Below are 57,671 nucleotides of genomic sequence, written 5' to 3'. Positions count from 1 at the left end.
AATCCGCTGTCTATTTTAAGAATGATTGCCTCGATAAGAGAGTGCTTCTGTAAGATGAGAACTTTGGATCATCTCACTTTGAGCCAAATCGGCAATGGTACGAGCAACCCGTAAAACACGATGATAAGCACGAGCCGACAGATTCAAACGTTGCTGAGCCATTTCAATCATTCGTTGAGAAGTACTATCAAGTACAGCATATTGCTCAAGTTGTTTGGGTGAAAGTGCTTGATTTAAACAATCTTGTCTTTGCATTTGTTGTTCATAAGCATAAATCACACGTTGTCTTACAGTCGTAGAGTCTTCAGCAGGCGTTGGATCCTGCAGTTCTTGAGCTTTTAAAGGCGGTACATCAATATGTAAATCGATACGATCAAGTAATGGCCCCGATATACGGTTTTGATAGCGCTTAATACTCTCTGGTGAACATTGGCAACGGCTGTCTTGATTAAACGCATAACCACATGGGCAGGGGTTCATCGCTGCAATGAGCTGAAAGTTTGCAGGGTAAGTAATTTGCCGGGCTGCACGTGAAATAATGATTTCTTTTGACTCAAGCGGCTGACGTAAGACTTCTAGAACTTTTCTGTCAAACTCAGGGAGTTCATCTAAAAACAAAACGCCTAAATGAGATAAGGTAATTTCACCCGGTTTAGGATGTGAACCGCCCCCAACTAGTGCAATCGCTGATGCTGTATGGTGGGGCGCGCGAAATGGACGCTGACCAAAGGTATGCGGTGTATTTGAAATAGAATAAATACTCGCGACTTCAAGCGTTTCCTGATTAGAAAGCGGTGGCAAAATTGAAGGAAGACGTGAAGCGAGTAAAGTCTTACCTGTACCTGGTGGTCCTTTAAAGAGCAGCGAGTGCCCGCCTGCGGCGGCAATTTCTAGTGCGCGACGTGGACGTAGCTGACCTTTTACATCTGCCAGATCAAATTTATAAGGCATTTGGTTTGAGGTCGTTGCAGGTTCAATCGAAGATAGTGATTTCATGCCCAAGAAATGATCACAAACTTCTTTTAAATGGCTCACTGGATAACATTCAAGATTCGGTAAATGGCTAATATCCTGACTGTTATCGAGAGGTAAAAGCATTTTATGCTTGGCCTGTTGACATGCCATTGCCAAAGTTAAAGTGCCTGACACTGGCCTTACATGGCCATCTAAAGCTAATTCACCAATTAATTCAAAATCTTCGGCACAGTTTTCTGGGAGCTGACCAGATGCAATTAAAATACCTATAGCAATAGGTAAATCTAGACGTGATCCATCTTTGGGCAAATCTGCTGGTGCAAGATTAATGGTCAGCCGTTTTGTTGGAAATTGAAATCCACTATTAATAATGGCTGAGCGAACGCGGTCTTTACTTTCTCTTACCGCCGCCTCTGCTAGGCCGACAATAGTAAGAGAAGGTAAGCCTTGACTCACATGTACCTCGACCTCAATCAAAGGTGCATGTAAACCTAAAAGTCCCCGTGTATAAATTTTAGAAAAAGACATCTTATTGTTCCATTATGGTGCTTCATTTTTAATCGTTGTAAAGTATAAATGCGCTACGTTGGTGCTTATTTTTTATTCTTTAAAGTTTCTTCTAACAAACTTACTTGTTTTTGTAGCTCTTCTAAACGTTGATTGGCTGATTGAAGTGCAGTCTTTTGACGGTCGATCTCTTGTTTGGAAACAAGATCCAACTTTTCGACCGCTTCATTTAATAATGCACGTAAATTTTTTTCCAAATCTTTTTTAGGCTCATCAATTTGTTCCAGAATGGCCTGTAGCAAAGTTTCTAGCATGAAATATCCAAAGTGTTGTATTACCTTATGCTTTACAGTTTAACACTGCTTAAGCGCTGGATATAGGTTTCAATTTTTTTAGTGCAAATAGATCATTAAATCAGCATATAACACTACTGAAAATTCATTTTATTTTTGATAGCTCATCTACATCTTGCTCACTAAATAGGTTATAAAGAAAGTTCATGCAAAAGATTCATTTCCCTCAACCTTTGAAATATTGGCATGAAAATTGAACATAAAACCTTACTGGTGAAAAGAAGCCGAAGGAAACAAACATGAAGCTTGTAACTGCAATTGTAAAACCGTTTAAATTGGATGACGTGCGTGAAGCACTCTCTGACATTGGTGTACAAGGGATTACCGTAACTGAAGTTAAAGGTTTTGGTCGTCAAAAAGGGCATACTGAACTCTACCGTGGCGCGGAGTATGTGGTTGATTTCTTACCTAAAGTAAAAATCGAGATTGCGATTAGTGATGAAATGGTCGACGCAGTAATTGAATCAATTACACGTGTCGCAAGCACTGGAAAAATCGGCGATGGTAAGATTTTTGTGACTAACCTGGAACAAGTAATCCGTATCCGTACGGGTGAAACTGGACCGGATGCTGTCTAAATTGGCACAAAGCTTGCTGAGTAGAAAATAACTCGCAAATGAGGTTGGGGGACACGAATGAAAAAAATGCTTATGGCGCTCAGTCTATCAGGCGCTCTTTTGGGTGGTACTGCCGTTTGGGCAGAAGAAGCTGTAACAACGCCAACATCGGAAGTTGCGGCTGCATCAACATCTCCAGCTACTGCAACTACTACTGCAGAAGCACCAGTTGCTGAAACTCCAGCAGCTCCAGCACCGACACCTACGCTTGATACGGGTGATACCTCTTGGATTTTAGTTTCAACCGCATTGGTTCTATTAATGACCATTCCTGGATTGGCATTATTCTATGGCGGTATGGTACGTAAAAAAAATGTACTCAGTACGATGATGTTCAGCCTTTCAGCTGCAATCTTGGTAAGTTTGCTGTGGGTGATTGCTGGTTATTCAATCGCGTTCTCTGGCACAGGTGCATTTTTTGGTGATTTGTCTAAAGCAATGCTAAACGGGGTGGCGTTTGATGCATTAAGTGGGACAATTCCTGAAAGTCTCTTTGTTATTTTCCAAATGACTTTTGCCATTATTACAGTTGCGATCCTTAGCGGTTCTATTGCAGACCGTATGAAGTATTCAGCTTTCATGGTGTTTATTGCAGTTTGGGTGCTCGTTGTCTACGCACCAATTACCCACTGGGTGTGGGCTGCAGATGGCTGGTTATTTAAAGCAGGTGCATTAGATTTTGCTGGTGGTACAGTTGTACATATCAACTCAGGTGTTGCAGGTCTAGTTGCTGCTTACATGCTTGGAAAACGTATTGGCCTTGGCCGCGAATCTATGGCTCCCCATAACCTGACTTTAACTGTAGTGGGTGCAAGCTTACTTTGGGTAGGTTGGTTCGGCTTTAACGGTGGTAGTGCTCTAGGCGCTGGTGCTCGTGCAAGTATGGCAATTTTAGTGACTCAAGTTGCTGCTGCCGCTGCTGCATTCTCTTGGTTAGTTGTTGAACGTATGATCCGTGGTAAAGCATCTGTATTAGGTGGTGCTTCTGGTGCGGTAGCTGGTTTAGTTGTGATTACACCAGCAGCAGGTTTTGTTGGGGTAGGCGGTGCTTTAGTGATGGGCCTTATTGGTGGCGTAGTGTGCTTCTGGGGTATTACAGCACTTAAACGCTTACTTAAAGCCGATGATGCTTTGGATGCGTTTGGTTTGCATGCGGTAGGTGGTATTGTCGGTGCGATTTTAACTGGCGTATTCTACAGTGACGAAATTATTAAAGCAGCCAACGTTGCATTAGCTCCAACATTCGCTGGCCAATTATGGGTACAAGTTGAAGGCGTATTAGCAACCATGGTTTACAGTGGTATCGCGACTTTCATTATTCTTAAAGTGATTGATCTTGTGATTGGTATCCGTGTTAATGCTGATGATGAGCGTATGGGTCTGGATTTAAGCCAACATGGCGAACGTATCGAATAATCATTAACATATCTGTCTTAAAAGAACAGTCTTGCGCTGTGATCAAAGCGATGCTTTGATCTTGCTCAGGACTGTTTTTTTGTCTTGAAGAATGCTGGTTCTGTAAGTGTAGAAATTTTGCTACACTAGGTCAAAGTAATCGACCCTATAAATCCGCTATGCATTGTCCATTTTGCAACGCCGCAGATAGTAAAGTCATCGATTCACGTTTAGCCGCCGAAGGCTGTCAGATTCGTCGACGTCGTGAGTGTGTAAGTTGCGGTGAACGTTTTACCACTTTTGAAAGCTATGAAGTGGTAATGCCCCGTGTGATCAAATCGAATGGAAAAAATGAACCTTTCGATGAGGCAAAATTACGCCGTTCGTTAATGCATGCTTTGCAAAAACGTCCGGTCACACAAGAGCAGATCGAAACAGTTTTAAGTGATATTCAGTTGCAGATTCGCCGTTTAGGTGAGCGTGATGTGAAATCTAGAACAATTGGCGAAATCGTCATGCAATCTTTATTTGCCCTTGACCATGTTGCTTACGTCCGATTTGCTTCTGTCTATCAAGATTTTCAGGATGTTGAAGCGTTTCGCCGTCAAATTGAGCAAATGCAACAACGTGAACACTAATCATTTGAGATTTTTATGTCTGAGTTGAAACAAGATCAGTATTGGATGCAGCAAGCTATTGAACTTGCCAAACGAGGACTATATTCGACCAAGCCTAATCCAAATGTTGGTTGTGTGATTGTCAAAGATGATCAGTTAATTGGCCAAGGTTTTCATCCTAAAGCGGGTCAGCCACACGCAGAGGTTTTTGCCTTACGCGAAGCGGGTGAACATGCACAAGGTGCAACAGCTTACGTTACGCTTGAACCATGTGCACATTATGGCAGAACCCCTCCTTGTGCCGAAGCATTGGTGAAAGCTCAAGTTAAAAAAGTAGTGGTTGCTTGTCCTGATCCAAATCCATTGGTGGCGGGTAAGGGTGTTCAGATTTTAGAAAATGCCGGAATTGAAGTAGAAGTTGGCATTTGCGAAGATTTAGCATCAAAACTTAATCAAGGTTTTTTAAAGGCAATGTCTACAGGCATGCCTTATGTGCGTTTAAAGGTAGCCTCAAGTTTAGATGGGCGTACTGCAATGGCATCAGGTGAGTCGAAATGGATTACAGGCTCTGCTGCTCGTCAAGATGTACAACATTGGCGTGCCATTTCTGGAGCAGTGATTACAGGTATTAAAACTGTGATTGCAGATGATTGTCAGCTTAATGCGCGTTCACTTAATAATTTTGATATCGAGACAGTTGCTCAGCCAAAACGTGTTGTTTTAGATCGCCAAGGACGTTTACCACTTAACGCTAAGATCTTAGAGAATCCTGAAACTGTGATGGTGATGGGGCCTTATCGCCAAGAACTTGCTGATTTAGGCGTGATACAATTAGAAATTCAGCCTTTAAAAATGCTATTACAGACCCTATCTAAGCAACATCAAATTTATGATGTGCTGGTTGAAGCTGGCGCAACATTGTCTACTGCCTTTTTGCAAGAAGGTTTGGTGGATGAATTGATCAGTTATATTGCCCCAACATTATTGGGGAAAAGTGCAAGTGCCATGTTCAATGCAGAATTTGAATATATGGCAGAGCAACTTCGTTTTACACTTCTTGATGTGACACAAATTGATCAAGATATACGCTTAAGGTTAATCCCTACGCAAGAGAAAGTATGAATTCAGAGCCTTCGGTTTATCACAAACGTCGTCATGCAGCCCGTACGACAGACGAATATCTTTTCCATCAGCTTGTGCCGTACTTGGGTAACAAGCGCCGATTGCTCCATCTAATTTTAGAAGCCCTTGAAATTACAGGGACGCTGAATAGCAAGAAAAAGAATCCACCGATTTTTGCCGATTTCTTTGCCGGCAGTGGCGTTGTATCTCGTTTAGCACGTCAAAATGGTTACCGTGTGATTGCGAATGACTGGGAACCTTATAGTCATGCTTTAAATCATGCGATTTTAGCCTGTGTAGATGCACCTGCTTTTAAAGAACTGGGGGGCTATCAAAAGGCAATCGATTATTTAAATCGCTTACCTGAAGTTAAAGGTTGGGTAACGCATAACCTTTGTCCACGTAACGATGATGTATACGATCCAACTCGTGACCGTTTATTCTTTAAACGTCGTAACGGTATGCGTATCGATGCAATTCGTCAGCAGATTGCAACATGGCAGGCACAAGGCGCAATTAATGATGTAGAGATGAGTGCTTTACTTGCGCCATTGCTCTATTCAGCTAGTTTTGTCAGTAACACGAGTGGTGTATTTAAAAGCTTCCACCAAGGGTGGGGCGGACGTACTCAAACTGCGTTAGAACGAATTGAATCATTACTTTGGTTAACACCGAGCCGTTTTTGTGAGATTGGTGATCGCAAACGTCCGGCTGCTGAAATGTGGTGTGTAGATTCACAACATCTAGCAAATCAAATGAGTGGTTTTGAGGTTGATGTTGCCTATCTCGATCCACCATATAACCAGCACGCATATAGTAGTAATTACCACGTTTTAAATGCATTAACTTTATGGGATCAGGTGGATTTACCTTCACCGGATACCAAAGGTTATAAGAGTGGTATTGATAGAGCATGGCGTAAAGAACGCCCAAGTCCATATAACTCTTCTAAACATGCAAAAGATGCGTATGAGAAATTACTTTCAACGATCAATGCACGCTATATTCTGACCAGCTATTCAACTGATGGTAATATCGAGCCGAAAGATTTACTTATGGCCAATCTGGAACGAGGCAAAGTGACCTTGTTAACACAAGATGTTCCGCGTTATCGAGTGAGTAAACAACGACAGTCTGAACGTGCACGCGTGCTTGAGTTTATTGTGATTACTGATACTCATGCTAAGTCAGGACCACCATTACGTCAGTTATTAGGCCAGCTTTACCACTTCGCCGAGCTAGGTGGTGTAGATACCTCAGGCAATAGTACACAGCTCGCACTTTGGTAAGCGCTGCAATTTAAGCAGTGTAAAAAGATTTGGAGATTGAGCCATGTTTACAGGCATCATTGAAAGTTTAGGTAAAGTTGAAAGCCTGCAAAGTGTAGGTGGTGATGTACGTCTACGTATTCAGACTGATCTGGATATGTCTGATGTACATTTGGGTGATTCGATTGCAACCAATGGTATTTGCCTCACAGTGATTGAATGGGGCGATAATTGGTATGCAGCAGATGTTTCTCGTGAAAGTTTAAATCGAACGACTTTAGGTAACTGGAAAGTTGGACAACGTGTCAATGTTGAAAAGGCAATGTTACCGACAACGCGCTTTGGCGGGCACATTGTAAGTGGTCACGTTGATGGTGTAGGTGAAATTACCGTAGTGCGTGAAGATGCTCGTTCAATCTATTATGAAGTTACAGCACCGACAGAACTTGCTAAATATTTGGCGGAAAAAGGTTCTGTAACCGTTGACGGAATTAGCTTAACGATTAACCACTTACGTGGAAATATTTTAAGCTTGAATTTGATTCCGCATACCGCAGAACGTACCAATATTGGAACATGGCAAGTAGGCAGTAAGGTCAACCTTGAAGTCGACGTGTTGGCGCGTTATATCGAGCGTTTATTGTTAGGTGATAAAGCAGCTGAACAAAAAACTGAGTCAAATATTAGTATGGCTTTTTTAGCTGAAAATGGTTTTTTAAAATAAAAGCCAGATCATCAAAATAAAAAAACCGGACATATGTTCCGGTTTTTTTATTTTTAAAAATTAATGCTTGGTGAGAGTAACCGAATGTGTGCCGACCCATGGTTTAGTATGCTGAGTGCGTGTAATTGAAAATTTACCTTTTTCCGATGCCCGTGTCAGCAAGATTGAAAGTGAATTAAAGTCGTTATGACTCATATAAAGTTCTTGTGCTGAAAATGTCCATTGTTCACCCTGATTAAGCTGCTCAAGTTGCATTGAAATCTGATGCGGAATGTCCATTTCTTACCCTCATTAATTATCTTAAATCACTACTTTCTATTCTCATAATCAATTGATCTACAAGAATAATATTTATGTCTATTTTGTGACATATAGGTGTCAGTTTTATGACAGAAGAAGTTTTTAAAACTTTACTTTTCTATTTTTTCATCAGAAAACTTAGAATTCTTTAAAATGTATTCAATTTCTTCTTGAGCTGCCGCATGTAGTTTTGCTCGGAAAGCCGTTACAGACTCTTCAATTAAGTTCTCAGCTTCAAGTTCTAAACGAATGCGTAAACTTTCAAGCTCAGATAAAATTTGATCATCGGTAATACTAAGTTTTACGCCAGCAGAATAATTGACGGCTGGGGTTTCTGGATTTTTCTGATAACGTGCAGTTTGTTCTGCAACTTCTTGTTCTAAATGGCTACGTAATGTCTGTAATGTTTCAGTCTGTTCATTAAACTTGCGAATTTCGTCTGCTTGCAATGCCGCAGCATAAGCGGCTTCTGATGCACGTTTATCAGCAAGTGCTTTTTCTAAAGCGAGCTGACGACGGATACGTGCTTGCTCAATAAGCTCTGCTTTAAGGTCCGCGTAAGCTTGTTCAATTTTTTGCTGCGATTCTAACTGCGCTTTTTCGTCATTTAAAACCCAAAGCTGAATAGGGGTTTGGGGTTCTAATAGGTCGCAAATACGTGCCAGATCCTGTTGATAGGCATGACGGACAGCTTCAGGCGCATTTAACCATCTTTTTTTAAAATCTTGCCCGACATTTAATGCCACCATGCTTCTCCTTTGTTCAACAGTATTTACATTTTAGCGCGTTATAATTTAAAGGTCCGCGGTTCTATACCCAAACGGCGATACATTTTAAATTTTTCTCGACCAATTTGCTTGGCTGTTTCATTATTTTCAACAATTTCTATAATGTGGCTAAAATGATCAACTTGTTCAAGTGCATGATTGTTAAAATTAAATACTAACAAGCCTTGTTCAAGCGGTTGTTTAGCCGAAATACATACAGCAGCTTCAGCTTGATCAATCCCATGCGCAATGAAACTTGCAGGGTGGAAATCCCATAATCTTTCATCAAGAGTTTGTTGTAGCTGCACATCTGGGCAATACCACCAGATTTTAGGATGCTTCTGCAAAATCTTTCGGCATAAACGGCAAGCACTATCGACTTGCCGTTCTTCACTGGTTTCAAACAGATAAAAACTAACTTTAGCCATTCGTATTTACACGATTCGCTAAAAATTGCATGAGTAATGGTACTGGACGACCTGTTGCACCTTTAGCTGGACCAGATAACCACGCTGTTCCTGCTACATCTAAATGAGCCCAACGGTACTCACGTGTAAAGCGCTCAAGGAAACATGCTGCCGTAATCGCACCGCCGTATGGACCGCCGATGTTTGCAATATCAGCAAATGGTGAATCAAGTAATTCTTGATAATCTTCAATGACTGGCATACGCCATACACGGTCAAATGATTGCTCACCCGCTTGTTGAAGTTCAGCTGCTAAAGCATCATCTGGTGAGAACAAACCACTCAGTACTTTACCCAAAGCAACTACGCATGCACCAGTTAATGTTGCGATATCAACCACAACTGCTGGGTTGAAGCGTTTGATATAGGTCAATGTGTCGCACAGTACCAAACGACCTTCCGCATCGGTATTTAAAATTTCAACTGTTTGTCCGCTCATGGTTGTCACAATATCGCCTGGGCGAGTTGCTTTACCTGAAGGCATGTTTTCTGCAGCGGCAATTGCTCCAACGACATGAATAGGGAGTTTTGCTTCGCATAGCGCACGGATAGTACCTAATACAGAGGCTGCACCGCACATATCGAACTTCATTTCATCCATGCCTAGGCCTGGTTTTAAAGAAATACCGCCTGTATCAAAAGTAACGCCTTTACCAACAAGCACAACAGGCGCTTGGTCAATTCCAGCTTGGTATTCGAGTGTTACGATACGACCCGGACGTTCAGATCCTTTGCTGACAGCAAGAAAAGCATACATACCTAAATCAGCCATTTGCTGTTCATTTAAGACAGTTACTTTGAGTAAATCAGGGAATTCTGCAGCTAAAGCTAATGCTTGTTCTGCCAAATATTCAGGGAAACAAATGTTACCTGGACGGTTTCCAAGGTCACGTGCATACGACTGACCAGACTGTACGGCATGCACTAAAGCCAGTTGTTTTTCATCGAGGCTCGTTGTTGAACTAATTAAATCAACCTGTTGTAACACAAATTCATTTTTTTTCGATTTAAACTCATCATAACCATAAGCTGCTTGAGTTAAGCTTAAAGCGAATAAATAATGGTATTCGACAGGTAACGCAGCAATATCAATTGCGATATGCTTAAATTTATTTTGTGTCGATTTGATAATGGTTTGGGCGAGTTTAGCGAGCTTAACCGCCTGAAGTTCGGCTGTTTTTCCTAAGCCAAGTAATTGGCTATGAGGTTGATTTGAAACCTGACCGAATAAAGGCAGAGTTTCATTGAAGTTGCCTTTGAATTGGGTGGCAGTAAGAACGCTTTCTAGGTTATTGATTTGATATGTGTTGATGTTGCTTTGTAGCTGTTCTGAATCAACTAAAACCCACAAAGATTCATTAGATGTCTGTTCGGGAAAAGTTGTATAAGTTGTAAATTTCATGGCTGCCGTGATTGCCTATAGAAAGTTATGTTGGATTAAAACATTGAAACACTTTCAAGCATAGCGTTGCAATGTGCGGTTTTATATTTTTAACATTCGGGTAAACTAGCACACGTCCCGATTAGCCTTTTGGAAGTATTACTTTGATTATTCGGCGTTATCTCGTCAAGCAAGTTGTCTCTACCTCATTGGTGGTCATTTCTTTACTGACCTTAATCATGATGGGTGGTCGTCTGATCAAATACTTTGGTGTGGCGGCGCAGGGGCGTTTAGATGCCAGTATCTTGTTTAGCATCATTGGATATCGTTTACCTGAATTTCTAACACTCATTTTACCATTGGGTTTTTTCATTGGTTTAATGTTGGTGTTTGGTCGTTTATATGTTGACCATGAAATGGCTGTATTAAACGGTAGTGGTGTAAGCCGTCATCAATTAGCACGATTACTCATTCCAATGACGCTGGTTTATATGGTGTTTCAGTCTGTGCTTATGCTCTGGATGACGCCGTGGGGACTACGTGAGTTTGAAAAACTGACAACTACACAAGCTGTTCGGACAGGTTTCGATTTGGTTCGACCAAGAGAGTTCATTTCTTCTGGGCCATATACGATCTATGCAGGTTCATTGTCAGAAGACCGAAAGAATTTGAAGGATATTTTCTTTTATCAACGCGCTGCTAAAGAAGATAAGCCAGATGTTATGATTTTGGCAAAGGAAGCGACTCGTGTAGAAGTTGCAAATGACACCGCCAATGTCGTTGATCTGGTACAAGGTCGTCGCTATGAAATATTCCCGGGACAACCAAAATATACACAAGCAGAGTTCCAGTCTTATCGTCTACGTTTAGAAAATGACAAAGATGTTAAGTTTGAGAGTGGCGATGTAGAAGCACTATCAACAACAAAACTCTTTTCAAAAACGAATGATCCAGTCATCAGAAGTGAGTTGGGATGGCGTTTATTTGGGCCATTCACGATTGTTATTGCGTTAATGCTATCGGTGGCATTGTCTGAGGTGAGCCCACGACAAGGTCGTTATTACCGTCTTATTCCGGCGATTTTTATTTTTTCCAGTCTGATCGTATTAATGATTGCAATCAAGACTCGTATTAGTAAAGAAGAACTCGATATTTGGGCTTATCCTGCCGTGTTAGTTGTGTATGGCGTTGCTGCCGCCTTATTCTCACGTAAGCAGAAGTTAGGACCAAAAATCAAGAAACAGATCAAGCGAGTGAAATTATAATGTTAGCACGTCGAATAGTCGCCAAATATGTGACGAAAACCACTGCGCTTGCGATGTTTGGCACCACAGTTGTTTTGTCCATTCTTCAGGTCTTATTTACATATCTTGGCGAGTTGGGTGAGCTCAAACCAGACTATAACGCATGGCAAGCTCTCGTCTATGTCTTGTGGGGAGCTCCTCGCTATCTCTATGAAATTTTACCTATCTCTGCCTTGATTGGTGCTGTGATTGGGCTGGGCTCATTAGCAACGAGTAGTGAGCTCATTGTTATGCGTTCAGTTGGTGTTAGCTTATGGCGTATTGTAGGTTGGGTTATGCGCTCAGCTTTACTGCTTATTATTTTGTCATTTGCTTTAAGTGAATGGGTTATTCCTTACACGAATGAAAAAGCACAAAGTGTTAAAAGCCATCGTTCAGTAGCTGCTTTAGGTGAAGTTAAAGGCTATTGGTCACGTGAAGGGCAGCGATTTATCTATATCGACTATGCTAACTCTCAAGGTAATTTAAGAGACATTCAAGTGGTCGACTTTGACCAGAACTATTACTTGCAATCATTAATTAATGCTCAGCAAGGACAGTTTATTAAAAATGGTCAATGGGCTTTGAAAAAAGCTGAACAAATGGACATTTTGGCGGCAGGCAATGCCATCAAAACTGACCATGAAGAACAATCACTTGCTTTAGCATTACAGCCTAAATATGTGCATATGGTGACTTTAGATCCTGAAGATTTATCGCCAAGCCAACTGATTAGCTTTATGCGTTATATGGATGAATATAGCCAGGTACCAAAAACGTACCAATTGGCTTTCTGGCAAAAAGTTGCTTCGCCATTTTCACTTATCGCATTAGTTCTCGTGGCGTGTTCTTTTATTTTTGGACCGTTACGCCAACAATCAATGGGTTTCCGTTTGGTGATCGCATTGTTTATTGGTTTGAGTTTCTATTATTTGCAGGATTTCTTGGGCTATGCGAGCTTGGTTTATTCTCCATCTCCAGCATGGTTCGTACTTGTACCTATCTTGCTAATGTTTGGTGCCGGAAGTTATTTGCTTTACCGCGCTCGCTAGTAATAAGTGATATTTATGGTTTTTCATCAATCGCGGATATTGGTGAAAGCCATAGGAATAAATAGAGTCTTGACCGAAAATTCGGTAAGATATTGTGACGAAATTGTAGACAAAAGAGAAATTGATTATGACGGATGCAACTGCTGGCAAGATCCCTCACGTTCTGGTCATTATGGATGGTGTTGGACACCGTGAAGCGATTGAAGATAATGCTTTTCTTGCAGCAAAAACACCAAATTTGGCGGCAATGAAAGCCAAGCATCCGAATAGTCTAATTTCTGGTTCAGGTGAAGATGTTGGATTGCCTGATGGTCAAATGGGGAATTCTGAAGTCGGCCATATGAATCTTGGTGCCGGGCGTGTGCTTTATCAAGACTTTACCCGTATTACTAAAGATATCCGTACTGGTGACTTTTTCAAACATGAAGTGTTGATCGACGCTGTTGAAAAAGCCAAAGCTGCTGGCGGTGCTGTCCATATTATGGGGCTACTTTCAGAAGGTGGCGTCCATTCACATGAAGATCATATTGTGGCGATGTGTGAGCTTGCATTAAAACGCGGAGCAAAAGTTTATTTACACGCTTTCCTTGATGGTCGTGATACACCTCCACGCAGTGCTCAGCCGTCTTTAGAAAAATTAGATGCATTATTTGCTCAATATCCGGGCCAAGGCCGTATCGCAACCATGATTGGTCGCTACTTTGCAATGGACCGTGACAACCGTTGGGATCGCGTTGAGCAAGCTTATCGCTTGTTAACCGAAGGTGAAGCACTTCGTACTGCGCAAACAGCGGTTGAAGGCTTAGAGCTAGCTTATGCAGCCAATGAAAATGATGAGTTTGTAAAAGCGACTCGTATTGGTGATATTGCTAAAGTTCAAGATGGTGATAGCGTTGTATTTATGAATTTCCGTGCTGACCGAGCTCGTGAAATTACTCGCGCATTTGTAGAGAAAGACTTTGCTGGTTTTGAACGCAAAGTTGTACCAAATCTTTCTAAATTTGTGATGTTAACGCGTTATCAGGCAAGCATTGATGCACCAGTTGCATATATGCCAGAAGCCCTTAAAAATTCATTGGGTGAGTATTTATCTTCTTTAGGTAAAACCCAGTTACGTATTTCTGAAACTGAAAAGTATGCACATGTAACATTCTTCTTTAGTGGTGGTCGTGAAGATGAATATCCAGGTGAAAAACGTATTCTAATTCCATCTCCAAACGTTGCGACATATGACCTTAAGCCAGAAATGAGTGCTTATGAAGTCACTGATGAGTTGGTTAAAGCGATTAATTCGGGTGAGTACGACTTATTAGTTGTGAACTATGCAAATGGTGATATGGTCGGTCATACGGGTGTGTTTGATGCTGCGGTTAAAGCAGTTGAAGCGGTTGATACTTGTTTAGGTCGTGTCTATGAGGCAGTTATGGCGAAAAAAGGCCATATGCTCATTACTGCTGACCATGGTAACGTTGAACAAATGCAAGACTACGAAAGTGGGCAAGTGCATACTCAACATACAACTGAGCTTGTGCCGTTTATCTATGTTGGCCCAACACAAGCAACAATTGCAGAAGGTGGTGTGCTTGCAGACGTAGCACCGACAATTCTCAATTTAATGAAGATTCCTGTTCCTGCTGAAATGCAAGGACGTAATCTGATTACACTATCTGCATAAGTTAAAGGTGATTGGATGCTGCAACACATTAAATATAAAAAACTTATTGTAAGTATGTTGCTGTGTTGCAGCCAATTTGCTTTTGCAGCGCCAGTTGTAAAAGAAAAAATGTCACCTTTGCATTCGGATTCGGAAGAACCGGAACATAGCTATGCAGAGGTGCCAATCGAGTCGATTCAACAGTTTGTGCAAATCTATGGAATCGTTCGAGATAATTACGTTGATGTGAAGTCTGACGATGCCTTGTTTCAACAAGCCATAAAAGGGTTAGTGAGCGGGTTAGATCGTTATTCGCGTTATTTATCGGCAGAAGAATATCGCCAACTGATTCAATACACAGAGGGTGATCTTGCATCAGTTGATTTTGCATTAAGCCCTGAATCACATGCTCATAAATGGATGATTCGTGATCTTAAAACCGGTTCTGATTCTTATAAATTAGGTTTGAGAAATGGTCAGACGATTCTCAAAATTGATAACCAAGATTTAAAAAATTTAAACCAAGATCAGGTATTTGGCCTACTTTACGGTTCTATAGGAAGTACACTTCAAGTACAAGCAGAAGAGCTAAACGGAAATATCAACTTAGTTCGTAATAAAAAAATAGAAACCGATATAGAACCTGTAATGCTACATAATCAGGTGCTTGTACTCAAAATTAGAGTATTCCAACAAGACACTGCTAATGAAATTAAAAGATTAATTGAAGAAAACAGTTCTCCACGTTTAAAAGCTGTTTTAATCGATTTGCGAAACAATCCGGGTGGGTTGTTATCGGCAGCAGTTGAGTCAGCAGATTTATTTTTAAATAACGGAATTATTGTTTCGACCAAAAGCCGTTCGGAAGGTAACCAGCAGTTTCAAGCTTTGCCCGGTAATGAATTTCAGAATATAAAACTGGGTATATTAATTAATCACCGCTCTGCATCGGCGGCAGAAGTTTTTACTGCGGCCATGAAAGAACACCAGCGTGCTTGGGTGATGGGTGAAAAAAGTTATGGAAAAGGTGTAGTACAAAAGCTATTTCCTTTACCGAGTGGAGCAGCTCTACAGATGACGGTCTCTCATTACTACACGCCAAATGGCAATATGATTGAAGGTCAGGGTATTCAACCTAACCAGACCTATCCATTACCTGCAGAAATGAAAGAAGATGTATATTTAGAGCGCGTTGCAGATTTATTTCTAAAGAGGAAGTAACTTTTATACTTCCTCTCCTATTTCAGTATCTAAGCCAAATTTTTTGAGTCGATAGCGCAAAGAACGGAAAGTCATTCCTAACTTTTTAGCCGCTAAAGTTCGATTCCAATGCGTCATGTTCAGAGCATTCAGTAAAATATCTTTTTCGATATTTTCTAAGTAGCGTTCTAAACCTTCCATTGGAAATTTTGGGTGAGTCTGAACAGCCAGTGTTTGATTTAGTTGTTTCGTTACGATTTGCGGGCTCACGCTACTGCCTCTAAGAGGAGGCGCTAAGTGTGTTAAATCAATGGACTCATCATCACTTAAAGTAATAGCCCGTTCAATCATATTTCTTAATTCACGAACATTACCCGGAAAGTCTTGCTGCAATAAGTAAGTTTCAGCGCTCGCTGTTAATTGCTTGCTTGAAACTCCCCATTCCGTACAAACCTTTTGAATAAAATGATTGGCCAATAGCAAAATATCTCCACCACGGTCACGTAGTGGCGGCAACATAATATCCATAACATGAATACGGAAAAATAAGTCCTGACGGAATTTACCTTGTTGAACTAATAAATCTAAGTCTTGGTGACTCGCACTGATTACTCGAAAATCAACATCAATTTCCTGATCTGAACCTACTGGGCGAATCTTTTTCTCTTGTACTGCGCGAAGCAATTTAACTTGCATACTTAAAGGCAATTCGGCAATTTCATCTAAAAATAAACTGCCGCCATGTGCCGATAAAATCAGACCTTGTTTGTCTTGAGCCGCTCCAGTAAAGCTCCCTTTTTTATGCCCGAAAAGTTCACTTTCCATGAGCTCAGTTGGGATTGCTCCACAGTTAATTGCAATAAATGGTCCTTCACTGCGGTTGCTTAAGCGGTGAATCAGATTCGCAACAACTTCTTTACCCGTACCAGACTCGCCTGTAACAAATACAGGAGCTTGGGAGCGGGCTATTTTTTTAATAGCTGTCCGTAAGTTTTGTATAGGTGGTGAACGCCCAATTAATAAGTCATTCTCTAGAGTTGTTTCACCAAATTCATGCTCTGGTTTTGGCTGATTGAGCGCTTTTTTTAATAGCTGATCTAAATGAATCTGGTTAATCGGTTTGCTGACAAAATCAAAAGCTCCAGTTTTTAATGCTGCAATTGCAATATCCATATTGCCGTATGCAGTTAAGACTGCAATGGGAGTGTGTGGGTAAGTTTGAGAAACATGTTGAACCAATTCTAAACCACTACCGTCAGGTAGATTTAAATCGGTCAAGCATGCATCGTAATGAAACTGAGTAAAAAGCTGTTTGGCCTGTTCAACCCGATAAGCAAGATGTGTCTTAATCCCCATTCGTGCAAGAGTCATTTGCATTAACAGGCACAAATCTTCTTCATCGTCTACAAGCAAAACGAGTGGTTGCTGTTCTGCCATTTCCCCAAAAACCTAATAAAAAAATCAATATATTATTGGGCATTCTATTCTGAAGCATGCCCCTTGTTTTTGCTCTACATAAGTGAGCTTTGCATGGTTTGCCTCACAAAAACTATGAGACAAATATAATCCTAAACCAGTTCCATTAATTTCGGTACTAAAAAATGGCTTAAATAATTGAGATATATCACGTTTTGAAACACCTTCACCGTAATCGATCACATCAATATAAATTTTATTTGTTTGTGAATGGATATTGATCAGAACATAGGGAGAGTCGGGTGCATTATGGCGTAGAGCATTCCTAACAAGGTTAATTAACACTTGTCTGAGTTGCTTTTCATCAAACAATAGCTTTAAGGATAAATCAGAACTTTTAAGCTGGATCGCATGTTTAACATCAGATAAATCTTCATCTAATAACGTTTTTAAGAAGTCGTTTAATTCAATCTGGATGGGATACGTTCTTTCACTGCGGGCAAGTCCTAACGTATCTTGAACAATACTATCAATACGTTTGGTTTGCTTTCCAATCATATTGCGTAAAGTATTTTGCTGCTCCACATCACTATCTTTGAGTAATTCATTTGCTTGAACAATGGCTGCAAGAGGATTACGGATCTCATGTGCAATACTTGCTGAGAGTTGTCCTAAAGCGGCAAGTTTGAGTTGTTGAGCTTGCTGATTAATCTGCTGTGCATCTTGTAAGATGAGTAGTGTTAATGCTTGCTGCGGCACCAAAAGATGTTGCACTTTAATATTAATAGAGTAGGCTGAAAGCCGAGATTCAAAAATAAATCGATCACCTTCTTTTAAGTTATCAAACTTAAGAATTTCAAATAAGTCAGCATACCATTTTGCTAAGGGATATTTTTCACTGGCAAATTGAGGTGGAATTCCTAAAAGAGAGCAGGCGGCTGGGTTACTTAAAACAATGTCATAGTTTTCATCTAGAACTAAATAGCCCTCTTCAATTTGTTCCAAGATATAGCGGTTAATATTTTGTAGTTGATAGAGTTCTATTGATTGATGGAAAGTTAGCGCTTCAAGTAATTTAAAGCGCTGGACCGCAATTTGTCCGATTCCGTGTACTACAAAAAACAAGAAGGCCAATAAAGCGCTATTACCGATCGTATTTAAATTATTGTAGTCAAATAAACTGCCAACGAAGCGTTGGTAAATAACGGCAATGACTGCAAGTAATGTAATGAGCAACGACATTCTTGCGCTAAGTAAAATGGCCGAAGTAAATATGGCAATCACATAGAGCAAGCTGAGTTGAAGATTGGGTTCACCTACAGAAAATGTAAGTAAACTCAGACAGATAATATCAACTACAAAAAATAAAATGAGCTGCCTTGTGGCCTGAGTGGCAATAAACTTAAAGCATAAAAGTTGAAGAAGGCTTAAAAGCGAATAGCCGAATAGTGTGTAAGAATATAAAGTGGGTTGCTGTAGACTATTGTCGATTTGAGCATCGGTTAAAACCAAAATAATATTCAGGCTAACCGCAATAATAAGGCGATATAAACCATACCACGTGCCCAAACGAAATATCGTATGGGACAAGGATGAGTTTACGGGAAATTGCATGTAAGTCTGATTAAGGCTTGATCAGACCGTAACGAATCGCGAGATGAGTTAGTTTAACATCACTATCAATGGCTAGCTTTTCAAAAATACGGTAGCGGTAAGTATTCACTGTTTTAACACTTACAAAAAGTTTGTCTGCAATTTCTTGAGCGCTAATACAATTTACAACCATCATTGCAACTTGCATTTCTCGTTCAGAGAGAGAATCAAAAGGTGATTGCTGTGTGTCGGATAAATAAGAACTTGCTAGTTGTTCCGCAATATCGGCACTAAAGTATTTGCCGCCTTGCATCACTTTATTAATAGCCCGAACCATTTCTGTAATTGGAGCACCTTTGGTAATGTAGCCTTTAGCTCCTGCTTTAAGCAAAAGAGAAGGGTATGGTTCTTCTGCTAAGCCACTGACTGCAATCACTTTTGTATCTGGTGCTGTTTGCAGTAAACGGCGGGTTGTTTCTACGCCACCGATGCCAGGCATATTGACATCAAGTAGCACAACTTGAGGATGTTTCTGACGAACAATAGCAATTGCTTCTTCACCCGATTCGGCTTGTCCAATGACCTCTACATCGGCATGATCTTCTAACATACGGCAAATCCCCGTACGTACAAGTTCATGGTCATCCACAACTAAAACTGTAATCAAGAAGACCTCCTTTCTTTCAAAAAACAAGTTTTTTGTTACATAAAGCAAAATTAGCTTGCAATGGAATGACAAAATTAGCAATCCTATTCTTATATAGTGAGCGAATAGTTGTGCACAATTGTGTCGGTAAAAGCGTTATACCTTATACCTCAAATGTAAGGCATAATTATAGTAAGCGCAAATGTGTATCACCCTGAGTCGAGTATTGTGCCGTGAAAAATTCTAAAAAGTCTTTAATGCATGTGCTAAGCATGTCTATTTTGCTTAGTTTGAGTTCAACAAGCTTTGCAGAACTCGTCAATAACCCGTCCTCAGGGAATAGTGGTACTGCAAGCTTAAATTGGTCTTCAGCTGATGCTAGCCAATTTTTAAATGATGAAGATGACGAACCTACTCCGCAAGGTTCAACATCGGTAACCACAACTTTGCGTGGTGGTAGTGCACCGAAAATTGTAGCATCTGCACCGAAAATTGCTCCAATCCGTGATACGACTGGTTACAATGCCCAGCCGAGTGTAAGTGCTCGAGCTGCACTTGTGATGGACGCGCAAACTGGTGAAGTACTCTACAGTAAAAATACCAACGCTTCTGTGCCAATTGCTTCTATTACTAAGTTGATGACAGCAGTTGTAACGGCAGATGCCCGTTTAAACATGTCAGAAGAAATTACACTTGAGCAAATCGATTTTGCTGGTGCAAATGGTAAAAACTCAAGTTCAACCTTACGTGTTGGCGACAAGATGAATCGTGCAGAAGTTCTTCTGTTTGCTCTAATGAAATCAGAAAACCCAGCAGCGGCGGCTTTAGCACGTACTTATCCAGGTGGTCGTCCAGCATTCGTCGCTGCAATGAATTCTAAAGCACGTGCTTTAGGTATGAACGCAACCCACTATTATGAGTCAACTGGTTTAGATCCGCGTAATGTATCTTCTGCGCGTGACTTAGGGATTTTGGCAAGTACAGCTTCTCAATATGGCTTGATTCGTCAATTCTCAACTACACCAACTTATGATTTTAACTTAGGTTATCGCGTGTTGAAATCTAACAATACCAATGCTCTTGTACGCAATGGTGGTTGGAATATTAACTTGTCTAAAACTGGATATATTAATGAAGCAGGTCGCTGTGTTGTAATGCACACGACTGTAAATTCACGTCCGGCAGTCATTGTATTACTGGGTGAACCAAGTACACAGGCACGTAATAATGATGCAACTAACTTATTGGGTTGGTTAAGTAATTTACCAAAACGTATTTAAGTTCAATATTCTAAAAAACGCTTCTATCAAGAAGCGTTTTTTTATGGCTATAAAAAAAGACATAAAAAAACGGCTGTTTAATACAGCCGTTTTTTTAAAAATAAGATCTTACATATTAGATAAAATCGAATCTTTTACTTGGTCCATTGTTGCATCAATTGACAACATCACTGCATCAGCACATTGTTTGATTGCAGTGTCAGGATCTTTCAAGCCATTACCCGTTACTGTACATACAATTACAGAACCTTCAGCAATTTTACCCGCTTTAATATCACGGATCGCACCGCCGATAGAAGCAGCAGACGCTGGCTCAACAAATACGCCTTCATACATAGAAAGTAAGCGTTGAGCTTCTAAAATTTCGCTGTCTTGAAGTTCATCAAACCAGCCTTTAGAGTCACGTACTACAGCTTTTGCATGGTTCCAGCTTTGTGGATTACCAATACGGATTGCAGTTGCAACAGTTTCAGGGCTTTCAACTGGAGCGCCACGTAAGAATGGAGCTGCGCCAGAAGCTTGGTAACCCACCATAGTCGGTAAACCTTCTGGTTTTGGACCAGTGAATTGATCAGTCGCAGCATCATAAATCACTTGTTCAAACTGATCAGCAGGCTGGTCTGCTACAGCTTCGGTATAACCCATCCAGTGAGCGGTGATATTACCTGCGTTACCTACAGGTAAGCAGTGGTAATCAGGTGCACGGCCTAAAGCTTCAACGATTTCATAAGCAATCGTCTTTTGACCTTGCAAACGGTAAGGGTTGATTGAGTTTACAATCGTTACAGGCGCTTGATCAGCAACTTCTTTTACAAGACGCATACCATCATCGAAGTTACCACGAATTTGCATAGTGATCGCACCATACATCATCGCTTGTGCCATTTTACCCATTGCAATTTTGCCTTCTGGAATCAAAACAAATGCTTTGATACCTGCACGTGCAGCATAGGCAGCAGCAGCAGCAGAAGTGTTACCAGTAGATGCACAGATAATCGCTTTAGAGCCTTCTTCAACCGCTTTGGTTACAGCCATGGTCATACCACGGTCTTTAAATGAACCAGTTGGGTTTAAACCCTCGTATTTCACATAAATTTCAACATCTTTGCCAATAATACGTGGAATATTCTCAAGTTTAATGAGTGGGGTGTTGCCTTCACCCAAAGAGATAGCACGAGTAGTTGCCGAAACTGGCAAACGGTCACGATAACGATCTACAAGACCAGTATAACGATTGGCATTAGACATGATGGTGTTCCAATTAGAGGTGAAGCGGGAGAGGGAATCTTTCCCTCAACCTGATTAACTATCGAGCGATTCTAAACGAATTCTTACGATTTCGCCACGAATTGCAGGTAATGCTTGAATTTGTGCAAGAGCATCATCCATTTTAGATTCAACGATTGGATCGGTCAGAATCACGATTGGAATAAGGTCTTTTAAACGAGATTGTTGCATGATTGCATCAATACTAATTCCAGCGCGACTTAAGATGGTCGTCACATCTGCAAGTACGCCAGTTTGGTCTTCTGCATTTAAGCGAATGTAATAACCTGTGGTCATTTCTTCACGGCTTAAAATTGGCACATTTGTTAATGCTTCAAAAGCCAACTGAGGAATTGTTCCTGCGCCATCTTCGGTATAAGAGATGTCACGAACAATATCAATAACGTCGGCAACAACCGCAGAAGCTGTAGGACCTGCGCCTGCACCCGCGCCGTAATAGAGTGTTGGACCTACGGCATTTGCCTGAACTAACACAGCATTTTTAACGCCGTTTACATTCGCAATAAGCTGTTCATCTGGAATAAGTGTTGGGTGAACACGTAACTCAATACCTTTTTCAGCACGACGTGCAATACCGAGATGTTTAATACGGAAACCAAGATCTTCTGCATATTTCACATCTTGCGCAGTGATTTTGCTGATACCTTCGGTATAAACCTTATCAAACTGAAGAGGAATACCAAACGCACAAGACGCTAAAATGGTAAGTTTGTGCGCAGCATCAATACCTTCAACGTCAAAAGTTGGGTCTGCTTCTGCATAACCGAGTTCTTGAGCTTCTTTTAATACATCATCAAATGCACGACCTTTCTCACGCATTTCAGTCAGAATAAAATTACCTGTACCATTAATAATACCTGCCAACCATTCGATATGGTTTGCAGCAAGACCTTCACGGATCACTTTAATAATTGGAATACCACCAGCAACTGCTGCTTCATAAGCAATTTGCACAGCATTGTCTTCTGCTGCTTTAAATAATTCATTGCCATGTTCAGCGAGTAACGCTTTGTTTGCAGTCACGACTTGTTTGCCGTGTTTGATCGCTTCCATAATAACTTCGTAAGCAGGGTGGATCCCACCCATAACTTCTACAACTACATCAACGTCTGGTTGACGAACGATGTCAAGTAAATCGGCGCTTTGTTTAATCCCTTCCAATTCAAGATCTGGACGAGGGCGGCGTGTTCCAACGTGGGTAATTTGAATTTCTCGACCGGTGCGACGTTTAATTTCAGCGGCATTTTCTTGTAGTAGTTTAAGGGCTCCTCCACCTACGGTTCCTAGACCGAGTATTGCCAGGCGAACTGGTTTCACGTCACACTCCATTCATCATTTAATCATTTAGTTGAAGCTAGATCATAGCTAAAAAAAACGCCAGACTCTAGCGCTTTTAGTGCCTGTTCAATGAATTAGAGTGCGATGTTTGGAAAAGAAGAGTAGATCAGTCTTTAAACAGAGGTTGTTTAAATATTAATTATTGAAAAAACAAAGCGCTGCAATCAGAGCAGCGCTTTTTAAAAGAGATAGATGATTAATCATTCATCAGCCTAAAGGATGTTATTTATCCAGACGTTTAATTAATTCATCCGGTGTTAGGTATCCACCTAAGTACTCGCCATCAACATTATAAATAGCCGGTGTTCCATTTACACCCATGTTTAAACCAAGTTGATATTGTTCACGGACAGGGTTTTTACATTGAGCTGGTGGAATATTAATGCCTTGTACGGCTTGGTTAAAGGCAGCTTTACGGTCTGCACTACACCATACAGCTTCCATGGTCGGCATAAATTGTTCACCGCGTGGCCAAGCGATATAGCGTACCTCAATACCTTTTTCATTAATTTCAGGTAAATGCTCATGTAATTTGTGGCAATAAGGACAGCTTGCATCGGTAAACACATAAATCACATGTTTAGCCTTACCACCTTTAGCTGGGTAAACGATCAAATCTTCATTTTTTAAAGCAGCAAGATGCTTTTTATTTTCTGAAGCTTGAAGATTATCGCCAATATTATGTAGTTCTTTACCGCCTAAACGAATGACATCACCTTGAATCAGGTATTTGCCATCACTGGTTGTATAAATCGACGTCATTCCTTCGAGATTTACCCAATATAAGTTAGGCACTTCAGTAGGCTTGATATCTAAAATTTTGGCGTTGATGTTTGCATTCTTAAATTGTTTTTGCAAAGTTTCAATTAAACGCTGTTTCGCATTGCGTTCAATGATGGTTGAAGCTTCCCCAGTAGCAGGTGCGGTCGCAGTGAGCGCATCTTCTTTTTGTGGTTTGTTTTCTTTAGAACAAGCACTGAATAACAGGCTAGAAGCCAAAGCACAGGCAAGAAAAAGTTGAGATCGGGTAAAAGACATAGATAACCCTTATTTCATCAGTATTTATAGTCAGAAGCTGCTAAGCATAACAAAAAATCTAGCGTGTATTGTTAAAACTTTCTTAACCTTTGTGAACGAAATCAAGTGATTGTTAGGCGTATTTCAAATAATAAGTTTTAAATTTTTTAACCTCTAGGATGATGTTTTTCATGCAATTGTTGCATTCTCACTTGTGCTACATGTGTGTAAATTTGAGTAGTTGATAAGTCACTATGGCCCAATAACATTTGTACTACGCGTAAATCGGCGCCGTGATTGAGCAGGTGTGTTGCAAAGGCGTGACGTAATGTGTGAGGTGAGAGTTCAGCTTGAATATTGGCTTGTAAGGCGTAACGTTTAATGGCATACCAGAAGTTCTGACGGCTCATAATTCCGCCGTGTTGAGTTAAAAAGAGATAGTCAGTAGAGCTTTTATAGAGTTGAGGCCGAGCATCCTGCAAGTAGCGTTCTACCCATTCACAAGCAAATTGCCCTAGCGGGACCAAACGCTCTTTATTACCTTTACCAGTAATTCTTAAATAGCCTTGTTTTAAGTTAATAAGTTCTAGGCGCAAGTTCAGCAGTTCTGAAACACGTAAACCACATGCGTAAAGAACTTCAAACATTGCCCGATCGCGTAAACCCAGTGCCGTATCAATATCAGGGGCCTGAATCAGTGCTTCGACATCTTCTTCTGATAGATCTTTGGGTAAGGCTCTGCCAATTTTTGGAGAATGATGGGTTGCTACAGGATTATCGCTTCGTAATTTCTGTTCACGTAAAAATTTGTAAAACTGGCGTAGGGCAGATAAGCAACGGGCAATCGAGCGCGGGCTTTTTCCAGCTTTAGTCAACTCAATCAAAACATCAGCGATATCATCACTTGTCCACTCTGGAAGAGCTGATTTTTTATGAAGTTCACTGCATTGAATAAGGTCGGATAAATAAGCATTACGTGTATGTGGACTTACCGTCTGAGCAACGAGATAGTCACGAAAACCTTGTAAAAAGCTCAAATGTTCAGGAATTTGAACAGGGCTTGGAATACGCGGTTTTTTATTCAACATACACTAGATCCTCTAAACCTCTGTACTGTAAAAGAAACTTTAAGGTTTGTCGATTAAACTGAATAAGAAGTGAAATTTAACCTTATTTGGTAATTATTCTCATTTATATGTATACTATTAAAAAAGGTTTAGGATCGGATGCGGTGCGTTTATCAGCTTTAAAAGTGAAGCAAGCGGCGACCATCACCAAAGTGAATCGGATAGAACTAGAGTCCGAGCAGCAAGATTTGGTCGCAATTCGTTTGGAAAGTCTGGGCTTTGTACCGGGCACACGAGTGGAAGTGATTACCAAAGGTATTTTTGGTGGTGATCCGATCTTAATCCAAATTGGCTTTACTCGTTTCGCTTTACGTAAAGCAGAAGCGGAAAAAATTGAAATTCAAGTAGAAGAAGGAGTACCCGCATGAGTGATGCGTTACGTATTGCCCTTGTGGGAAACCCTAACTGTGGTAAAACCTCTCTTTTTAACCATTTAACGGGAACTCGACAAAAAGTTGCAAACTATGCTGGTGTAACGGTCGAGCGTAAGGTTGGTCATTTTCAGTTGCCTTCAGGCCGAGCAGTGCGTGTACTTGATTTGCCGGGTACATATAGCCTTAATGCCACCAGTCCTGATGAAGTGATTACCCGTGACGTTTGTTTGGGTAAGATTGCAGAAGAAGGGCAGCAAGATGCCTTTTTATGTGTGGTTGATGCCACTAACTTAAAATTGCATTTAGGACTAGTACTCGAAATGATCGAGTTGGGTCGTCCGATTTTACTTGTACTGAATATGATGGATGAAGCGCGTCGTCGTGGCATCCAAATTAATACTCAAAAGTTGTCTCAACGTTTGGGTGTACCAGTTGTTGAAACAGTTGCCGTCCGTAATGCGGGTATTGAAAATTTATTACATGCCCTTGATCAAGAAAAATACAGTGTGCCACAAACCGAACTGAGTGGTTTAACTGGAACTCATCACCAAAAAATCGATATGATTTTTAAAGATGTAGTTCATTATGTTGATCATGGAGATAAGCGTACTGATTTTCTAGATCGAATTTTCTTACATCCGGTTTTAGGCCTACTTAGCCTTGCCATCATGATGTTTATTGTGTTCCAAGCAGTGTTTGCATGGGCAGCTCCATTCATGGATGGTATTGAAGGCTTCTTCGGCTGGCTTGGTGAGGTAGTGGGAACTGTGATTACCCAACCACTACTGCATAGTTTGGTTGTTGACGGAATTATTGCAGGCGCGGGTGGCGTAGTTGTGTTCTTGCCACAAATTTTGATCTTGTTCTTCTTTATTTTAGTACTCGAAGAATCAGGCTATTTACCGCGTGCAGCATTCTTGCTTGATAAATTAATGTTCCAAGCTGGTTTAAGTGGCCGTGCCTTTATTCCTTTACTTTCGAGCTTTGCTTGTGCAGTACCGGGAATTATGGCAACGCGTAGTATTAGTGACCCTCGTGATCGTTTTACGACCATTATGGTTGCGCCTTTAATGACTTGTTCGGCACGTTTACCCGTCTATGCCTTGCTGATTGCTGCCTTTATTCCAGAGAAAATGGTCTGGGGTATTTTTAACCTGCAAGGTTTAGTGCTTTTCGGTCTGTATATGGCTGGTATTGTAAGTGCGCTTTGCGTTTCATTTTTAATGAAGTTTTTGCAAAAAGATAAATCGCAACATGCTTTACTGCTAGAGCTACCAAGTTATCGTTTCCCTGATTTAAAAAGTGTGGGAATCGGTTTATTGGATCGTGCAAAGATCTTCTTGAAACGCGTCGGCGGAATCATTTTTGCGCTCTCTATTTTGCTTTGGTTCTTGTGTACTTTCCCGCAGCCACCAGAAGGGGCGACATTACCTGCCATAGATTATAGTTTTGCAGGTATGCTCGGACATCTTATCCAACCTTTATTTGCTCCAGTTGGTTTTAATTGGCAAATCTGTATCGCTTTAATCCCAGCTATGGCTGCTCGTGAAGTGGTTGTCGCGGCATTAGGTACAGTTTATGCCTTGTCTGCAACAGATGATGATGCTGTGGCACAAGGTTTGTCACATCTGATTAGTGCAGATGGAACAGGTTGGTCTTTGGCAACAGGTTTATCACTTTTAGTGTGGTTCATTTATGCTCCACATTGTTTGGCAACACTGGCAACGGTACGTCGCGAAACAGGTTCATGGAAACATGTTGCAGTTATGACTGCATATCTGTTTGGTTTAGCTTATTTTGCATCGTTTGTTACCTATCAAATTGCTTCCCACTACTGGGGCTAAAGCAATAAAGGAGGTTGTATATGGTTCAATATCTGATTATTGCGGTTTTAGTGATTTGGAGTGCTGTAGTTGTTTTTAAGAAAGTATTTCCAAAAACAGCAAATTCAGTCTTTTCTTCACTCTCAGCATTTTGCGAAAAGCAAGGTTGGGTAACTTTGGCAAAATGGCTTAAACCGAAAATAGCCTTTGGTTGTGCTGGCGGTTGTGGGTGTTCAAGCGAAGATAAACCTACCAATACAGTTCAAGAAATTAAGCCGATTAAATGGCAATAAATTTAGTATTCCTTGTTTCGTTTAAAAAGCCATCATATTGATGGCTTTTTTACGCACTGACACAAAAAAAGATGAATAAAGTTCAAACTGAAAAAGCATTCAAAACAGCAAAGTGCTAACATTTTTGCCATTCTGTCGATTGATAAATTGTGGGGCAAAAATGTTAATACAACGTGGTGGGTTAAAAGTTGTAGCAGGCTTGGGAATATCAGGCGTTTCTACTCTAAATTTCCTGCATGAACAAGGCTACCAAGTTGCAGTAACAGATTCTCGTCCCACGCCACCAGGGCATGATCAGATCCCAGCTGGCGTTAAAACCAGTTTTGGTCAACTTGACCAAGAATTATTATTACAAGCAGAAGAAATTATTTTAAGCCCAGGCCTTGCACCGCAATTACCGGAAATTCAGGCAGCTATTGCCAAAGGTATTTCTGTGGTAGGTGATATTCAATTATTACGCCGTGCAACTGATGTTCCTATTGTAGCGATCACTGGCTCTAATGCTAAAAGTACAGTAACGACTTTAATTGGCTTAATGGCTAAAGATGCGGGTAAGAAAGTTGCCGTGGGTGGCAATCTTGGACGTCCGGCTCTAGATTTATTAAAAGATCAACCTGAGTTAATTGTACTTGAGCTATCAAGTTTTCAGCTAGAAACCACGTCTCACTTAAATGCTGAAGTTGCTGTGGTTCTCAATATGAGTGAAGACCACTTAGATCGTCACGGCAATATGTTGGGTTACCATCAAGCAAAACACCGTATTTTCCAAGGCGTTAAAAAAGTAGTATTTAACCGTGATGATGCTTTAAGTCGTCCTCTTGTTCCAGATACCACACCAATGCAAAGCTTTGGTTTAAATGCACCAGATTTAAATCAATATGGTGTTTTAAGAGATGGCGATGGCACGCTTTGGCTTGCGCGTGGTTTACAGCGTTTAATTAAAAGCTCAGATTTATATATTCAAGGCATGCATAACGTAGCAAATGCTTTAGCTTGTCTCGCATTAGGTGAGGCAATAGGCCTGCCTATGGAATCTATGCTTGAAACCTTAAAACAATTTAAAGGGTTAGAGCATCGCTGTGAATATGTAAAGACTGTGCATGATGTACGTTATTACAATGATTCCAAAGGCACCAATGTTGGCGCTACGCTTGCAGCGATTGATGGTTTAGGCGCTGCAATTGAGGTTAAAAAAGGTAAGGTTGCCTTGATTTTAGGTGGGCAAGGTAAAGGTCAGGATTTTGGCCCATTACGTTCTTCTATCGAAAAATATGCCAAAGTTGTGGTATTGATTGGTGAGGATGCTCCGGTGATTGAACAAGCCATTCAAGGTGCAACCAAAATTTTACATGCAGCAACGCTTAAAGAAGCTGTAGAGCTGTCTCAACGTGAAACACAGGCAGAAGATGTGGTGTTGTTATCACCAGCATGTGCAAGTTTCGATATGTTTAAAAGTTATAATGACCGTGGTCAGCAGTTTGTTGCCTGCGTCAATTCGTTGGTTTAAAGAAAACATGATTAGGAATGTAGTATGGCAGGCTTAGCTCAGACCACAATCCAGAAAATCAATCATTGGTATGAACGGATATTGCCTAAATGGCCAGCGGAAGTGACGCCACGTAATGTCCTGATTTTCTGTGTCGTTGCATTATTATGTATCGGTTCAGTGATGGTTGCATCTGCTTCGATGCCCTATGCTGAATATATGCATGAAAACCCGTTTCACTATGTGATTCGTCATGGTATTTCGATTGTCGCTGCGGGTGTAGTGGCTTATTTGACCTATCGAATATCACTGAATACGTGGTTTAAAAATACCTTCCCGCTGTGGTTATTAACCATGGTTCTGTTGCTTGCTGCTTTGGTGGTTGGTTCGGAAGTCAACGGTTCTACACGTTGGATTAAGATCGGTGGTTTCACCTTGCAGCCAACCGAGGTTGCCAAAGTCATGATGGCAATCTTTACCGCAGACTACGTTGTACGCCGTGCCAAAGAAGTTCGTACTCATTGGAAAGGCTTATTGCGTTTAAGTGGGGTTATGGCAATCACGGTCGGTTTGATTATTGCTGAGCCTGACTTAGGGGCAACCGTCGTTATTGTCATGATGATGGTTGGGGTGTTCTTTTTAGCGGGCGCGCCGCCAACTCAGTTCTTAATCATGCTTGGTGCGATTGTCACGGGTATCGTGTTTTTGATCTTATTTGAACCATATCGTTTCCAGCGTTTGATTTCGTTTACTGATCCATGGGCAGACCCGTTGGGTGTGGGTTATCAGTTATCAAATGCATTAATGGCTTTTGGCCGTGGTGAATGGTTTGGTACAGGCTTAGGGCATAGTGTACAAAAACTATCTTATTTACCTGAAGCGCATACTGACTTTATGTTGGCAGTGCTAGGTGAAGAGTTTGGCTTTGTGGGTATTTCTATTGTTATTGGCTTGTCTTTCTTGATGCTGGCATGTTGTATCAAAATTGGTCACCGTGCCTTGAAACATCATTACCTTCGCGCAGGCTATTTAGCTTACGGCATTAGTATTATTTTCTTGCTCCAGATTTTGGTAAATGCGGGCATGAATATGGGCTTAATGCCGACTAAAGGTTTGACTTTGCCATTCATTAGTTATGGTGGTACGTCTTTAATGATGTGTGCTGCGATGATTAGCTTAATCTTAAAGATTGATGCATCAACACAAGAAGTTAACCCAGAACGAGAAGAGTCAAACTTCTAATTGAGTATTTAGAAGTTTAAAAAGCCCGATTTGATATCGGGCTTTTTTTATTATTTATAGATATGTTCCGCTGAGCTCTTGCACATGAGGAATCAAATCAATATTCCACTGTGCTACAGCCTGCCTTAGCATCGCTCTAGGCTGATCTAAATCAACGTTGGGTTGTCCCAAGGCCAGTATTGCTTTTTGAAGTAATTCAGGCGCTTTTGATAAATCGAGTGCTTGGGCTAGATTCTGTTTAGAGAGCTTTTGCCCTTGGTCATTCATTGCAAGGGGAAGGTGCATATAGCTTAGTTGAGGATAACCTAGAAGCTGACCTAACCAAATCTGACGTTCGGTGTTATCTAATAAGTCCGCGCCTCGAACGACATGGGTAATACCTTGTAGATAATCATCCACAACGACCGCAAGTTGATAGTTAATAATCCCATCACGGCGCTTAAGAACAAAATCTCCAAGATCGTGTTGTAGATTGGAGCAATGATGTCCTTGTAATCGGTCATCAAAACAGATCTGCTGATCTTGAACTTTTACCCGAATCGCTTGACCTTGAAAATCAAGATTGAGATCGCGGCAAGTACCTGCATAGATTGCATTTGAACCAAGCATTTTGCGGGTACATTGACATGCATAGATAAGACCTTCTTTTTTGAGTTGGTCTAATACGCTTTCATAAATGTCTAAACGATTTTTTTGAAAGATGATCTCTGCATCGGGTTCGAACTGGAAGGCTTCAAGTGATGTAAGAATATGCTCTTCACTGCCGGGATAAATACGAGGGATATCTGTATCTTCGACACGAACGAGCCATTTGCCTTGATGGGCTTTTGCATCGCAATAGCTGGCAACAGCAGTAATCAGTGATCCAAAATGCAAAGGGCCGGTTGGCGATGGCGCAAACCGACCTGAGTATGAGCAGCGATTAAGCGGAACATTGTTCCGCCGCTGCGCAAGAGAAAAGCTATGCTTTTCTGGCAGGCGATTTAACTGCTGCACAACAGCCGAGTTGTGCTCGGCTGGAGAATTATCAACAGTCACAATTAACCGTTATTTTGCTTCTCTTTGATTTCTGCCAAAGTTTTGCAATCAATACATAACGTTGCAGTTGGACGTGCTTCTAAACGACGTAAGCCGATTTCAATACCACAAGTTTCACAGAAACCGTAGTCTTCATTCTTAATAGCTTCCATAGATTGTTCGATTTTACGAATTAACTTACGTTCACGGTCACGTGTACGTAATTCAATTGCAAATTCTTCTTCTTGGGTAGCACGGTCATTTACATCTGGCAGTGCAGTTGATTCGTCTTGCATCGTATTTAAAGTACGATCAACTTCAGACATTAATTCAGCTTTCCATGCTTGCAGAATTTGTCGGAAATGCTCGAGCTGTCCTTCAGACATGTACTCTTCATTTTTCTTAGGTTGATAAGGTGCAATACCAAATAAACTTGCAGTTGTGCCTATGTCAGAAGTTTTAGGTTTCACTTTACGTGCACGTTTTGCAGAAGCTTTGTCACCTTCCACTACAACTTCTGTATGTTCATCCAAAACTTGGTTGTGGTTGTCATTCGCCATAATAGGGCATTCCTCATCATACACGTATTATCTATACGCAAAAAATATGGTGATATGCAAGTGTTTTTATAGAAAACCATCGATGGGATTTTCCCATCGGGTCGTCATCATATAGATTTTTCCTGCAAGATGATAGTCATTCCGACCCGTAAATATTTTCAAAACGTGTTTACCCCAGTCATAATTATATATAAGCATATAAGAAATAGGGCTAATAGCCTGAAATATCAGTGTTTATATGGCCTTGAAAATTTTCAAGACGAAAGACTTCGGTTTCAAAACTACCATCGTTTTTTAGACGAATGTAACGATAGCCGGGAGCATTTTGATCGAGTGCAAAATCATTACTAAAGGGTTTAAACTGCACACTTGTCGAGGGTGTAGAGAAAAATTCGATCCCTTGCCAAGTGTTTATTGAGTCCTGATGAACATGCCCGCAGACTAAAGCTTTTACATTTTTAAATGGAGCCAATGTAGTAAGCAGAGCATTAGAATTTTGTAACTTGTGATGATCAATCCATTTTGACTTCATGGCAAAAGGATGGTGATGACAAGCCAGCAAAATCGGATTGTCTGCATACTCTTCGAGTAAATTCGTTAAGTTCTCTAGCTGTTCTGCTGATAGATGCCCATCAATATGACCTTTTACTGCACTATTTAATAAAATAACTCGCCAGTTCCCTAAGCAAATGACCACAGGTTCCTGATGATTCTCTTTATGCAATGGAAAATGGTCAACATTGTCATGATTACCTAAGGTCTGAAAAAAGGGCAGCCCTAAGGTTTGCATATATTGAATATAACGTTTGTAGGTAATAGGCGTTGGTGCCTGAGCTAGGTCCCCAGTATGGATAATTGCATCAATTTCAGGATGTTTATTAAGTATCTGTTGCATAATGGCATGAAAGCTTTCTTCAGGATTCATACCCACAAATTCTAAATGCGGATACTCCAATAGGTGGGTATCGGTAATTTGTATAATGACATGGTCTTTTTGTGAAAGTGTTGAGACTTGAAAAGTCACCGTCCTACCTCTTCGGGTTTATTATCGTTTTGCTGTGTTGGGCCAGCCATTGTAATGCCATAATGACAGGAGCATTTCTTAAACGTCCGCTGTCGAGTAGAGTCTGGATTTCACTATAATTAAATAAGTGTAATTGAATATTTTCACCCTCATCATCTACGCCAAATACACCCCCTTCAGCGGGTAATTCAGTTTCAGCAACATAGAGATGAAATAACTCTGAGCAAGCACCAGCTGACGGGTAAAAGCTAAATAGATGCTCTAAATTTTGAACTTCGCAACCTGATTCTTCAAGGCTCTCTCGTCGAATACAACTTTCTGGTGATTCATCACCATCTAACACACCTGCAATTATTTCTAGCTGCCATGGGGAATGATAGTCATCTAAAGCCCCAACACGAAACTGTTCAATCAGTGCAAACTGTTGTTTTTGATCGTTGTAGAGTAGTACACCAGCTGCTTCAGGCCGATGAACGAGTTCACGCTGCAATACATGAGTATATTCAGATTGATTAAATAGACGATGTCGAAGGCTGACTTTTTCAACTTGAATAAAACCACGGAATAGAGATTCACGTGATGTTACTTCGACATCTTTAGATGTATAACTTGGACGTTCAACAATACTCATGATTCGGTCAGGACGAAATCTATTTATTTCATCCTAACCGAGAATCAGGGCTAGGCAAGTGTTTTTTTTGAATATTTACACTTTATGATACAGTTTTTGTCCTTGTTCTTGATAAACCTCTTTCATCGCTTTGAGGCCTTCTTCAACCTCTGAATCGTTATTGGTGAGGTTGTTGGCATAGTCACGTACATTCTGAGTGATTTTCATTGAACAGAATTTTGGACCACACATTGAACAGAAGTGAGCAGATTTATGAGCCTCTTTTGGTAAGGTTTCATCGTGCATACTACGTGCTGTATCAGGGTCTAAACTTAGGTTGAACTGATCATCCCAACGGAACTCAAAACGTGCTTTTGATAAGGCATTATCACGTACCTGTGCACCCGGATGTCCTTTCGCAAGATCGGCGGCATGTGCTGCAAGCTTGTAGGTAATAATCCCGTCTTTAACATCTTTTTTGTTTGGTAGACCCAAATGCTCTTTTGGTGTGACATAGCAAAGCATCGCTGTGCCGTACCAACCAATCATGGCTGCACCAATTGCAGATGTAATGTGGTCATAACCTGGAGCGATATCTGTTGTTAATGGCCCAAGTGTATAGAATGGCGCTTCTTTACACACTTCTAGCTGAAGGTCCATGTTTTCTTTAATCATGTGCATTGGTACGTGACCAGGGCCTTCAATCATGACCTGAACATCATGTTCCCATGCACGGTGAGTCAGTTCACCTAAGGTTTTAAGTTCGCTGAACTGTGCTTCGTCATTTGCATCTTGAATACAGCCCGGACGTAAGCCATCACCTAAGCTAAATGAAACGTCATAAGCTTTCATGATTTCACAGATTTCATCGAAATGAGTGTATAAGAAGTTTTCTTCATGATGCGCTAGACACCATTGCGCCATGATTGAACCACCACGCGACACAATACCTGTTAAACGGTTTGCTGTAAGTGGCACATAGCGAAGTAATACACCTGCGTGAATGGTGAAGTAGTCAACACCTTGTTCAGCTTGTTCAATTAGTGTGTCTTTGAAGATTTCCCAAGTCAGGTCCTCTGCAACCCCATCAACTTTTTCAAGTGCTTGATAAATCGGTACGGTGCCGATTGGAACAGGTGAGTTACGAATAATCCATTCACGTGTTTCATGAATGTTTTTACCTGTCGACAAGTCCATAATGGTGTCGGCACCCCAACGGGTTGCCCAAGTCATTTTCGCAACTTCTTCGTCAATTGAAGAGCCAAGCGCTGAGTTACCAATATTGGCATTAATTTTCACCAAGAAATTACGACCAATAATCATTGGCTCAAGTTCTGGGTGGTTAATGTTTGCAGGAATGATCGCACGACCTTCAGCAACTTCTTGGCGAACAAATTCAGGTGTAATTTCTTTTAAGTTCTTTGCACCGAAATTTTGTCCAGCATGTTGACGCATATCAACACCTTCACGCTGGCGCTGATTCTCACGAATTGCAATATATTCCATTTCAGGTGTGATAATACCTTGCTTGGCATAGTGCATTTGAGTGACATTTTTGCCAGCTTTAGCGCGGCGTGGGTTTTGAATATGAGCAAAACGAATGTCAGCGGTGCGAATGTCTTTTAAACGTTCCTGACCAAATTTTGAGGTCAAGCCAGAAAGTACGTCAGTATCGTTACGTTCTTCAATCCAGTTTTGGCGAACTGAAGGTAAACCTTTGTCTAAATCAATTTGAACATTTGGGTCGGTATAAACACCTGAAGTGTCATATACCATAACAGGAGGGTTATGTTCACCGCCAAGACCGGTAGGGGTGTCGGTTAAAGAAATTTCTCGCATTGGAACCTGAATGTCAGGGCGAGAGCCTTCAATATAAACTTTTTTAGAAGCGGGTAAGATGCGAGTTAAATCTTTTGCATCTTGTTCATGTTGTGCTGAAATTTCAGCAGAAGAAAGATTCGTTAACTGGTTCATCACATGATCCTTATGAATAACATCAACGAATCAAGCACGACCAAAAACGATGGCGGATTTATCTTTAACTAGATAAATTTAAGGCTTAAGTTTTCAGATGGCTTGATTCCTACGCAGGTCTTAACCTGATCAGGTTCAACGGTACTTGTGATCAAACTTGTGTTGCGATAACACGGAATTTACACAATCTCAGCGAGCTATTACTCGCGCTCCGTCAAGCGATTTAAAGACTAACATGTTTTAGGTTGGCTGGCATTGTCAATTTGTATCTATACAAACCGCATCCATATGGCAGTCACGATAGACTTCCGTGTTCCATGGCGAATCAAATTTTAATAGTTGCTCAAGTTGTTCATGAGTCATCTGATAATTTGATTTTTTATCGCCATTTTTATCAGTTAAATCTATTTTAAATTGCTTATTGCGCTCATCGATAGGCGTAGCAATAAATTTAAGAAACAGTTGAGCGGGTTTCGCTAGACTCGACTCGTTTTGTGTAGACAAAAACCGAATTTGTTGAAGAGCATCTTTATCAAACCACGTATTCGGTGCATATTCATCTGACACGGGCGTATTGTCTAAGCCAAAGAAAATAAAATAACGATATTCATTAAATAGTAGTTTTGCATCACCAATAAAGTGGCTCTTTGGATACTTTTGAATAAACTTTTCCCAAAATAATGCGCGTTCAGTGAGCTCTTTCCATGAAATAGCCAAAGCACCATCGTTATAAAAAATATCCTGATTGTCTTTCGCCATACGAGTTAAAAACTCTTTTTGGTCCGCGGGTAAGGACTTAGAAAAAACGTCAACTAAATAGCTTGGCTGGCGTCGATAGGTAAACATGCCTTCACCTTGATAGAGAAGTTCAATGTAGGCTTGGCCTTCATGTTGAAGTAAATATTGATCACGTGGGCTCAGTTGGGCGAAGAGCTTTTTCTGACTTTGAATAACCTTTTTAAGGTCTTGTTTCTGTTCTAAAACGGCATAGCCAAATGCTTCAAAAGCTCTACCTGTTTTTTCAGTGTAGTCTTGTTTTAGAAAACGTTGATACATGGCAGTTGATGCATCAATCAGCTTAAGCTGCTCATGATTTTTTAAAGAGGGAACACAGATTTTAAGCTTTTCATTAATTTGATTTAAGTCTTCTATTTTGCTGTTTTGATTAATCGTGTGCATAGCTACCATAATTTGTAAGCAGCTACTGTCTTGTTTTTGAGTGGCCTTTTGCTCAGTTGGTTTTTGCTCTTTAGATACAGCCTGATCTTGCTCTGATGTTTTATTACATCCAGCTAAAAGTAGTGCACCGCACATACTCATTATTAGAACTTTTTTCATCATTGTACTTTTATAGAAATTAATATTGCTCAAATTATAACGCTTAAAAAGATTGCATCATTGTTAGAAATCTTTATTATTAGGTAGGTCGGTCTACTTAATTAAAAAACTATGAATGATAAAACAGCAAGACAGAAAATTCTCGATGCAGCGGCAACCTTGTTTTATAACGATGGTATTACTGCAACAGGAATCAACTCAGTTACGGCTAAAGCAGATGTTGCGAAGATGTCGCTTTATAATAATTTTTCTTCAAAAGGTGAGCTTGTTGATGCCTACATTGCTGCACGCCATCAAGAGTGGCTTGATCTCTACCAAAAGCGTTTAGAAAAAATAAAAACAGCTAAAGAAGCCATCTTGGCCGTATTTGATGCCTATCAAGACCATGCGGAATTTGCCTATGAAAAAGGCTTTCGAGGTTGTGGGTTATTGAATGCTGCGGCTGAGTTTCCGGCCAATAGTACAGGGCGTAGTTCTGTAAGGCAGCATAAAGAAGAAGTGGAGGCTATTGTTGCTGAGCATTTAAAAAAATTAATCCCAGAGTCACAGCGCATTAACTATGTGGCTACGCAGCTTTCTTTTCTTTTAGAGGGTTCTATGGCACGAGCAGGCCTAGAAGGAAACAGCCGTCAACTTCTATTAGCAAAACAAATGGCAGAAGACATTTTAAATAGAGAATGTCCATATGATTAGCCTCATTAAAAATAGTAGCTATGGAGGCACAATTGCAATTTTAGTTGCTTCTGTTTTGTGGGGAACAACAGGTACGGCGGCAGCATTTGCACCGACACTTGGCCCACTTGCTATTGGCGCTGTAGCGATGGGCGGTGGAGGCCTTTTACAAGCTTTGGTTGCATCACGAGCAATACGCGAAAACCGCCAGTTTATAAGGGAAAATATTTCAATACTGCTTTTAGGCATAGCGGCGGTGGGTATTTATCCCTTGGCTTTTTATTCTTCAATGCATTATGCAGGTATTACGATTGGCACCGTGGTTTCAATTGGTACTGCTCCACTAATCGCAGCAATTTTAGAACGATTCTTTGATCGCAAAGCTTTATCTGCTATTTGGTTTCTAAGTTTTGTGTGCGGTGTGCTTGGTGTAAGTATGTTGTCGATGGGCGAAAGTCATGCGGTTCAAGAGAGTACAAATCAATGGAATAAATACTTCGGTATTTTGCTTGGGCTGGTCGCTGCTACAACTTATTCGCTTTATTCATGGGCCGCGAAAAGATTAATAGATCGGGGTGTTGCTGCTAAAGCTGCAATGGGCATGATTATGGGAGGTGGAGCGGTTATTTTGCTTCCTACTTTGTTGATTACAGGTGGAGGGTTACTACAAAGCTCAACCAATCTACTTGTGGCTGGCTATATGATGCTGATTCCTATGTTTTTGGGTTATTTACTTTTTGGATTTGGTCTAAAAACAGTAAATGCCAGCAAAGCGACGACCTTAACTCTATTTGAACCTTTAGTAGCTGCAGTTTTTGCCATCGTTTTGGTTGGCGAGCATGTTTCATGGGTAGGTTGGATAGGCATGTTTTTGATTTTTATTTGTATTTTAATCTTGTCAAAAACTAAGAACGCTTAAAAAACTAAAACTTTTAATGGCTTGAGTTTGATTTGAATTTTTCTTAGTCTTAAAGGCAAGTTTTATCGTTGATTTGAACAATGAAAATAAAATTAATGGTCGCTGTTGGCCTTTGGAGTTTTGCATCTTCGAGTTTTGCTCTAGATTTGGTTGAAGCTTATGAGCGCGCAAAACAAAATGACCCGACGTGGCAAGCCAATCAACAACAATATGAAGCAGATCAACTGAACTTAGGCTTAGCAACAGGGGCATTATTACCCACTGTCACATTGTCTGGAAACATTACTCGTAATCGACAAACTGTAAAACGTTCAAACTTTCCGGGCGTTGATCAAGAAGGCCTGTCAGATGCTTTGGTAAGTAATACATCAACGACTCGACAAGCCACTCTCACTGCACGTCAGCCATTATTTCGAATGGATGCTTGGGAAGGTTATAAGCAAGTTAAAACTTCGGTTGCCTTAAGTGAAATTACCTTAAGGCTGCAAAAACAAGATCATGTTTTAAATGTGGCAGAAGCCTATTTTAATGTGTTGCGTCAGCAGGCACTGAGTGTTGCATACTTACAAGAAGAAAAGGCTTTGCTTGAACAGCTCAATATGATGAATGCCAAACTCAAAGAAGGGTTGGTGGCACGTAGTGATGTAAGTGAAGCAAATGCTCAATATCAAAATGCCAGAGCCAATCGTATTTCAACCAATGTTCAATTACTTTTAGCCCAAGAGCAGCTTTCTGAATATATTGGTTCTTATCAAGATAAACTCGCTGTACTGCGCAGTGATTTTAATTTTCAAAAGCCTTATCCAGCAGAACTTAATGACTGGCTTTCTTTGGCGCAGCAAAAAAACTTAAAGATCCAGCAAGCCCGTTTACAGCAAAAATATAGTGAAGACCAGCGCCGTGTCGAAAAGGCAGCGCTTTATCCTCAAATAGATGCTGTAGCAAGTTATGGCTATACCAAACAAACACCAGAGACACTCATTTCGACTGACGGAAAATTTGATCAGGTCGGGGTAGAAATGAACTGGAATCTCTTTAATGGTGGACGGACCCGAACATCAATTAAAAAAGCCACTGTAGAAGCGAGTAAAGCGCAGGCACAACTTGATGCAGCCATCCGCCGTGCCAATGTCGATGTGAAAAGTGCCTTTATGCAGGTCGACACAGATCAAGCCAAACTTGAAGCAAGAAAGGCTGCAATGGATTCATCTTCTTTAGTTTCTCAAGCTTCAAAAGCGAGTTATAACGAAGGCTTGAAAAGTATGGTTGATGTTTTATTGGCGCAGCGTAATGCTTTTTCTGCAAAACAGGATTATCTTAATGCTCAGTATGACTATTTATTGAATGTGCTTCGTTTAAAAGCTGCGGTAGGCCAGTTAGGTGAAAAAGATCTGGTTGAGCTTAATAGCTGGTTAACTTATCAGTAATTAAAAGCTTTTATCTGAAATTTAATTTTGTCATAAAAACTTAATGATTGCTGTGTTTTAATGCTCAATCATTTTATTCCCGCGCCATCATGTTGGAGGCTTCCCTTGAGTCCGAGTAATCCGGTGTTAAGCCATCATATTTCTTCTCAATTTAATGAAGATTTGCAAGATGTAAACACAAAGTTTATGACCATGGGTGGCTTGGTCGAACAGCAGGTTGCAAATGCAATCCATTCTTTACTTGATACTGACGCAAATTTAGCGATTGATGTTCAATTTAAAGATAATGCAGTCAATCAATATGAACGTGATATTGATGAAGGCTTAACATTAATTTTGGCGCGTCGTCATCCGGCAGCGATTGATTTGCGTATGGTTATTGCCATGAGCAAAGCCAATACTGACCTTGAGCGTATTGGTGATGAAGCAGCGAAAATTGCCCGTATTGCACAAAACCTGTGTGAAGAGGGCGGGTCACCGCGTGGCTACATGGAAACACGTCATATTGGTAACCAAGTTCGTGTCATGATTCATGATGCACTTGACGCTTTTGCACGTTTAGATGCAGATCAAGCTTTACGTGTACTTTTAGCTGATGCTGACATCGACCGTGAATATCAATCAGCAACACGTACATTAATGACCTATATGATTGAAGACCCGCGCCATATTGCTCGTGTGATTAATGTCATGTGGGTTTTACGTTCATTAGAGCGTATTGGCGATCATGCGCGTAACATTGCTGAGCAAGTGATTTATATGGCAAAAGGCTTTGATGCTCGTCATACCAAAATTGAAGAAATTGAAGCCAAAGTCCACGAAAAGTAATCTTGAGCTGAAATATTTAAAGGCCTTGTTTGAAACAAGGCTTTTTTGTTTTTAAAAAATAATAGATAAAAAAATGTCCCGAACTTTGGGGGGAAGTTCAGGACAGAAAATCAAGTGCATAAACACGACAGGGATCGTGTTCTTCTTGCTATAGAGTGATATTAAGTTCTTCGCTTTTTGATGTCATGTAGAGTCCTGTGCGCTCTATGTAAGGCTTTTTATGTTTGTGTAAGTTTCACGTAAAAAAAGGCGGATCTATGTATATAGAGCCGCCTTTTTAATGATGAATAAGCTAAAACAAACCGATTATTCTGGTTTCCAGCCTTCAGCTTTTTCTACGCTTTCATCATTATTGAAGAATTTCTCACGTTGTTCTTCCAGAAACTTTTTAGCTTCTGGTTCAAACACGTTTAAACGCTTTTCATTAATTAGCGTAGTTTGATGCTGTAACCATTCTTGCCATGCTTGCTTAGAAACATTTTCAAAAAAATCTTGGCCTTTAGCACCTGGGAAAGGAGCGAAGTCTAAACCTTCCATTTCCTTTTGATATTTACGGCAAAATACTTGGCGACTCATGTTTTATCCTTAAGCGTATAACTGTTCTAAACGTGTATGGGCACGCGCAATTGCAGCTTCAACCTGTTTTGGAGAAGTTCCACCAATATGATCACGAGCATTTACAGAAGCTTCTAGAGTTAAGGCTTTGTCAAACACATCTGCTGTAATTAAGTCAGAGAATTGCTGTAATTGCTCAAGTGTGAGTTCAGATAAGTCTTTTTCTTCCGCAACACCTAATGCAACAGCTTTACCTACAATTTCATGCGCATCACGGAACGCAACGCCTTTTTTCACTAAGTAGTCAGCAAGGTCAGTTGCAGTTGAGAATCCACGAAGAGCAGCTTCACGCATGATTTCAATATTTGGAACCAATGCAGGAATCATGTCTGCAAATGCCATGAGTGAACCACGAACCGTATCGATTGCATCAAATAAAGGTTCTTTGTCTTCTTGGTTATCTTTGTTGTATGCCAATGGTTGACCTTTCATGAGTGTAAGTAAGCTAATTAAGTCACCAAATACACGGCCAGATTTACCACGAATAAGTTCTGGAACATCTGGGTTTTTCTTCTGTGGCATGATTGAAGAACCAGTACAGAAGCGATCAGGAATATTCACAAATTTGAACTGTGCAGAAGTCCAAAGAATCAGTTCTTCTGACATACGTGATAAATGCATCATGATCAGTGCTGCAGCAGCATTAAATTCGATGGCAAAGTCACGGTCAGATACAGCATCAAGAGAGTTTTCAGATACAGCTTCAAAACCTAAAAGTTCTGCTGTATAAGCACGGTCAATCGGATAAGTTGTACCAGCAAGAGCAGCTGAACCAAGTGGCATGCGGTTAACACGTTTACGGCAGTCTTGAAGACGTTCAGTGTCACGTACTAACATTTCAAACCATGCTAACAAGTGATGACCAAAAGTCACAGGCTGAGCAGTTTGTAGGTGTGTAAAGCCCGGCATAATTGTATTTACATTTTTGGCAGCCAAGCCTAACAAGCCTTTTTGTAAACGTTCTAATAATTTTAAAATATCATCAATTTCGTCGCGCAGGTAAAGACGAATATCAGTTGCAACCTGATCGTTACGGCTACGGCCAGTGTGTAATTTTTTACCTGTAATGCCAATACGTTGAGTCAAACGTGATTCAATGTTCATGTGAACATCTTCAAGATCGATGCGCCACTCAAAGTTTCCAGCCTCAATTTCTGAGCGAATGGTGCTTAAACCTTCAATAATGTCATCGCGTTCTGCTTCTGTGAGTACGCCAACTTTCGCAAGCATGGTAGCATGCGCAATCGAACCAGCGATGTCTTGCTTATAAAAACGTTGGTCAAACTGAACAGAGGCGGTAAATTCGGCTACAAAAGCGTCCGTCGCTTCAGAAAAACGACCACCCCACATACCTGAGGTTTGGTCTGGGGTTACTGAATTAGGGGGATTTGAAGATGTGGTCATGGTGGCTCAGTAAAATAAAAAAGAGTATATCACTTGCCGAAGCTCAACAAACAAAGTTGTTTCCTACAGCATACCGAAATCAAAATTCCTCCTATTTTTTTACGAAAAGCGGGCGTTGGCAACACTTATTCGAATTAATTATCGCAAGTAATGTTTTGGCACTGGTTTTGGCATTGGCTGAAGCACAGTCTTGGCAAGCCTTAAGCGGAGGAAGGCTTTTTCAATACATCGTTTTTATTAACTGGGTAATATTGTCCTTTTTTGCATTGGTTGAACGCTTTCAAGGTTTTTTTAGCAGCTTGCGTCAAGAATTTGCTTTGGCTATTGGTTTTGTCATGCTGCAAAGTATTGTTGTTTTGACCACTTTAATTAGTAATTTTTTTCAGTTTGGTCTTTTAAATAAACATGCTTCTTTAACGCAGGGCTGGAGTGTTTATTTTACCAATGTACCTTTATATCTAAGCTATGGAATATTACTCGGGGCTTTTTGCTTACGTTATTTATATGTCAGGGAACAATGGTTGCATCAGCAATATGCCGAATTAAATGCCCGTATTCAGGCCATGCAAGCACGAATTCACCCTCACTTCTTATTTAATAGTTTAAATAATGTGGTGAGTTTAATTGCGATAGATCCAGATAAAGCAGAAAGCATGCTCATCAGTTTATCGCGGTTATTTCGCGCGAGTTTCCAAGAATTAAAATTGGTGAGTCTGCATGAAGAAATCGAGCTGAGTAAACAATATTTAATGATTGAGCAGGTGCGTTTGGGGGAGCGTTTAAAAGTGGATTGGAAGATCGAGCTTTCATCTGTGCAATTAAAACAGATCACTATTCCTTTATTGACATTACAACCCTTGTTAGAGAATAGTATTTTTCATGGGGTAGAACCAATGATGGGTAAAGCAACCATAGGGGTATTGGTTGAAATATTGCAAAATCAGGTCAGTATAGTCATTACCAACCCATATACAGACGATACAATAAATTCACGGAAAGGGCATGGAATCGCTCTTGAAAATGTTAAGCAGCGCCTGAAAGCGTATTATGGGAACACCGTTAGATTTCAGGTTTATAAAGGTGAAGCTTTATATACCACTATTATGAGCTATCAATATCAAACAAAATAATAAGTCAGTCAGAGTTAACCATAAAAAAATGGACCAAGTTAACGGTGACAAGGAGGATGAATGAAGGTGCTAATTTGTGATGATGAACCACTTGCAGTGGAGCGTTTATCACGTTTAGTTTCAAAGATGGGACATGAGGTTGTATCAACGGCTCATCATGGACAAGAGGCCTTGGAACAGGCACGGCTTCATCAACCGGATGTAATCTTACTTGATATTCAAATGCCAGGTATGAATGGGCTTGTCTGTGCAGAACAGTTAAGTCAGCTCAATCCTCGACCTGCGATTGTATTTTGTACCGCCTACGATCAGCATGCATTAGAAGCTTTTAAAGCTCAGGCTCAAGCTTATCTTCTTAAACCGATTGATCCGGTTGAACTTGAGCAAGCTTTAAGTCAGCTAACTCAACTTACTCAAGCGCAGCTCAATGCATTACCGAATTCTGAACTTTTACAAGATTTAAAAACACAGCGTCATCAAATTGCCGCAAAAACCTATCGTGGTGTTGAGCTGATTCCTGTTGAAAATATCTATTACTTTTTAGCAGATCAGAAATATGTCACTGTGAGACATAAAAATGGCAGTGTATTAATAGATGAAACATTAAAAGAGCTTGAAACCGAATTCGCAGATCAGTTCATTCGTATTCATCGAAATGCGTTGGTTGCAGTCGCATATTTAGATGGGTTGGAGCTGATCAGTTCAGGGCAATATCAGGTTAGATTACGCGGTCTTGATGAAAGACTTTCAGTGAGCCGTCGACATTTGTCTACGCTTAGAGAGCGAATTCATCAGCTCTAAATTTAAAAGAGTTATCTTGGACTTGCGAGATTTTACTTGCAATTTTAAGGGATCAAGTTAAGTTTAGGGTGTATTGTTTGACCAGCCCATGCTTGAATTTATGAAAACCTTGAAAATTGCTACACGACAAAGCCCACTTGCTCTTTGGCAGGCAGAACATATTCGTGCCCGTTTACAGGAGCTTCACCCTGATTTAACGGTGGAACTGGTTAAATTTGTCACGCAGGGCGATAAAATTTTAGATACGCCTTTAGCAAAAATTGGGGGCAAAGGGCTGTTCGTTAAAGAGTTGGAAGCAGCACTTTTAGATGGGCGTGCGGACTTAGCTGTACATTCAATGAAAGATGTCCCAATGGCTTTGCCTGAAGGTTTAATTTTAGCAGTAATTTGTGAGCGTGAAGATCCGTTAGATGCTTTTGTTTCAAATCGTTTTGAAACATTCGCTGATTTACCACAAGGTGCAAAAGTCGGTACATCAAGCTTGCGTCGAAAATCTCAGATTTTAAAACAACGTCCTGATTTGCAAATTATTGACTTGCGTGGAAATGTTGGCACACGTTTGGCGAAGCTAGATGAAGGTCAATACGATGCGATTATTCTGGCCAGTGCCGGTTTGAAGCGTTTAGGGTTGTCGGAACGTATCCGTCATTGTTTAAGACCAGATATTAGTTTGCCTGCTGTGGGACAAGGTGCATTGGGTTTAGAGTGCCGTGCAGCTGACCAAGATGTATTGGCTTTAATTCAACCTTTATTACACGAAGAAACAGATGTTTGTGTACGTGCTGAACGTGCATTTAATGCCTATCTTGAAGGTGGTTGTCAGGTCCCAATTGCAGGTTATGCCACACTGCAAAATGGTCAAATCCATATCGAAGGTCGTGTTGGAAGCCCTGATGGCCAAACATTATTACGTGCTGAACTGACAGATGAAGCCAATAATGCTCAGCAATTGGGTGAAAACCTTGCTCGAAACTTACTTGATCAAGGTGCTGGCGAGCTATTAAAGGCCCTCTACTAAACCATGCTGTTTATTAATACTCGACCTGATTCGCGTGCAGCTGAATTAACAGAAGGTTTGCAAAATGAAGGTTATCAGGTTGAGTCTTTACCTCTTTTAGAGCTCGTTGCAAAACCCTTTTCTGAATACCTACTTCAGCTTTACCAACAATTAATTAAGGCGCAAGCCATTGTTGTCGTCAGCCCAACCGCTGTTAAAGTGGGTATGGAGTATTTAGTAAAAAGCGGTTTAAAAATTAGCGACTTAAAACATATTCAGTGGATTGCGGTAGGGCAAGCAACAGCCAATTGTCTAAACGAATATGGAATAGAAGCACATATCCCAGATGTTGAAACTTCTGAGGGGATGTTGAACCTACCTATTCTGCACAATATGCAACAGACGGGTAGTGTGGCTTTTTGGCGGGGAGAAGGTGGACGCCAATTTATGATGGAGACCTTGCAACAACAAGGAATTCAGATTTTAAATTTTGTTCTATATCATCGGCAGTGCCCAGAAGCTTCATATTCTACATTCAAACATCTGACACAGAATTCAAATTATAATTTAAATAAATGGCTCGTCTTAATTACCAGTGAAGCGAGCTGGAAATATTGGTTAGAGCTTTGTTCAAAAAATAATGTACAACCTGATGGTGTATATCTGGTTTTAGGACCTCGTCTTTTTCAAATTGTTAAAGAGTATCGCGATCAGCAACAGGCTCATTTTCACATTATTCAACTTGAAAATTTATCGCCTTCGGGGATGATTCATCACATTCAGGCATTATAAGGATTCGTATGAGAAAACTTGTTTCTATCATCATTTTACTGGGCGTAGCTTGGTTGGCTAAGCTCAGTTACGATATGTGGCAAATTTCTCGTACTGTTCCCGAGCTTAAACAAAGTCTGCTGCAATCCGAACAGCACTATGCCAATTTAAATGATCAATTGGTTGCTTTACAGCGACAGTTGCAGAATCAACCCGTAAGTACAGGGAATAAAACCAATTCAGTAGTTCAACCGGAAGCTCCACCGACAGGTATTGCACCTACAGTTTTAATTAAACAAAAGTTAGATTTAATTCAATTTGCGATTGATCAGCAGCAGTTGATTTATGCAGTTGATCAATTAAATCAGTTACAGCAATCGCTTGTACACTATGAAATTGCTCCTGCATTGCAGCATAGCTTGAATCAATCGCTCGAGCAGGATAAACAGGCAGTTCAACAGTTTACTTTGGCTCAAAATCAACGCCATCAATTAATCGATGATTTATTACAGAACATTGATAAGAATATTCAGCAAGCCTTAGCCCAGCCTAAACTTGAAATGGATCAATCCGAGACTGTGTCTTGGTGGAAAAAGTGGTTCCGTATAGAAAAAGTAGAAACGCCGTCTATTAATTTAATGAGTCGAAGTGTGGTGCTTAAAGAAGTGCAATTAAGATTGTTAATTGCCGAACAGGCACTCAATCAAGGAAAAATGACTGAGTATCAAAATGAGTTGCAATCTGTGATGCAAAAGTTAGATGAAATGCCTGATGCAACCAGTCAGCAGTTAAAAAAACGTATTGCTAAAGTGGCACATTTATCTGTGGTGCCAGTTCCTAAACTCTCTACACTTGGGCTAATCGGCTCATAAGGAGGATATATGAAACACCTCCTGTGGGTTTATTTCGTAATCAGCTTAATACTCTTTGCCGCTTTAGCTTTATTGAGTTATGGCTATGGAATGGGGTATGTCTATATTTACTGGCGACAATTGCAGCTGCAAACAAATGTCTGGGGATTAACTCTTACTTTTGTAGTGATGAGTTTTATTGCTCAACTCTTATGGCTGTGGATTAAACGTTATTCATCTCGTGAACAAAGAAAAAGTGAAAACATCTTCCAGTTTAAAAACCTTCATCCCTATGAACAATTAGGTATTGTTTGGTTATTAGAAGCGGCTGAAGATCAACGTGTATTTATTGAGCGTGTTTTTACTCAATCAGGGCTTTTAAAAAATATTATCGATGCCAAGTTTCTGGTTTTAAGTGGTGACTATCCAAAAGCATTGGCTGCTCTCGATCAATCACCACCGATGGCATTTGAATTGGCAGAGTTACAACGAATTGAAATCTTTTTAGCCGAAAATGAAGCCGATCGTGCATTAACTCATCTCGAATTTTTATACCAACATCAATTATCACCTTGGTTACAAGAAATAGAAACTGCTTACCAGCAAAGATTAACGGCTTTATGGGGGCAATTAGCGCTGCAACATCCATGGGTATATTTACGTTCCATGAAATACGGTTTGCTAGATGCAGAACACCGTGATTTATGGTTACAGCAGCTTCTTCAGCAATTTGACCAAGCGTCTATCGATGACTTACATGCCTTGCAGCAACGTTATTTGGATTTAGAGTCTGAAATACAAACTCGACCTTATAGCAGTAAGTTGTTATGGCTAAAACTATTAGCACGTATGCCAGATATGAGCATGCAGCATGCGGCCTTAACACTACATTTGTTAAAAGAGCAGTTTGACCCAGAAGTGTTTTATCTATGGTTTCAGCAGCAGTTGCTTAAACAAGTTCCAGACTATGCCGATGTTGAAGAAAAAATTATTCAATTTGAAAATCAATATATGAATTTGCCAGTTTTAACCTTTGCAAAATGGCATGTCTATATGGCAACTGGACGTCAAACAGAAGCTGAAACATTATTATCATTATATCCAGATAATATTTTAATGAGCTATTTACGTATTAAGTCTACGCTTAAAGAAGATGATGTGTTAATCAAACAGTTAAATCTAATCTTTGAAAATGATGCAAATTTTTTAAAGTTTAAAATATGAGGTAAAAATGAAAGAACTGTCTGTCTACCCAGTAATATATGAACAGAAAGTAGCGTGGGGAGATATGGACGCTTTTGGTCATGTCAATAATGTACAGTATTATCGATATATTGAAAGCTCACGTATTTTATATATGGAAGCAATCAATATATTAACCCCACATTTATATACCGTTGTTGCTTCAAGTCAGTGTAAATATTTAAAGCCTGTTTTTTATCCTGACATATTGAAAGTTGGTGTTCGTGTGGAAGAGCTCCGTAATAGCGCATTCCGTATGGCTTATATATTGTGGAGTGAAACCCAACAACAAATAGTCGCTACTGGTGAAGCTGTTATGGTATGCGTAGATAAATTAACAGAACGAAAATGTGAAATACCACAGGAAATAAAACAAAAAATTATTGAGCTAGAAAAATCAGTTGGGCATGACTTAATACATTTATCTTAAATAAATATTAATAAAATATATTTCATTTATAATTGGTAATGTAATTAAAAGGTAATTTTTTTGGTTATTCTGATGAACATGGCTTTCAAACTATTGCTTATTGAATAGATTATAAATAATATTGGTCTTGATTTTATGTTTTTAAATTTTGTCTGTATTATTTTGAATTGTCTGTAAGACTGGAGTATTTATTAATGAAACCGGATATCAGTGAATTATCTGTTGAAGAGTTAAAACGCTTACAAGAAGAAGCAGAAGCTTTAATTGCAAGTAAAAAAGATCAAGCAATCGAAGATGCTTATAATCAAATTATCGAGATTGCTGAAAATGTAGGTTTCAGTGTTGAACAGCTTCTTGAGTTTGGTGCTCAAAAACGTAAGAAAACAACTCGTAAATCTGTTGAGCCTCGTTACCGCAACAAAAACAATGCTGAAGAGACTTGGACTGGTCGCGGTAAACAACCACGCTGGTTAGTTGCTGAAATTGAAAAAGGCGCAAAACTTGAAGATTTCTTAATCTAATCAAATTGCCATTTTTAAAAGCCAAGCAAATTTGCTTGGCTTTTTTATTTGATAAAAATATCTCAAAATTTTGCTATAAATATTATTTAAAAAATTGAGTGTTTAAATTGCTCTTTAAATGAATTGTTGAGATCAAATGTGCATTTAGTTCATTGAGCGTCAAGTTTTCATGATTTTGTCATACGTTCAACTTATAGTCTTAATACCGAAGCCAAGCCCGATTGCTTGGTTTTTTTATATGAAGTGAATTGGCGATGTTGAAAAAGTATGCATAATGTCAGACTAGGGAGCTACTCTCAAAATAAGGACGATAATTTGCATGTTGGTAAGGCTGAATGAAGAAAAAGTCTAAGCAATGGAAGTGGTGGTTTTTTGCCCTCATTGCATTTTTAATTTTTATTATTTTACAGATCCCGGCGACGTGGCTTATTTCTAAATTTTCAAAGAATAATCAAACTCTACACAATGTAAGTGGAAATATCTGGCAAGGCCAAGCAGATTGGCGGCGTGGTACTTTGAGAGGCTCGATTCATTGGAAAACTAGACCTCTAGACCTGTTTTTATTAAGGTTCGCTGCTGATGTAGATATCCATAGTGGAAATACCCAATTAGCTGGGGTAATGGGCTATGGTGTGGGGAAAAAAGTAATTGTAAAGGCTATGAATGGTCAGGTTGCACCTGAAACATTAAAACAAATTGTGAATTGGCAATGGCCTGCGAACAGCATCCAGCTGAAAGATATTGAGTTTAATTATAAGAAAGAGCAGGGGTTCGCAGCAGTTGATGGTCAATTACATTGGGGTGGTGGTGCTTTAATTTATAATATCGGTGATCGTCAAGACCGTATGAATATGCCTTCTTTAAATGGGCAATTAACGGATCAGAATGGACAATTACAAGTTGATATACGTGATCAACGCAGTCAAAAAATGGCGAATCTTTTATTAGATGCCAACATGATGCTTGATGTACAGCTTACCCAAAGGTTATTACTTAATATCCCATCTTATGATGGAAAAGCTGGTTTAGATACGTTTGTCATTAGTTCTCGTCAACCCTTAATACAAGGGGGTAACTAATGAAAGTATGGATTGAAAAATTACAGCAATTACAGTGGCAAAAATTAGATCGGTTAAGTGTAGTTGTGTTTGCCTTTTTGGTTTTATGGTTGTGTTGGAAATTAGCATCACTATTTTGGTGGGTAATTGCCCCTCCTCAAATGATGCAATTTGATCGAGTCGAGTTAGGATCACAGCAGCCGCAAATTCCTAACATTAGTACTTTTTCGCTTTTTAATGAACCTTCAGCCAATGCGGCTCAGGAAAATGTCAACCTAGAATTACAAGGCGTAATGCTGGGCTATCCGAACCGTTTTTCTTCGGCTGTTATTAAGCTAGATAATATTGCTGACCGATATCGGGTGGGAGAAACAATAGGTTCTACCTCTTATCAGTTGGCAGAAGTTTATTGGGATCACGTGATATTACGTCAAGGTAATGGAAGTACTCGTGAACTCCAATTCAAAGGTTTGCCAAACGGGTTATATCAACCTATGACGCCAGATGCTTCACAGCCAACTGCTACTGCGCCTCAAGCATCGGCACCTGTTAATACGACTCAAGAGGCGTTAGGGCAGGCCATTCAGCAAATGCAAGGCAACCGTGAACAATATCTACGTGACATGGGCGTTAGTGGGAACTCTGGTGAGGGTTTTGAAGTTACAGAACGTACACCCACTGCGCTTCGAAATAAGTTAGGTTTAAGGCCGGGTGATCGGATTGTTTCTTTAAACGGTCAAACGGTTGGGCAGGGACAAACGGATGTGCAGTTACTTGAACAGGCTCGCCGAGCTGGGCAAGTGAAAATAGAAATAAAACGTGGTGATCAAGTGATGACCATACAACAAAATTTTTAGTGATAACACGTCACCATAAGAGTTAGGAATTATCGCAAGTTATGGCTTTATTGAATCATCAACGTCCACTTTGGGCATTACTTGCAGCAGCCCCATTGATTGCGACAGTGAGCAGCAGCGTCTATGCCCAAACATGGAAGATCAATTTACGTGATGCTGACTTAACTGCTTTTATTAATGAAGTGGCAGACATTACGGGTAAAAACTTTGCAGTAGATCCACGAGTGCGTGGTAACGTCACAGTAATATCGAATAAACCCCTCAATAAAAATGAAGTTTACGACCTATTCCTTGGGGTCTTAAATGTGAATGGGGTAGTGGCAATTCCTTCGGGTAACACCATTAAGCTGGTTCCAGATAGCAATGTTAAAAATTCGGGAATTCCTTACGACTCGCGAAATAAATTGCGTGGTGATCAGATTGTTACCCGAGTCATTTGGCTTGAAAATACCAATCCTAATGATTTAATTCCAGCACTTCGTCCATTAATGCCGCAATTTGCACATATGGCTGCAATTGCAGGGACTAATGCACTGATTGTTTCGGACCGTGCGGCAAATATTTATCAACTTGAAAATATTATTCGTAATTTAGATGGTACTGGCCAGAATGATATTGAGGCAATAGGCCTCCAATCGAGCCAAGCGGAAGAAATTATTACTCAACTTGAGGCGATGAGTGCTACGGGAGCATCTAAAGATTTTAATGGTGCACGTATCCGTATTATTGCAGACAATCGAACCAATCGTATTTTAGTTAAGGGCGATCCTGAAACGCGTAAGCGCATTCGCCACATGATTGAAATGCTGGATGTGCCTTCGGCTGATCGCTTGGGGGGCTTAAAAGTTTTTCGCTTGAAATATGCAAGTGCAAAAAATTTATCTGAAATTTTGCAAGGCCTCGTAACAGGACAAGCTGTTTCTTCGTCAAATAGTAATAACAGTTCTTCTAATTCATCGAATCCGATCAATAATTTGATGGGTAATAACCAGAATTCTAGTTCAAATACCTCTGGTTCAAATGGTAGCTCAATTTCTACGCCATCTATTAATCTAAACGGTAATTCGAACAATAATAATCAGAACAGTATCTCTAGCTTTAACCAAAATGGTGTGAGCATTATTGCGGATAATGCCCAAAACTCGTTAGTGGTTAAGGCAGATCCTCAATTAATGCGCGAAATTGAATCTGCTATTCAGCAGCTTGATGTTCGCCGTCAGCAAGTTCTGATTGAAGCTGCAATTATCGAAGTGTCAGGAGATGATGCAGATCAACTTGGTATTCAATGGGCACTGGGTGATTTATCTAGTGGAATTGGTTTACTTAGCTTTAGTAATGTAGGTGCTAGTTTATCTTCTATTGCTGCTGGTTATTTATCGGGTGGTTCGGCTGGGGCAGCATCAGCTATCGCTGGTGGCGCTAATAAAGGTAATGGGGCAACCTTGGCTCTGGGTAATTTTGAGAATTCCCGTAAGGCTTATGGTGCATTAATTCAAGCACTTAAAACGAATACCAAATCAAATTTGCTTTCGACACCATCCATTGTGACGATGGATAATGAAGAGGCGTATATTGTTGTCGGTCAGAACGTTCCCTTTGTAACAGGATCGGTCACTACAAACAGTACGGGTATCAACCCATATACCACGGTTGAGCGTAAAGATGTGGGTGTGACATTAAAAGTCGTTCCACATATCGGTGAAGGTGGTACAGTTCGTCTGGAAGTAGAACAAGAAGTCTCTGCTGTTCAAGACAGTCGTGGACAAGCAGCTGACTTGGTGACAAGTAAACGTGCCATTAAAACTGCTGTTTTGGCTGAACATGGACAGACAGTAGTGCTTGGTGGTTTGGTGTCGGATGACACGTCACTTTCAAGACAAGGTATACCTGGGTTAAGTAGTATTCCCTATGTTGGGCGTTTGTTCCGATCAGATAATAGAAGCAATGTAAAACGTAACCTTCTTGTTTTTATCCACCCAACAATTGTGGGTGATGCAAATGATGTGCGCCGTTTGTCTCAGCAGCGCTATAGCCAGCTTTATAGCTTGCAATTGGCTATGGATAAAAACGGCAATTTTGCAAAACTGCCTGAGCAGGTTGATGATGTCTACAATCAAAAGATGACACCACCTAGTATTGCCTCTCAGCCGAAAAACTATCAACAGGTTCCTTCAGGTGGAAAAACCTCGACGGTAACTACACCTGTAGCCGTAGAGCCAGCAGTGCAAAAGCAAACTTTACAGTTACCTGATCCTGAAGTTAATCGTACTAAAAATACAGTAACAACAACGACACTGCGCCCAAGCACAGCACAGTAGTAGCATGTTATGATTGATAAAAAATGAATAGGACATACGCATGACTTGGAAACTACAAGCAATTACTGGTGAAATTACTGGCCAAGAAATTAATGTTGATCGTGATATGTTGGTAGGGCGTCATCAAGATGCTGATGTTTTGTTACAAGCTGCTGAAATTTCACGTCGCCATGCTGCATTGCTTCTAAAAGATCAAGCGCTATGGGTGCAAGACCTTAATTCATCCAATGGCACATTTGTGAACGATATTCGTATTGAGCAAGAAAAGCAGCTACATGATGGTGATATTGTTCAGTTTGCTAGTTTTAAATTTTCTGTATTGGCTCCTGCACAGAAAATCACGGAATTACCTGAAATTGAAGCTGAGCCTGTACATACAACCTCATCTCCAGATTTAAGCGATCAAGGAATGCCGAGCCTTGCAGAGCGTGCCGCAGAAGTAGAAGTTCGTCGCGATGGTATGCCGCAGAATATTTCTATTCCAAAGCCTGCACCTATTCCAGAGGGTGTAGATATTAATGCACAACAGCAAACACCTATCGCTTTTGATGAACCGGTTTCTCGTGTTGCTGAAGAAAAAGAGCAACAAAAGAATGCCTCAGTTGGTTTAATCACTATTATTATTTTAGTAATTTTAGCTGTATTGGCATGGTTATTCTTTAAATAATCCGTTGCTGCTTTTACAATCAAGGCATGCTAAACGCATGCCTTTTTAATTTTGAGTAGAAAAAAGATGTCTGTTGCACAACTAAGTAAGCGCGATTTAATTTTATTTGATCTAGATGGGACGTTGGTTGATTCTGCTGCTGATTTGTATCGGTCTATGAATTTAAGTTTAGAGGCGCTAAGTTGGCCATTGGTAACAGAAGTCCAAATACGAGAATGGGTGGGTAAAGGAGCTTCAAAACTCTGTGAAAGTGTTCTGCTTCATGTTTTTGGAAAATTAGATCCTGAACAACATAAAGTCTTATTACAAAAATTTATTGATATATATAGTGTAGAACTCTGTGTAAATACTCAAATTTATCCTGGTGTAACCGAGTTTTTAAAGCATTGTAAAAATTTGAACATACAAATGGCATGCGTTACCAATAAGCCCGTACAACTTGCCCAAGATTTGCTTGATGCTTTACAGCTCTCTCCATATTTTCAAGTCGTACTTGGTGGGGATAGCTTACCGGAGAGAAAGCCTCATCCATTGCCATTATTGCATTGCATGCAAAGCCTAAAAATATCTGCTTCACAATCATTAATGATTGGCGATTCAAGTAATGATATTGAGGCTGCGCGTCGTGCTGGAATTGATTGTATTGTGGTTAGCTATGGCTATAATCATGGAGAAAATATCTATGATTGCCAACCTCAGCAAGTTGTTGATAGTCTTGCTGAGTTAATTATCTAATGAATGAAATGGAGATCAGAATGAATAAGCGTATGGTTTTTCGATGGCGTGTCTAAACCGAATCTAGAAAAACACACTTTTAAATCGAAACCATATTAGAGAAAATTCATGACAACATTAGCGCAATTTGAGCAACTCAAGGCTGCTGGTTACAATACGATTCCAGTTTATCGCCAACGCTTAGCAGACACAGAAACTCCTTTATCTGTTTTTGCTCGTTTTAAAGACCACACCCAAGCTTATTTATTTGAGTCAGTCGAAGGTGGCGAAAATTGGGCGCGCTATTCTATGATTGGTTTAGGTGAGTCGACGGTTTTCTCATGTAATGCAGGTGTTCTGTCTATACAACATGCTGATGGCTCAATTACACAACAAGATTGCCAAGACCCATTTCAGTATATTCGTGAATTTCAGAAGCAATTTAAAGTGCCATCTGCTGAGCTTTTGCCAAACTTACCGAGTTTTACGGGTGGATTAGTTGGTTATTTGGGCTACGACGCAGTCCGTTATATCGAGCCACGTTTAAAGAATGTTCCTACAGCTGACCCAATTACATTGCCAGATTTATGGTTAATGCTATCAAAGACAGTCATAGTCTTTGATAATCTTAAAGATACTCTATTTTTAATTGTTCATGCGGATACAGAGCAGAGTAATGCTTATGAAGACGCTCAGCAAAAATTAGATCAATTAGAGCAATTGTTAGCTACACCAGTAAGTCTGCAAGCTAAGCCACATACACCTCCACATTTTGAGTCAATTACTGGTAAAGCGAAATTCTTAGAAACAGTCGAAAAAGTTAAAGAATATATACGTGCTGGTGATGTGATGCAGGTTGTTCCGGGACAGCGTATGGTCTCTGATTTCGATGGGGAGGCTTTACAGGTTTATCGTGCTTTACGTCATTTGAACCCATCGCCTTATTTATTCTTGGTACAAGGGCAAACGATTACTGATAAAAAGCCATTCCATATTGTAGGGTCATCGCCAGAAATTCTTTCTCGTTTAGAAAATGGTATTGCGACAGTGCGCCCTCTTGCAGGTACCAGACCACGTGGAAAAACTAAAGAAGAAGATCTTGCTTTAGAAAAAGACTTACTTTCTGATGAAAAAGAAATCGCAGAGCATTTAATGTTGATTGACCTTGGTCGAAATGACGTTGGGCGAGTTTCTAAAATTGGCAAGGTCCAAGTGACTGATCAAATGGTGATTGAGCGCTATTCGCATGTCATGCACATTGTCTCAAATGTACAAGGTGAAGTTCGTGATGATATCGATGCACTAGATGTATTCAAAGCAACTTTCCCTGCAGGTACTTTATCGGGTGCACCAAAAATCCGTGCAATGGAAATTATTGATGAAGTTGAGCCTGTGAAAAGAGGTGTCTTTGGCGGGGCAGTGGGATATTTAGGATGGCACGGCGAAATGGATATGTCGATTGCAATCCGTACTTGTGTTATTCGAGATAAAAAGGTCTATGTACAGGCTGGAGCAGGCTTGGTAGCGGACTCAAATCCTGAATCTGAATGGAATGAAACGCAAATAAAAGCTCGCGCAGTGATCAAAGCGGTTGAATTATCATCAAACGGATTGATTTTATGAGTTTTTAGCGGTTTTTTTAAAAAAACCGCTTGCATCGTTTGGAAGTTTTGCTAAACTGCACACCGTTCCGATACGAAACGTACGAAACACTAAGAAGAGCCGGCATAGCTCAGTTGGTAGAGCAACTGACTTGTAATCAGTAGGTCCACAGTTCGAATCCGTGTGCCGGCACCATCTTAAGGGTGTGTAGTTGTGAAGTAAAGAACAACACTGAAATAAGTGTGATATGGTGAGATTCCCGAGCGGTCAAAGGGGGCGGACTGTAACTCCGCTACGAAAGTTTCGAAGGTTCGAATCCTTCTCTCACCACCATTAACTTCGATTGAAGTGGTATATATACCAACACAGTGCGGGAGTAGCTCAGTTGGTAGAGCGGCAGCCTTCCAAGCTGCATGTCGCGAGTTCGATCCTCGTCTCCCGCTCCATCGAAGGATAATCGCTCTTATAGCTCAGTGGTAGAGCACTCCCTTGGTAAGGGAGAGGTCTCGAGTTCAAATCTCGATAAGAGCTCCAGATACAGTTTAGTAGATTTTCTACAAAGATTTAAAAAGCAGGCTTATTAGTCTGCTTTTCAAGTATTGGGTGTTTGATTTTTTAGGCGATATGTCGATGCTGAGTTTTTGCTCAGAATTGTGTTCGACGTAAACGAGGACTATAAACATGGCTAAGGCTAAGTTTGAACGTAATAAGCCACACGTA

General features: G+C 40.4%; 56 protein-coding genes, 4 tRNA genes and 1 riboswitch (1 of these 61 running past the window's edge). Of the genes, 39 read left to right on the top strand and 21 right to left on the bottom strand.

Annotated features, from left to right (window positions below; all coding sequences use genetic code 11):
• Positions 1 to 2, top strand: a 2-nt sliver of a protein-coding gene (locus AW165_RS16145; RefSeq protein WP_060466394.1) for a PLP-dependent aminotransferase family protein. The gene continues 1,432 nt to the left of window position 1, outside the view; only 2 of the gene's 1,434 nt are visible here; the start codon falls outside the window, past its left edge; only part of the stop codon is in view: it crosses the left edge, with 2 bases visible at positions 1 to 2.
• A 13-nt stretch (positions 3 to 15) separates the two neighbouring features.
• Here the strand turns inward: AW165_RS16145 and AW165_RS16140 are convergent, their stop codons facing one another.
• Positions 16 to 1,503 carry a YifB family Mg chelatase-like AAA ATPase gene (locus AW165_RS16140; RefSeq protein ID WP_060466393.1) on the bottom strand — a complete coding sequence of 496 codons (1,488 nt, stop codon included), beginning with the start codon at positions 1,501 to 1,503 and terminating at the stop codon, positions 16 to 18.
• A gap of 65 nt (positions 1,504 to 1,568) precedes the next feature.
• Positions 1,569 to 1,796 (bottom strand): accessory factor UbiK family protein, encoded by a 228-nt coding sequence (locus tag AW165_RS16135; RefSeq protein ID WP_002121136.1) that lies wholly within the window; start codon positions 1,794 to 1,796, stop codon positions 1,569 to 1,571.
• 278 nt (positions 1,797 to 2,074) lie between these two features.
• Between AW165_RS16135 and glnK the strand changes: the two genes are divergently transcribed.
• The 6 genes from glnK to AW165_RS16105 all read left to right on the top strand — a co-directional run bounded on the left by glnK (position 2,075) and on the right by AW165_RS16105 (position 7,578).
• Positions 2,075 to 2,413, top strand: a complete 339-nt coding sequence (gene glnK, locus AW165_RS16130; protein ID WP_000780326.1) for a P-II family nitrogen regulator — start codon at positions 2,075 to 2,077, stop codon at positions 2,411 to 2,413.
• A gap of 57 nt (positions 2,414 to 2,470) precedes the next feature.
• Complete coding sequence (locus AW165_RS16125; RefSeq protein WP_060466392.1) at positions 2,471 to 3,868, top strand: ammonium transporter; 1,398 nt, start codon at positions 2,471 to 2,473, stop codon at positions 3,866 to 3,868.
• A gap of 158 nt (positions 3,869 to 4,026) precedes the next feature.
• Positions 4,027 to 4,485, top strand: a complete 459-nt coding sequence (gene nrdR / locus AW165_RS16120) for a transcriptional regulator NrdR (protein WP_000543541.1) — start codon at positions 4,027 to 4,029, stop codon at positions 4,483 to 4,485.
• Positions 4,486 to 4,500: 15 nt separating this feature from the next.
• On the top strand, positions 4,501 to 5,586 hold the full coding sequence (gene ribD, locus AW165_RS16115; RefSeq protein WP_039763910.1) for a bifunctional diaminohydroxyphosphoribosylaminopyrimidine deaminase/5-amino-6-(5-phosphoribosylamino)uracil reductase RibD: 1,086 nt from the start codon (positions 4,501 to 4,503) through the stop codon (positions 5,584 to 5,586).
• Positions 5,583 to 6,875: a DNA adenine methylase gene (locus AW165_RS16110; RefSeq protein WP_002121221.1), complete on the top strand. Its 1,293-nt coding sequence runs from the start codon at positions 5,583 to 5,585 to the stop codon at positions 6,873 to 6,875. Before ribD ends, AW165_RS16110 begins: the two co-directional genes overlap by 4 nt.
• A 43-nt stretch (positions 6,876 to 6,918) precedes the next feature.
• A complete protein-coding gene (locus AW165_RS16105) occupies positions 6,919 to 7,578 on the top strand; it encodes a riboflavin synthase (protein WP_002121149.1) in 660 nt (219 codons plus the stop codon).
• A 60-nt stretch (positions 7,579 to 7,638) separates the two neighbouring features.
• Here the strand turns inward: AW165_RS16105 and AW165_RS16100 are convergent, their stop codons facing one another.
• The 4 genes from AW165_RS16100 to AW165_RS16085 form a co-directional block, all read right to left on the bottom strand.
• Positions 7,639 to 7,857 (bottom strand): hypothetical protein, encoded by a 219-nt coding sequence (locus AW165_RS16100; RefSeq protein WP_046812232.1) that lies wholly within the window; start codon positions 7,855 to 7,857, stop codon positions 7,639 to 7,641.
• A 131-nt stretch (positions 7,858 to 7,988) separates the two neighbouring features.
• Positions 7,989 to 8,627, bottom strand: coding sequence for a hypothetical protein (locus AW165_RS16095; RefSeq protein WP_081309730.1), 639 nt, complete (start codon positions 8,625 to 8,627; stop codon positions 7,989 to 7,991).
• A 38-nt stretch (positions 8,628 to 8,665) separates the two neighbouring features.
• Complete coding sequence (locus tag AW165_RS16090) at positions 8,666 to 9,073, bottom strand: DNA polymerase III subunit chi (protein WP_060466391.1); 408 nt, start codon at positions 9,071 to 9,073, stop codon at positions 8,666 to 8,668.
• On the bottom strand, positions 9,066 to 10,514 hold the full coding sequence (locus tag AW165_RS16085; RefSeq protein ID WP_002121215.1) for a leucyl aminopeptidase: 1,449 nt from the start codon (positions 10,512 to 10,514) through the stop codon (positions 9,066 to 9,068). The genes AW165_RS16090 and AW165_RS16085 overlap by 8 nt, the downstream gene beginning before the upstream one ends.
• 143 nt (positions 10,515 to 10,657) lie before the next feature.
• On the opposite strand from AW165_RS16085, the gene lptF reads away from it, so the two are divergent.
• From lptF to AW165_RS16065, 4 genes are all read left to right on the top strand, one after another.
• Positions 10,658 to 11,758 (top strand): LPS export ABC transporter permease LptF, encoded by a 1,101-nt coding sequence (gene lptF, locus AW165_RS16080; protein WP_002121169.1) that lies wholly within the window; start codon positions 10,658 to 10,660, stop codon positions 11,756 to 11,758.
• Positions 11,758 to 12,828, top strand: a complete 1,071-nt coding sequence (lptG, locus tag AW165_RS16075; RefSeq protein WP_002121203.1) for an LPS export ABC transporter permease LptG — start codon at positions 11,758 to 11,760, stop codon at positions 12,826 to 12,828. The genes lptF and lptG overlap by 1 nt, the downstream gene beginning before the upstream one ends.
• 127 nt (positions 12,829 to 12,955) lie before the next feature.
• The gene (gene gpmI / locus AW165_RS16070; RefSeq protein ID WP_060466390.1) at positions 12,956 to 14,503 is read left to right on the top strand and encodes a 2,3-bisphosphoglycerate-independent phosphoglycerate mutase; all 1,548 of its coding nucleotides are present in this window, start codon (positions 12,956 to 12,958) and stop codon (positions 14,501 to 14,503) included.
• 15 nt (positions 14,504 to 14,518) lie between these two features.
• Positions 14,519 to 15,703 (top strand): S41 family peptidase, encoded by a 1,185-nt coding sequence (locus tag AW165_RS16065; RefSeq protein WP_014208171.1) that lies wholly within the window; start codon positions 14,519 to 14,521, stop codon positions 15,701 to 15,703.
• 3 nt (positions 15,704 to 15,706) lie between these two features.
• On the opposite strand, the gene AW165_RS16060 is transcribed toward AW165_RS16065, so the two are convergent.
• From AW165_RS16060 to AW165_RS16050, 3 genes are read right to left on the bottom strand one after another with little or no spacing between them, the layout of a single operon-like run.
• The gene (locus tag AW165_RS16060) at positions 15,707 to 17,119 is read right to left on the bottom strand and encodes a sigma-54-dependent transcriptional regulator (RefSeq protein WP_060466389.1); all 1,413 of its coding nucleotides are present in this window, start codon (positions 17,117 to 17,119) and stop codon (positions 15,707 to 15,709) included.
• 24 nt (positions 17,120 to 17,143) lie between these two features.
• Entirely contained in the window at positions 17,144 to 18,712 is a 1,569-nt protein-coding gene (locus tag AW165_RS16055; protein WP_060466388.1) for a sensor histidine kinase, read from the bottom strand.
• 10 nt (positions 18,713 to 18,722) lie between these two features.
• The gene (locus AW165_RS16050; RefSeq protein WP_002121174.1) at positions 18,723 to 19,358 is read right to left on the bottom strand and encodes a response regulator; all 636 of its coding nucleotides are present in this window, start codon (positions 19,356 to 19,358) and stop codon (positions 18,723 to 18,725) included.
• 212 nt (positions 19,359 to 19,570) lie between these two features.
• Here AW165_RS16050 and pbpG point away from each other — a divergent pair, with 212 nt between their 5' ends.
• Positions 19,571 to 20,617 carry a D-alanyl-D-alanine endopeptidase PBP7/8 gene (gene pbpG / locus AW165_RS16045; RefSeq protein ID WP_031946764.1) on the top strand — a complete coding sequence of 349 codons (1,047 nt, stop codon included), beginning with the start codon at positions 19,571 to 19,573 and terminating at the stop codon, positions 20,615 to 20,617.
• 108 nt (positions 20,618 to 20,725) lie between these two features.
• On the opposite strand, the gene thrC is transcribed toward pbpG, so the two are convergent.
• The 4 genes from thrC to xerD form a co-directional block, all read right to left on the bottom strand.
• Entirely contained in the window at positions 20,726 to 21,865 is a 1,140-nt protein-coding gene (gene thrC / locus AW165_RS16040; protein WP_060466387.1) for a threonine synthase, read from the bottom strand.
• Positions 21,866 to 21,919: 54 nt separating this feature from the next.
• Positions 21,920 to 23,221 (bottom strand): homoserine dehydrogenase, encoded by a 1,302-nt coding sequence (locus AW165_RS16035; protein WP_002121263.1) that lies wholly within the window; start codon positions 23,219 to 23,221, stop codon positions 21,920 to 21,922.
• A gap of 243 nt (positions 23,222 to 23,464) precedes the next feature.
• Positions 23,465 to 24,280 (bottom strand): DsbC family protein, encoded by an 816-nt coding sequence (locus AW165_RS16030; RefSeq protein WP_002121175.1) that lies wholly within the window; start codon positions 24,278 to 24,280, stop codon positions 23,465 to 23,467.
• Between the two features lie 146 nt (positions 24,281 to 24,426).
• Positions 24,427 to 25,347, bottom strand: a complete 921-nt coding sequence (gene xerD, locus AW165_RS16025) for a site-specific tyrosine recombinase XerD (protein ID WP_017385870.1) — start codon at positions 25,345 to 25,347, stop codon at positions 24,427 to 24,429.
• Between the two features lie 143 nt (positions 25,348 to 25,490).
• Here xerD and AW165_RS16020 point away from each other — a divergent pair, with 143 nt between their 5' ends.
• The 5 genes from AW165_RS16020 to ftsW all read left to right on the top strand — a co-directional run bounded on the left by AW165_RS16020 (position 25,491) and on the right by ftsW (position 30,604).
• Positions 25,491 to 25,754 (top strand): FeoA family protein, encoded by a 264-nt coding sequence (locus AW165_RS16020; protein ID WP_002121198.1) that lies wholly within the window; start codon positions 25,491 to 25,493, stop codon positions 25,752 to 25,754.
• Positions 25,751 to 27,604, top strand: coding sequence for a ferrous iron transporter B (gene feoB, locus AW165_RS16015; protein ID WP_060466386.1), 1,854 nt, complete (start codon positions 25,751 to 25,753; stop codon positions 27,602 to 27,604). The genes AW165_RS16020 and feoB overlap by 4 nt, the downstream gene beginning before the upstream one ends.
• A gap of 20 nt (positions 27,605 to 27,624) precedes the next feature.
• Positions 27,625 to 27,876 carry a DUF6587 family protein gene (locus AW165_RS16010; RefSeq protein ID WP_005065734.1) on the top strand — a complete coding sequence of 84 codons (252 nt, stop codon included), beginning with the start codon at positions 27,625 to 27,627 and terminating at the stop codon, positions 27,874 to 27,876.
• A gap of 160 nt (positions 27,877 to 28,036) precedes the next feature.
• Positions 28,037 to 29,383, top strand: coding sequence for a UDP-N-acetylmuramoyl-L-alanine--D-glutamate ligase (murD, locus tag AW165_RS16005; protein ID WP_060466385.1), 1,347 nt, complete (start codon positions 28,037 to 28,039; stop codon positions 29,381 to 29,383).
• Between the two features lie 24 nt (positions 29,384 to 29,407).
• Complete coding sequence (gene ftsW, locus AW165_RS16000) at positions 29,408 to 30,604, top strand: putative lipid II flippase FtsW (RefSeq protein ID WP_005079447.1); 1,197 nt, start codon at positions 29,408 to 29,410, stop codon at positions 30,602 to 30,604.
• A 54-nt stretch (positions 30,605 to 30,658) separates the two neighbouring features.
• Here ftsW and gluQRS read toward each other — a convergent pair whose 3' ends face one another.
• The 6 genes from gluQRS to AW165_RS15970 all read right to left on the bottom strand — a co-directional run bounded on the left by gluQRS (position 30,659) and on the right by AW165_RS15970 (position 37,130).
• Positions 30,659 to 31,642 carry a tRNA glutamyl-Q(34) synthetase GluQRS gene (gene gluQRS / locus AW165_RS15995; RefSeq protein ID WP_081410696.1) on the bottom strand — a complete coding sequence of 328 codons (984 nt, stop codon included), beginning with the start codon at positions 31,640 to 31,642 and terminating at the stop codon, positions 30,659 to 30,661.
• Between the two features lie 2 nt (positions 31,643 to 31,644).
• Positions 31,645 to 32,181 (bottom strand): RNA polymerase-binding protein DksA, encoded by a 537-nt coding sequence (dksA, locus tag AW165_RS15990; RefSeq protein WP_002121205.1) that lies wholly within the window; start codon positions 32,179 to 32,181, stop codon positions 31,645 to 31,647.
• Positions 32,182 to 32,392: 211 nt separating this feature from the next.
• The gene (cpdA, locus tag AW165_RS15985; protein ID WP_057070657.1) at positions 32,393 to 33,205 is read right to left on the bottom strand and encodes a 3',5'-cyclic-AMP phosphodiesterase; all 813 of its coding nucleotides are present in this window, start codon (positions 33,203 to 33,205) and stop codon (positions 32,393 to 32,395) included.
• A gap of 4 nt (positions 33,206 to 33,209) precedes the next feature.
• A complete protein-coding gene (locus AW165_RS15980) occupies positions 33,210 to 33,836 on the bottom strand; it encodes an NUDIX domain-containing protein (RefSeq protein WP_060466384.1) in 627 nt (208 codons plus the stop codon).
• Positions 33,837 to 33,911: 75 nt separating this feature from the next.
• Positions 33,912 to 35,789 carry a phosphomethylpyrimidine synthase ThiC gene (thiC, locus tag AW165_RS15975; protein ID WP_002121180.1) on the bottom strand — a complete coding sequence of 626 codons (1,878 nt, stop codon included), beginning with the start codon at positions 35,787 to 35,789 and terminating at the stop codon, positions 33,912 to 33,914.
• Positions 35,790 to 35,878: 89 nt separating this feature from the next.
• Positions 35,879 to 36,013, bottom strand: a riboswitch (TPP riboswitch).
• Between the two features lie 34 nt (positions 36,014 to 36,047).
• Positions 36,048 to 37,130: a hypothetical protein gene (locus tag AW165_RS15970; RefSeq protein ID WP_212823876.1), complete on the bottom strand. Its 1,083-nt coding sequence runs from the start codon at positions 37,128 to 37,130 to the stop codon at positions 36,048 to 36,050.
• Positions 37,131 to 37,238: 108 nt separating this feature from the next.
• Here AW165_RS15970 and AW165_RS15965 point away from each other — a divergent pair, with 108 nt between their 5' ends.
• The 4 genes from AW165_RS15965 (at position 37,239) to phoU (ending at position 40,973) form a co-directional block, all read left to right on the top strand.
• Positions 37,239 to 37,820 (top strand): TetR/AcrR family transcriptional regulator, encoded by a 582-nt coding sequence (locus AW165_RS15965; RefSeq protein ID WP_060466383.1) that lies wholly within the window; start codon positions 37,239 to 37,241, stop codon positions 37,818 to 37,820.
• Entirely contained in the window at positions 37,813 to 38,718 is a 906-nt protein-coding gene (locus AW165_RS15960; protein ID WP_060466382.1) for a DMT family transporter, read from the top strand. The genes AW165_RS15965 and AW165_RS15960 overlap by 8 nt, the downstream gene beginning before the upstream one ends.
• A gap of 95 nt (positions 38,719 to 38,813) precedes the next feature.
• A complete protein-coding gene (locus AW165_RS15955) occupies positions 38,814 to 40,145 on the top strand; it encodes a TolC family outer membrane protein (RefSeq protein WP_002121145.1) in 1,332 nt (443 codons plus the stop codon).
• A 105-nt stretch (positions 40,146 to 40,250) separates the two neighbouring features.
• A complete protein-coding gene (phoU, locus tag AW165_RS15950; protein ID WP_000075183.1) occupies positions 40,251 to 40,973 on the top strand; it encodes a phosphate signaling complex protein PhoU in 723 nt (240 codons plus the stop codon).
• Between the two features lie 306 nt (positions 40,974 to 41,279).
• Here the strand turns inward: phoU and AW165_RS15945 are convergent, their stop codons facing one another.
• Positions 41,280 to 41,549, bottom strand: a complete 270-nt coding sequence (locus AW165_RS15945; RefSeq protein WP_000089995.1) for an oxidative damage protection protein — start codon at positions 41,547 to 41,549, stop codon at positions 41,280 to 41,282.
• Between the two features lie 9 nt (positions 41,550 to 41,558).
• Positions 41,559 to 42,992 (bottom strand): argininosuccinate lyase, encoded by a 1,434-nt coding sequence (argH, locus tag AW165_RS15940; protein WP_002121138.1) that lies wholly within the window; start codon positions 42,990 to 42,992, stop codon positions 41,559 to 41,561.
• Between argH and AW165_RS15935 the strand changes: the two genes are divergently transcribed.
• The 18 genes from AW165_RS15935 (at position 42,983) to AW165_RS15850 (ending at position 57,485) form a co-directional block, all read left to right on the top strand.
• Complete coding sequence (locus AW165_RS15935; protein ID WP_002121140.1) at positions 42,983 to 44,122, top strand: sensor histidine kinase; 1,140 nt, start codon at positions 42,983 to 42,985, stop codon at positions 44,120 to 44,122. The two genes, argH and AW165_RS15935, sit on opposite strands and share 10 nt — an antisense overlap.
• Positions 44,123 to 44,182: 60 nt before the next feature.
• Positions 44,183 to 44,923 carry a LytR/AlgR family response regulator transcription factor gene (locus AW165_RS15930; protein ID WP_032070634.1) on the top strand — a complete coding sequence of 247 codons (741 nt, stop codon included), beginning with the start codon at positions 44,183 to 44,185 and terminating at the stop codon, positions 44,921 to 44,923.
• A gap of 100 nt (positions 44,924 to 45,023) precedes the next feature.
• Positions 45,024 to 45,941 carry a hydroxymethylbilane synthase gene (gene hemC, locus AW165_RS15925; RefSeq protein ID WP_060466410.1) on the top strand — a complete coding sequence of 306 codons (918 nt, stop codon included), beginning with the start codon at positions 45,024 to 45,026 and terminating at the stop codon, positions 45,939 to 45,941.
• Positions 45,942 to 45,944: 3 nt separating this feature from the next.
• Complete coding sequence (locus tag AW165_RS15920) at positions 45,945 to 46,712, top strand: uroporphyrinogen-III synthase (protein ID WP_060466381.1); 768 nt, start codon at positions 45,945 to 45,947, stop codon at positions 46,710 to 46,712.
• Positions 46,713 to 46,720: 8 nt separating this feature from the next.
• Positions 46,721 to 47,563: a hypothetical protein gene (locus AW165_RS15915; RefSeq protein ID WP_060466380.1), complete on the top strand. Its 843-nt coding sequence runs from the start codon at positions 46,721 to 46,723 to the stop codon at positions 47,561 to 47,563.
• Positions 47,564 to 47,572: 9 nt separating this feature from the next.
• Entirely contained in the window at positions 47,573 to 48,766 is a 1,194-nt protein-coding gene (locus tag AW165_RS15910) for a hypothetical protein (RefSeq protein ID WP_060466379.1), read from the top strand.
• Positions 48,767 to 48,773: 7 nt separating this feature from the next.
• The gene (locus AW165_RS15905; RefSeq protein ID WP_017400180.1) at positions 48,774 to 49,214 is read left to right on the top strand and encodes an acyl-CoA thioesterase; all 441 of its coding nucleotides are present in this window, start codon (positions 48,774 to 48,776) and stop codon (positions 49,212 to 49,214) included.
• A gap of 194 nt (positions 49,215 to 49,408) precedes the next feature.
• Positions 49,409 to 49,735, top strand: a complete 327-nt coding sequence (locus tag AW165_RS15900; RefSeq protein WP_000801427.1) for an H-NS family nucleoid-associated regulatory protein — start codon at positions 49,409 to 49,411, stop codon at positions 49,733 to 49,735.
• 335 nt (positions 49,736 to 50,070) lie between these two features.
• Positions 50,071 to 50,814, top strand: coding sequence for a type II secretion system protein N (gene gspN, locus AW165_RS15895; RefSeq protein ID WP_002121195.1), 744 nt, complete (start codon positions 50,071 to 50,073; stop codon positions 50,812 to 50,814).
• A complete protein-coding gene (locus AW165_RS15890; protein ID WP_017400181.1) occupies positions 50,814 to 51,650 on the top strand; it encodes a type II secretion system protein N in 837 nt (278 codons plus the stop codon). The genes gspN and AW165_RS15890 overlap by 1 nt, the downstream gene beginning before the upstream one ends.
• Positions 51,651 to 51,691: 41 nt before the next feature.
• A complete protein-coding gene (gspD, locus tag AW165_RS15885) occupies positions 51,692 to 53,968 on the top strand; it encodes a type II secretion system secretin GspD (RefSeq protein ID WP_060466378.1) in 2,277 nt (758 codons plus the stop codon).
• A gap of 40 nt (positions 53,969 to 54,008) precedes the next feature.
• On the top strand, positions 54,009 to 54,635 hold the full coding sequence (locus AW165_RS15880) for an FHA domain-containing protein (protein WP_042783292.1): 627 nt from the start codon (positions 54,009 to 54,011) through the stop codon (positions 54,633 to 54,635).
• Positions 54,636 to 54,701: 66 nt separating this feature from the next.
• Positions 54,702 to 55,370, top strand: a complete 669-nt coding sequence (locus tag AW165_RS15875; RefSeq protein ID WP_060466377.1) for a phosphoglycolate phosphatase — start codon at positions 54,702 to 54,704, stop codon at positions 55,368 to 55,370.
• 108 nt (positions 55,371 to 55,478) lie between these two features.
• The gene (trpE, locus tag AW165_RS15870; protein WP_032005869.1) at positions 55,479 to 56,972 is read left to right on the top strand and encodes an anthranilate synthase component I; all 1,494 of its coding nucleotides are present in this window, start codon (positions 55,479 to 55,481) and stop codon (positions 56,970 to 56,972) included.
• 98 nt (positions 56,973 to 57,070) lie between these two features.
• Positions 57,071 to 57,146 (top strand) — tRNA-Thr (locus AW165_RS15865).
• 54 nt (positions 57,147 to 57,200) lie between these two features.
• Positions 57,201 to 57,284 (top strand) — tRNA-Tyr (locus AW165_RS15860).
• A 37-nt stretch (positions 57,285 to 57,321) separates the two neighbouring features.
• A tRNA-Gly gene (locus AW165_RS15855) sits at positions 57,322 to 57,397 on the top strand.
• 13 nt (positions 57,398 to 57,410) lie between these two features.
• Positions 57,411 to 57,485: transfer RNA gene (locus tag AW165_RS15850), tRNA-Thr, on the top strand.
• Positions 57,486 to 57,671: the final 186 nt, after the last annotated feature.

The sequence above is a fragment of the Acinetobacter sp. LMB-5 genome (assembly GCF_001541635.1).
Taxonomy (GTDB): domain Bacteria; phylum Pseudomonadota; class Gammaproteobacteria; order Pseudomonadales; family Moraxellaceae; genus Acinetobacter; species Acinetobacter pittii.
This window is presented reverse-complemented; position numbering and strand designations above follow the sequence as displayed.

What these genes read in the sequence shown, in the direction of transcription:
- AW165_RS16100 (WP_046812232.1), bottom strand. Translation starts at nt 7,857, where the DNA reads ATGGACATTCCGCATCAGATTTCAATGCAACTTGAGCAGCTTAATCAG.
- gpmI (WP_060466390.1), top strand. Translation starts at nt 12,956, where the DNA reads ATGACGGATGCAACTGCTGGCAAGATCCCTCACGTTCTGGTCATTATG.
- ftsW (WP_005079447.1), top strand. Translation starts at nt 29,408, where the DNA reads ATGGCAGGCTTAGCTCAGACCACAATCCAGAAAATCAATCATTGGTAT.
- AW165_RS16105 (WP_002121149.1), top strand. Translation starts at nt 6,919, where the DNA reads ATGTTTACAGGCATCATTGAAAGTTTAGGTAAAGTTGAAAGCCTGCAA.
- AW165_RS15900 (WP_000801427.1), top strand. Translation starts at nt 49,409, where the DNA reads ATGAAACCGGATATCAGTGAATTATCTGTTGAAGAGTTAAAACGCTTA.
- AW165_RS15970 (WP_212823876.1), bottom strand. Translation starts at nt 37,130, where the DNA reads ATGATGAAAAAAGTTCTAATAATGAGTATGTGCGGTGCACTACTTTTA.
- AW165_RS16110 (WP_002121221.1), top strand. Translation starts at nt 5,583, where the DNA reads ATGAATTCAGAGCCTTCGGTTTATCACAAACGTCGTCATGCAGCCCGT.
- AW165_RS16135 (WP_002121136.1), bottom strand. Translation starts at nt 1,796, where the DNA reads ATGCTAGAAACTTTGCTACAGGCCATTCTGGAACAAATTGATGAGCCT.
- xerD (WP_017385870.1), bottom strand. Translation starts at nt 25,347, where the DNA reads ATGTTGAATAAAAAACCGCGTATTCCAAGCCCTGTTCAAATTCCTGAA.
- AW165_RS16090 (WP_060466391.1), bottom strand. Translation starts at nt 9,073, where the DNA reads ATGGCTAAAGTTAGTTTTTATCTGTTTGAAACCAGTGAAGAACGGCAA.
- AW165_RS16085 (WP_002121215.1), bottom strand. Translation starts at nt 10,514, where the DNA reads ATGAAATTTACAACTTATACAACTTTTCCCGAACAGACATCTAATGAA.
- thiC (WP_002121180.1), bottom strand. Translation starts at nt 35,789, where the DNA reads ATGAACCAGTTAACGAATCTTTCTTCTGCTGAAATTTCAGCACAACAT.
- glnK (WP_000780326.1), top strand. Translation starts at nt 2,075, where the DNA reads ATGAAGCTTGTAACTGCAATTGTAAAACCGTTTAAATTGGATGACGTG.
- AW165_RS15890 (WP_017400181.1), top strand. Translation starts at nt 50,814, where the DNA reads ATGAAAGTATGGATTGAAAAATTACAGCAATTACAGTGGCAAAAATTA.
- argH (WP_002121138.1), bottom strand. Translation starts at nt 42,992, where the DNA reads ATGACCACATCTTCAAATCCCCCTAATTCAGTAACCCCAGACCAAACC.
- AW165_RS15930 (WP_032070634.1), top strand. Translation starts at nt 44,183, where the DNA reads ATGAAGGTGCTAATTTGTGATGATGAACCACTTGCAGTGGAGCGTTTA.
- AW165_RS16140 (WP_060466393.1), bottom strand. Translation starts at nt 1,503, where the DNA reads ATGTCTTTTTCTAAAATTTATACACGGGGACTTTTAGGTTTACATGCA.
- murD (WP_060466385.1), top strand. Translation starts at nt 28,037, where the DNA reads ATGTTAATACAACGTGGTGGGTTAAAAGTTGTAGCAGGCTTGGGAATA.
- AW165_RS16055 (WP_060466388.1), bottom strand. Translation starts at nt 18,712, where the DNA reads ATGCAATTTCCCGTAAACTCATCCTTGTCCCATACGATATTTCGTTTG.
- AW165_RS15980 (WP_060466384.1), bottom strand. Translation starts at nt 33,836, where the DNA reads ATGAGTATTGTTGAACGTCCAAGTTATACATCTAAAGATGTCGAAGTA.
- nrdR (WP_000543541.1), top strand. Translation starts at nt 4,027, where the DNA reads ATGCATTGTCCATTTTGCAACGCCGCAGATAGTAAAGTCATCGATTCA.
- AW165_RS16060 (WP_060466389.1), bottom strand. Translation starts at nt 17,119, where the DNA reads ATGGCAGAACAGCAACCACTCGTTTTGCTTGTAGACGATGAAGAAGAT.
- AW165_RS15880 (WP_042783292.1), top strand. Translation starts at nt 54,009, where the DNA reads ATGACTTGGAAACTACAAGCAATTACTGGTGAAATTACTGGCCAAGAA.
- gspD (WP_060466378.1), top strand. Translation starts at nt 51,692, where the DNA reads ATGGCTTTATTGAATCATCAACGTCCACTTTGGGCATTACTTGCAGCA.
- AW165_RS15915 (WP_060466380.1), top strand. Translation starts at nt 46,721, where the DNA reads ATGAGAAAACTTGTTTCTATCATCATTTTACTGGGCGTAGCTTGGTTG.
- AW165_RS15935 (WP_002121140.1), top strand. Translation starts at nt 42,983, where the DNA reads ATGTGGTCATGGTGGCTCAGTAAAATAAAAAAGAGTATATCACTTGCC.
- AW165_RS16095 (WP_081309730.1), bottom strand. Translation starts at nt 8,627, where the DNA reads ATGGTGGCATTAAATGTCGGGCAAGATTTTAAAAAAAGATGGTTAAAT.
- AW165_RS15945 (WP_000089995.1), bottom strand. Translation starts at nt 41,549, where the DNA reads ATGAGTCGCCAAGTATTTTGCCGTAAATATCAAAAGGAAATGGAAGGT.
- lptG (WP_002121203.1), top strand. Translation starts at nt 11,758, where the DNA reads ATGTTAGCACGTCGAATAGTCGCCAAATATGTGACGAAAACCACTGCG.
- AW165_RS15910 (WP_060466379.1), top strand. Translation starts at nt 47,573, where the DNA reads ATGAAACACCTCCTGTGGGTTTATTTCGTAATCAGCTTAATACTCTTT.
- AW165_RS16010 (WP_005065734.1), top strand. Translation starts at nt 27,625, where the DNA reads ATGGTTCAATATCTGATTATTGCGGTTTTAGTGATTTGGAGTGCTGTA.
- AW165_RS15960 (WP_060466382.1), top strand. Translation starts at nt 37,813, where the DNA reads ATGATTAGCCTCATTAAAAATAGTAGCTATGGAGGCACAATTGCAATT.
- gspN (WP_002121195.1), top strand. Translation starts at nt 50,071, where the DNA reads ATGAAGAAAAAGTCTAAGCAATGGAAGTGGTGGTTTTTTGCCCTCATT.
- dksA (WP_002121205.1), bottom strand. Translation starts at nt 32,181, where the DNA reads ATGGCGAATGACAACCACAACCAAGTTTTGGATGAACATACAGAAGTT.
- AW165_RS15955 (WP_002121145.1), top strand. Translation starts at nt 38,814, where the DNA reads ATGGTCGCTGTTGGCCTTTGGAGTTTTGCATCTTCGAGTTTTGCTCTA.
- trpE (WP_032005869.1), top strand. Translation starts at nt 55,479, where the DNA reads ATGACAACATTAGCGCAATTTGAGCAACTCAAGGCTGCTGGTTACAAT.
- AW165_RS16065 (WP_014208171.1), top strand. Translation starts at nt 14,519, where the DNA reads ATGCTGCAACACATTAAATATAAAAAACTTATTGTAAGTATGTTGCTG.
- AW165_RS16030 (WP_002121175.1), bottom strand. Translation starts at nt 24,280, where the DNA reads ATGTCTTTTACCCGATCTCAACTTTTTCTTGCCTGTGCTTTGGCTTCT.
- ribD (WP_039763910.1), top strand. Translation starts at nt 4,501, where the DNA reads ATGTCTGAGTTGAAACAAGATCAGTATTGGATGCAGCAAGCTATTGAA.
- AW165_RS15905 (WP_017400180.1), top strand. Translation starts at nt 48,774, where the DNA reads ATGAAAGAACTGTCTGTCTACCCAGTAATATATGAACAGAAAGTAGCG.
- AW165_RS15875 (WP_060466377.1), top strand. Translation starts at nt 54,702, where the DNA reads ATGTCTGTTGCACAACTAAGTAAGCGCGATTTAATTTTATTTGATCTA.
- AW165_RS15920 (WP_060466381.1), top strand. Translation starts at nt 45,945, where the DNA reads ATGCTGTTTATTAATACTCGACCTGATTCGCGTGCAGCTGAATTAACA.
- AW165_RS16125 (WP_060466392.1), top strand. Translation starts at nt 2,471, where the DNA reads ATGAAAAAAATGCTTATGGCGCTCAGTCTATCAGGCGCTCTTTTGGGT.
- thrC (WP_060466387.1), bottom strand. Translation starts at nt 21,865, where the DNA reads ATGTCTAATGCCAATCGTTATACTGGTCTTGTAGATCGTTATCGTGAC.
- hemC (WP_060466410.1), top strand. Translation starts at nt 45,024, where the DNA reads ATGAAAACCTTGAAAATTGCTACACGACAAAGCCCACTTGCTCTTTGG.
- feoB (WP_060466386.1), top strand. Translation starts at nt 25,751, where the DNA reads ATGAGTGATGCGTTACGTATTGCCCTTGTGGGAAACCCTAACTGTGGT.
- AW165_RS15965 (WP_060466383.1), top strand. Translation starts at nt 37,239, where the DNA reads ATGAATGATAAAACAGCAAGACAGAAAATTCTCGATGCAGCGGCAACC.